Below are 55,578 nucleotides of genomic sequence, written 5' to 3'. Positions count from 1 at the left end.
CCTGGACGGCCTCGCCCGGATCGTGCACGCCCGGATCAGCCACCGTTCGACCGAGTCCGGCCCGCGGGCCCCCGCCGTGACCGTCCCTTCACCGCAGGCCGCGCCCGAGCACAAGGGGGCGGCATGACCAGGAACGGCCGACCCGGGTCATCCCGTTTCCCCCTGACGCTGCGCAGGAACCCGCAGGCGTGGGAGCATCAGGAACCGACCTGGCGCGCCGCGCGCCCCTCGGTGATCGAGAGCGCGCTGAAACGGGCGCAGGCACGCCCCTCGGGCAACTGGTACGTCGTCGGGGCCTGCGCCGACGTGCCCCGCCACGCGCCGCTCGGACGGACCGTGGCCGGCCGTGAGCTGGTCGTCTGGCGTGACGCCGAGGGCAAGCTCGCCGCCGGGCCCGGCGCCTGTCCCCACCTGGGCGCCCCGCTGAAGGACAGCCCCGTACGGTGCGGAACGCTCGTCTGCCACTGGCACGGCATGGCCCTGGACGCGCGCGGCGGGCCCGGCTGGCGCACGCTGCCGGTCCACGACGACGGCGTCCTGATGTGGGTCCGCCTCGACCACACGGGCCAGGAACAGCCGCTCGACCGCCCGGTCGTGCCGCCGCGCCCGGATCTCGCCCGGTCCGTCCACGCCGTCTACACCGGCGTCGGCCGCTGCGAGCCCGAGGACGTCGTCGCCAACCGGCTCGATCCCTGGCACGGTGCCTGGTTCCACCCGTACTCGTTCGTCGACCTGCGCGTCGTCGACAGCCCCCTGGGCGACGCCGCCGACACCGGCCCGGACCTGGATCCGGCGACGGACGCGTTCGTCGTGGAGGTCTCGTTCCGTCTCACCTCCCGGCTCGTCGTCCCGGTCCGCGCCGTCTTCACGGCACCGGAACCCCGTACCGTCGTCATGCACATCACGGACGGCGAAGGGCGCGACTCGGTGGTCGAGACGCATGCCACCCCCCTGACCCCCGCGGGGCACCACGCGCCCCGGACGGCCGTCGTGGAGGCCGTGATCGCCACCTCCGGCCGTCCCGGGTTCACCCTCGCGCGACACGCCTCCTTCGCGCTGCGCCCCTTGATGCGGGCGGCGGCCGGACGCCTGTGGCGCGACGACCTCGCCTACGCGGAACGACGGTGGACGCAGCGCACCCGGCCCAGCCCGCGCTACTGACCGCCCCGGGGAAAACCACACGACAGCCGGGCCCCGACGCCCTACCCTGCGCAGGCATGGCACCTTCACTCGAACGTCCCCCCTTGCAGGCCGACGAGCGCACCGCCCTCGTGGGCTGGCTGGACCTCCAGCGGCAGATCCTGCGCTGGAAGTGCGACGGCCTCAGCGAGACGGACGCGCACCGCTCCGTCGTCCCGACGTCCCCGGCGATGACGATGGCCGGGTTGATCCGCCACATGCGCTGGGTCGAACACCTCTGGTTCGAGGTGCTGTTCCTCGGCGGTGACAAGACGCTGAACCCCTCCTTCGACGAGACGCGGCAGGACGCCGACTGGGACACCGACGGCGCCCCGCTCGCAGAACTCCTCGCCGAGTACGAGGCCCAGTGCGCCCGGAGCAACGAGATCGTGGCCGCGGCCTCCCTGGACGACGTGGGCCGCCACCCCGACTTCCGCTCCGGCAACGCCAACCTGCGCTGGATGCTCCTCCACCTCGTCGAGGAGACCGGCCGGCACGCGGGACACGCGGACATCGTGCGGGAGTTGCTGGACGGGGCGAAGGGGTACTACTGACCTCGCCGAGGCGCAGGCGCCCCTGGCGCGTCTCGGGGTCGGACATCGGGGGCGGGTCGGGGTCGAACCCGGTGCCGGGGCGGGTGCCCGCGACCGCAGGATGACGCCATGACACCTTCGCCGCCGCGCCGCCTCAGCCGTTTCCTCGCCCCCGCCGTCTGGACGGCCGTGGTCTTCGCGGTCGGCTCGGCGCTGTGGAGCCCGACGGACACGGACCCCGGCCTCAGCCCCTTCCGACTGACCGTCAGTGACTTCGCCGCGCTGGACCGCGGCGGCCCCATCGAGATCACGATGGGGCTGCTCGGAGCGGTCTCCCTCGGTCTGCTGGCGGTGGCGCGGGCGCGCAAGGTGCCCGTACGCGGCCTGCCCTCCCTGCTGCTGGCGCTCTGGGGCGCCGGGCTCCTGCTCGCGGCCTTCGTGCCGACCGACCCGCTCACCGCGGACCTGAGCGGCTCGGCGTACCTGCACCGCTATGCCTCCGTCACGGCGTTCGCCGCGCTGCCCGCCGCGGGGCTGCTCCTGGCCCGCCGCCTCACCGGGGCCGACGGAGCGGGGGACACGGCCCGATGGCTGCGTGCGCTGTCGTGGGCCGCGCTCACCGGCGCGGCCGTCATGGCCTACTCGGCGTGCTTCGCCGACCGGGAACTCATCGGCCTGGTGGAACGGCTGCTGCTCGGCTGCGAGGTGGCCATGCTCGGGGTGCTCGGCCGCCACGTACAGCGGGTGGGCGGCGTCACCACGTCTCCGTCGGGGGCGCGTCGGTGACCGTCGCAGGGGACGAGCCGCGCTCCTTGGCGCGCAGGTGCAGTCCGAGCAGCGGGAAGAGGAGCACCGAGACCATGGCCGCGCCGACCATGGCGGCGGCCTCGCCCTGACCGAGGACCTTCTCGTCGAGCCCGATCGTCGTGATGGCGACGACCAGCGGCAGACAGGTGGCGCAGTGGAGCATGAGCGCCCTGCGGCTGAGCGGGGTGAGGTCGCGGGGCGCCAGCGCGTACGCCGGCAGCCCCCGGACGATCAGGAAGAGGACCAGGAACACCGGCAGCAACAGCAGGGGACGGCCGTCGTCGAGGAGCGCGGCAAGGTCGAACTCGATGCCGGTGACCACGAAGAACAGCGGCACGAGGAACCCGAATCCCATCGCCTCGACCTTGTGCAGGACGTCCTGCGCGGCCTGCGGTGTCGTCCCTCGCAGGACGAGCCGGGTGAGCAGTCCGGCGGCGAAGGCGCCCAGGAGCACGTCGAGGCCGAACGCCCGAGACAGGGCGAGCATCGCGACGAGCAGGAGCATCACGAACCGGACGGCGAACTGGCCGCTCGTGTGCAGCGTCGCCTCGACGACCCGGCTGAACCACGGCCGGCGCGGACGCAGCGCCCAGTACACGGCGACCGCGGTGATGGCGGCGAAGGCAACGAGGACGACCGTCGACACCCCGGGATCACGGCCGCTGAGCAGTACGGAGACGGCGATGATGGGCCCGAACTCGCCGACCGCGCCGAACGCCATCATCACCGTGCCGAACCGCCCCTTCAGATCACCGCTGTCGCGCAGGATCGGCAGCACCGTGCCCAGCGCCGTACTGGTGAGCGCGGTACCGATCAGCACACCGCGGGAGAAGTCGAAGCCGGTCAGGGCGAGGGCGACGGCGATCCCCGCGACCAGCGAGACCACCCAGGCCCGGACGGAGCGGCGCAGGGTGTCCCCGCGGACGGCGTCGAACTGGATCTCGTACCCGGCGAGGAAGATGAGCAGGGAGAGCCCGAGGTCCGACAGCGTGTCGATGACCTCGCCCGAGTGCGCCAGGCCGAGGACGTCGGGGCCGATGAGGATGCCGAGCAGGATCTCGAAGATGACCAGCGGGATCCGGGCCCAGCGGGCGAGTCCGTGGGCCAGGAGAGGGGCCAGTACCGCCGCGGCCATGATGAGGATGAGCGTGCCCGACTGATCCATGACCGTCCTTCGCCGTACGACCGGTTGGTCGATGCTGCCCGACGGTCGGGGCGGGGGACGGCTGCGGCGCGCGTGAGGGGACCATGCGGGTGAGGGCCGGTCCGTGCTCCGCGTTCGGCGGGAAGGTCCCATGGAAGGCCGAAGCGGGGGAACAGGCCGGCCCGGTGGAAGGCGAACACCGCCGAGACGCCGGCCGGGGTGAGGATCGGGACCTGCACCTGGTGGGCGTGGAAGACGCCGTCGCGCCCACGGCTGTACGCGGCGAAGGCGGGCTGCCCGTTCGCGGACGTCTCCGTCACGATCCGCATTCCTGGCCCCGGCCGCAGTTTCGCCGTGAGCAGGCGCAGTACGTCCTCCCGGCCCCGGAACCAGGTGGGGACCGGCGGCATCTCCCAGCGGGTGTCCCGCGTCAACAGGCCCTTCAGCGCGACCATGTCGGCCGTCTCTAAGGCCGTGGCGTAGCGGTCGAGCAGGGCGCGACGCACGGGTTCCTCCGGTTCGCTGAACTGGTCCTCGGCCGGGGCGAGTTCGGGTCGGAGGCGGGCATCTCCTGTTCGCGGACCGCGACCCCGGCCGCCCCACGGCGGCGACCGTCGGCAAACTGGTGACCTCGGTCCTCGCCGGGACGACCGTGCGTCCCTGACCCGCTCACACCACCGAGACGACGACCTTCCCGGCCCTGGCCCGGCCCTGCTCGACGTAGTCCATGGCATCGAGGGTCTCCTCGAAGGGGAAGACGCGGTCGACGACGGGACGGATCTTCCCGGCGTCGATGAGGGGGGTGAGCCGGCTCAGTCGGTCGCCGTCCGCCCTCATGAACAGGAACGAGTACGTCACCCCGCGGCGCTCGGCGTCGCGCCGGGTCCTCAGGCTCAGGGCGGCCATGGCCAGGCGCAGGACAGGGCCGGCACCCAGCTCGCGGGCGAAGGCGGGGTCGGGCGGGCCCGCGACGCTGACGGCCGTACCGCCGGGTTCGAGGATCCGCAGCGACTTGGCGAGGTTCTTGCCGCCCAGGCTGTCCAGGACGACATCGTAGCCGTCGAGGACGGTCTCGAAGTCCTGCGTCCGGTAGTCGATCACCTCGTCCGCGCCGAACTGCCGGACCAGCTCGACCTTGCCGGTGCTCGCGGTGGCCGCCACGTGCGCGCCCAGCGCCTTGGCGAGCTGGACGGCGACGGAGCCGAGTCCGCCGGCGCCCGCGTGGACGAGGACCTTCTGGCCGGGCCGCACACCGGCCCGTTCGACCAGTGCCTGCCACGCGGTGAGCGCGACCAGGGGGAGGGAGGCGGCCTCGGTCATGGTGAGGGAGCCGGGCTTGGCCGCCACGTCGTCCTGGTGGACGGCGACGAGTTCGGCGAAGGTGCCGATGCGGTCCTTGTCGGGCCGCGCGTACACCTCGTCGCCCACCGCGAAGCGGGTGACGGCCGTGCCCACCTCGACGACCTCACCGGCGAGGTCGTTGCCCAGGACGAGAGGGAGACGGTAGGGCATGAACGCCTTGAAGTCGCCGTTGCGGATGCGGATGTCCAGCGGGTTGACGCTCGCCGCGTGGACCTTGACCAGCACGTCGTCCGGGCCCATCCGCGGGGCGGGGATGTCGGCCGCGCGCATTCCGGTGCGGTCGCCGTACTTCTCGACCAGGAAGGCCTTCATCGTCGTCTCCGTCTCGTCTCCAGGGCGTCCGCCCGTATACACACTGCGCTCAGGCCCGCAGGCGGGGACCGCTCTCAGGCCGCGTTCGACTGCGGCGCTTCGGCCAGGCTGCGCTTCACCTGCCGGGTGAGCTCGTCGGCGACGATCTCGGGCAGGCCCGCCTCGATGCCGGCCAAGGCCTGTGCGGCGACCTCGGCGGGGTCGCTCTTCTGGTCGGCGGGGACGGCGGCGGCCATGTCGGTGTCCATGTAGCCGACGTGCAGGGCCGAGACGGTGATGCCGCGCGGGGCCAGCTCCTCCCGGGTCGCGTTGCTCAGCGCCCACGCGGCGGCCTTGGACGCGGAGTAGGAGCCGAGCCCGGCCGGGTGCAGCCAGGAGAGGACGGACAGCACGTTCAGCACGGCGCCGCCGCCGTTGGACTCGATGACCGGGGCGAAGGCACGGGCCGCGCCGAGCAGGCCGAAGAAGTTGGTCTCCATCTCGCGGCGGACCTCGTCCACATCCCCGGCGATCAGGGGAGCGCCGGTGGAGATGCCCGCGTTGTTGATCAGCAACGTGGCGTCGGACGCGGTGCGGGCCGCCGCTCGTACCGACTCCGGGTCCGTCACGTCGAGGCGCAGCGGGACGACGCCCGGCAGATCGACCGTCTCGGGGCGGCGGGCCGCCGCGTAGACCTTCGCGCCCCGCTCCACGAGCTGGGCGGCGAAGTGCCGTCCGAGCCCGCGGTTGGCGCCGGTGACGACCGCTACCGCGTTCTTCAGTTCCATGTCTGCTCCCGGTCCCGGCGGACGCGTCGGGGCGCCCGTGCTCATTAGATTATGGATGCAATCTAATCATGAAGCTACGATAGATGCCAGTCGACATCCAAACGGGAGGTGGCCCATGGGTCGCGTATCGCAGGCGCAGGCGGAGGAGAACCGCAAGCGGGTCGTGGACACCGCGTCCCGCCTCTTCCGGGAGCGCGGCACCCACGTCAGCGTCGCCGACCTGATGAAGGCGGCCGGTCTGACCCACGGCGCCTTCTACAAGCAGTTCGCCTCCAAGGAAGCACTCGTCGACGAGGCCACCGCCCACGCGATCAGCGAGCTGACCCGGCTCCATGCGGCCGGGCTCGAGCGCTACGACGGGGAGCGCGAGGCCGCCCGGCGCTCGCTGATCGACGGCTATCTCTCCGTCGAGCACCGCGACGACCCGGCCGAGGGTTGCCCGGTCGCCGCCCTCGCCACCGACATCGCGCGCGAACCCGAGGGCGGCGAGGCCCGCCGCGTCTACACCGAGGGCGTGGCCCGTTTCGCCGACTTCCTTGCCGCCGAAGGCGCCGAAGCCACCGAAGCCACCGAAGGCACCGAAGCCGCCGAAGGGGCCGGCGCCGCCGAAGCCGGTGGGCAGGACGGCCTCGTGCGGTTGTGCACGATGTTCGGCGCGCTCGTCCTCGCGCGGGCCACCAAGGGTTCCCCGCTCTCCGAGGAGATCCTCGCCGCCGCGCGCGCGGCCCTGGCGGAGGTCGACCGGTCGCGCGACTGACGCCGCCCGCCCCGCTCACGCCGAACCCCGCCTCCAACAGTTGACGGCGGGGTTTCTTCGCTGTGCCCGCCTCCTCGCGCATTCGCGCAGGTGAGCGGTGGGTGGCGGGGCGGCCGGTGGGGCGAAGGCTTCGGGTTTCGAAAATACGGTGTTCCCGAGGGGTTGCCGCGCGATTGCCTCGCGCCTTGAATCAAACCCTGAACTAAGCCGGTCAACAAGGCCGTTCGCCTCGGCGACGGCCCGTTCCCCCTTTTCCCTGGCCAGGGAAGAGGGCACCCCTTTGCTCCCCTTCCGACCGCACGGAGTGAAACGCATGAGACTCAGATCCTTGGGGATAGCGCTCGTCACGGCGGCGGCGCTCGTGACGATCCCCGCCCAACTCCCCGCGGCGGCAGCCGATCCGCCGCTCTCACAGGGCAAGACCGCCACCGCCTCCTCCACCGAGAACGCCGGCACCCCCGCCTCGGCCGCCGTCGACGGCGACGCCGGGACCCGCTGGTCCTCCGCCGCCTCCGACAACCAGTGGATCCAGGCGGACCTGGGCCGGTCGGCCGACCTCACCAAGGTCGTCCTCAACTGGGAAGCCGCGTACGGCAAGGACTACAAGATCCAGGCCTCCGAGGACGGGAACGCCTGGACCGACCTCAGGACGGTCACCGGCGGCGACGGCGGCACCGACACCCTCGACGTGTCCGGCCACGGCCGCTACGTCCGGATGTACGGCACCGCCCGCGCCACGCAGTACGGCTACTCGCTCTGGGAGTTCCAGGTCTTCGGCGACGCCGGGACCCCACCGGGCGGCTCCTGCTCCACCACGAACGCGGCCAAGGGCCACGCCGCGAGCGCGTCCTCCACGGAGAACGCCGGCACCCCCGCCTCCGCCGCGTTCGACGGCGCCACCGGCACCCGCTGGTCGAGCCAGGCGTCCGACCCGCAGTGGGTCCAGGTGGACCTCGGTGCCTCGCAGAACATCTGCAAGGTCGACCTGAACTGGGAGGCCGCGTACGCCAAGGCGTTCAAGATCCAGGCGTCCGCCGACGGACAGACCTGGTCGACGCTGAAGGACGTCACCGGGGCCACCGGCGGCACCGCCTCCTACGACGTGAGCGGCTCGGGCCGCTATCTGCGCGTCCTCGGGACCAGCCGGGCCACCGCGTACGGCTACTCCCTGTGGGAGGTCGCCGTGCACACCACCGACGGCGGCGGCACGCCCCCCGTCGAGGGCGGCGGCGACCTGGGGCCGAACGTCATCGTCGTGGACCCGAACACGGCGAACCTGCAAGGCAAGTTCGACCAGGTCTTCGCCCAGCAGGAGTCGAACCAGTTCGGCTCACAGCGCTACCAGTTCCTGCTCAAGCCGGGCACGTACAACGGCATCAACGCGCAGATCGGCTTCTACACCTCGATCTCCGGTCTCGGCCTCAACCCCGACGACACGAAGATCAACGGTGACGTCACCGTCGACGCGGGCTGGTTCAACGGCAACGCCACCCAGAACTTCTGGCGCTCCGCCGAGAACCTCGCCATCAACCCCGTCAACGGCACCGACCGCTGGGCCGTCGCGCAGGCCGCCCCGTTCCGCCGCATCCACGTCACCGGCGGCCTCAACCTCGCGCCCAACGGCTACGGCTGGGCGTCCGGCGGCTACATCGCCGACTCCAAGATCGACGGCACGGTCGGCCCGTACTCGCAACAGCAGTGGTACACCCGCGACAGCTCCGTGGGTGGCTGGACCAACGGTGTCTGGAACATGACGTTCTCCGGTGTGCAGGGCGCCCCGGCGACCAACTTCGACACCGGCCCGTACACCACGCTCGACACCACACCCGTCTCCCGGGAGAAGCCGTTCCTGTACCTGGACGGCAACGACTACAAGGTGTTCGTCCCGTCCAAGCGCACCAACGCGCGCGGCGTCTCCTGGCCCGCCAACGCGGGGACCTCGCTCCCGCTGAGCCAGTTCTACGTCGTGAAGCCCGGGGCGACGGCCGCCACCATCAACCAGGCGCTCTCCCAGGGCCTGAACCTCCTGTTCACGCCCGGCGTCTACCACCTCGACCAGACCATCGACGTCAACCGGGCAGGCACGGTCGTCCTCGGTCTCGGCCTGGCCACGATCGTCCCCGACCACGGCATCGACGCGATGCACGTCGCGGACGTCGACGGGGTGCGCCTCGCGGGCTTCCTCATCGACGCCGGGTCCACCCGATCCGACACGCTCCTGCAGATCGGCCCGGCCGGCTCCGGAGCCGACCACGCCGCGAACCCGACCACCATGCAGGACGTGTTCGTCCGCATCGGCGGAGCGGGTGCGGGCCTCGCCACCAACTCGGTCGTGATCAACAGTGACGACGTCGTCGTCGACCACACCTGGCTCTGGCGCGCCGACCACGGCACGGGCGTCGGTTGGGAGACCAACCGCGCCGACTACGGACTCGTCGTGAACGGCGACGACGTCCTCGCCACCGGCCTGTTCGTCGAGCACTTCAACAAGTACGACGTCCTGTGGAACGGCGAACGCGGTCGCACCCTGTTCTTCCAGAACGAGAAGGCCTACGACGTCCCCAACGCTGCGGCGGTCACCCACGACGGCATCGTCGGGTACGCCGCCTACAAGGTCGCCGACAGCGTCACGACCCACGAGGCGTGGGGGATGGGCAGCTACTGCAACTTCACCTCGGACCCCGGGATCGTGCAGCAACACGGTTTCCAGGTCCCCGTGAAGCCCGGCATCAAGCTGCACGACATCTTCGTCATCTCGCTCGGCGGCAAGGGCCAGTACGCCCACGTCGTCAACAACACCGGCGCCCCCACCTCAGGAACCGACACGATCCCGTCCAAGGTCACCTCCTTCCCGTGACGTTTGACGCACATCACCGCTGGAACGGCCCTCAAAGGGTCGTTCCAGCGGTTCACACGTGTCTCGCGAGCGCGTCGAGCCGCTCGCGTGCCTCCGTGACGGCCCGGGGGTCCGCGTCGGCGCCGAGGGCCAGGACGCGGGCGTAGGCGTCGTGTGCTTCCGCGGGCCGTCCGGCGTCCAGCAGTACGACGCCCAGGTCGATCAGCCTTCGGCTCTCCAGGGAGGTGTTGCCCGTCGCGTGATACGTGTCGACCGCCGTCCACATGTGCGGGATCGCCTCGTCCCACCGCTTCAACTGGGCATACGTGATCCCCATGTTGCTGTGCAGTTCGATGCGGGTGATGTCGGCGATGTGCGGATCGATGCGGTCACCGGCCTCCTCCAGGAACGCGGAAGTGGCGCGGTAGGCCTCCATGGCCTCCTCGGACCGCCCCTGTTCCATCAGGCTCGCCGCCTGGCTGTGCATGCACTGGAGCGTCCCGTGCACATCGCCCGCGACCTCGAAGAGTTCCGCGGCCCGGCCCAGTTCCTCGCCGGACAGCCCGTGGTCACTCATCTTGCGGTACGCCCAGCCACGGTACTGATGCGCCCACGCCTGTTGCAGCGGATCGCCCGCGCGCAGCGCGGCGCTGAGGGCCTGACCGGAACGGGCGAGACTGTCGTGGAGGCGGCCCTCGCACACGAGAAGCGCCCAGGCGTGGTAGTTGAGCTGGGTCGCTTCGAGCAGCGGATCGCCCAGCGCCTGCGCGCACTCGGCGGCGGTGCGGAAGATCTCCGGCCAATGCCCCCAGAAGATCCACTGGTCGGAGAACCAGTGCAGCGCCTCGGCCACCTCCACCACCCTGGCGTGCTCACCGGCCGCGGCGGCCCGGCGCAGCGCCGCGAGCCAGTTGGCGCCCTCCGCCTGGAGCCACCGGCGGGCGAGCTCGGCGGAGGAGAGGTCGACGGTGCCCCGCCAGTCGGCCGGGGGAGCCCCGTGGTCGGGCTCGAACCAGCGGCCGGCCGTGACCGTGGTCTCCAGCAGCCAGTCGTTCAGCGCCGCCTCGGCCCGGTCGGCGGCCTCGGCGCTCTCGTCCGCCATGAGGCGGGTGCGGGCGAACAGGCGCAGCAGGTCGTGCAGCCGGTACCGTTCCCCGTCCGAGCCCAGCAGGCCCGCCTCGACCAGCTCCTCCAGCGTGTCCTCGGCGTCGAACAGTCCCTGCCCGGTCAACCGGGCGGCACAGGCGGCCCCGCCGTCCGGGCCCGGGATCAGCGCGAGGCGCCGGAACATCCGCGCGGCCGACGGCGTGAGCTGACGGTAGGAGAGGTCGAACGCGGCCGACACGGTGGTCCGCCCGTCGGACAGGGCGTCCAGCCGCCGGTCCTCGATCGCCAGCCGGTCGGCGAGCGTACGCACCGACCAGCCCGTGCGGGTGGCCAGCCAGTTGCCCGCCACGCGCAGGGCCAGCGGCAGGTGCCCGCAGAGACGGGCGGCCTCCGCGAGCGCCGCGGGCTCCGCCGCCGCCCGGTCCGCCCCGATCAGACCGGCCAGGAAGTCCCCGGACTCCGCGGGCGACAGCTCGCCCAGCGGAAGCCGGTACACACTCTCCAGACCCGTGAGCATGCGCCGGCTGGTCACCACCACCATGCCCGCGCCGGCGCCCGGCAGCAGCGGGCGCACCTGTCCCTCGTCGCGGGCGTTGTCCAGCACGAGCAGGCAGCGCCGCTCCGACAGGAGTTGCCGGTACAGCCCGGGATGCCCCTGCGGCCCGGCCTTCGCCAGATCCCGGTCCGCGACCTGGAGCGCCCTCAGCACCGTGACCATCAGCTCGGCAGGGCCGGGCGGCTCGGCGTCCATGCCGCGCAGGTCGACCACCAATTGCCCGTCCGGGAAGCGGTCGGCGAGTGCCCGCGCCGCATGCAGCGCGAGCGTCGTCTTCCCCGTTCCGGGCGGCCCCGAGACCGCCACGGCCACCTGGCCCGTCTCTCCCTCGCCGCCGCGCCGGGCAGCCGCCTGCGCCAGTTCGGTCAGCGACGCCAGTTCCCGGGACCGGCCGACGAAGTCGACGATGTCGCGGGGTACGGCCCGTAGCCCCGCGGGGCTGTAGCCGGAGCCGTGCCCGGCTCTGGCCGTCGCGAGCAGCCGCTCCCGGTCGGCCTCGCCCGGACCGAGCCCGTCCAGGAGCGCCGCGACCGTCCGCCGCTGCGGCGCGGCCCGCCGCCCGCGCTCCAGGTCCCCGATGGCCCGCACGCTGACCCCGGACGCCTCGGCGAGACCTTCCAGCGTCAGCGACGCCGCGAGCCTCAGTTCGCGCAGCACGGCGCCGAACGCCTCACGATCACCGGTCACCCTCTGCTCCCCTCCGCCGTGCTCACGTCACTGCCCCCGAGCACGGACACCGGAAGTCTAGACAGGGTGAGTTACCAGGTCACAGCCGCCGAGGAGGTCTCGGCGGGCACGCGGGCGGGCGCGGGCAGGTGTGGTCAGGGCGGGGCGTGGGTGCCCCCATCACCCGGCTTGCGTGCGGTTCCTCCCACGGCCCCTCCTTTGTGCCGTATTTCTGCCTGTCTTCTGCCTGGAATGCCACCCGGCGGGCTGCTTGGCTGATCGCAGCGGGGAAGCGGGCCGCAGCGCCGCCGCCCGAGCCCGTCGCGCAGGGGGGTCTTTCGCGACGGGCCGTCGCACCAGCCCGGCACGGCCGTCGCCTCTTCGAGGCGCCGCACATCCGCCGAACCGTACGGGCATCGGTGTCCGAGGTCTCCGCCGTGTCGTACGGATGAGAGGAGAGCCGGATGAGTCCGGTGCTGACGACCGCCCTGGTGCCCGACGAACACAGACACGCCTACTGGCGCAAGGCGGTGGAGCAGGCGCTGGTGCCCGTGGCCGTCGCCCTGCGCGACGACCGCTCCTTCGAGGGGCGGCTCGTCTCACACCGGGTGGGGGCCCTGCGGGTCTCCGTCGTCGAGGCCGACGCGTACCGGGTCAGCCGCACGGCGGCCCACATCGCACGCTCCCCGGAGCCGCTGGTGGCCGTCGCTCTCCAGATGTCGGGCACGACGGTCCTCACCCAGGACGACCGTCAGGTCGTCGCGCACCCCGGTGACCTCTTCGTCTGGGACGCGATGCGCCCGTACTCGCTGGACTTCCCCGAACGGTTCTGCGCGCGCGTCGTCCACATACCGCGCCCCATGCTGGGCGTGGCGGACGAGGACCTGCGCCGCGTCACCGGCATCGTGTTCAGCACCGAACGCGGATGCGCGGCGGTCCTGATGCCGTTGCTCGCCACCGTCGTCGCGTCGGCACACCTGTTCTCGCCGGCTACCGCGAGCGGCCTCGCCAACGGGCTCACCGACGTGTTCGCCGCCCTGGTCGCCGAACGCACCGACGAGTCGGCACAGGAGGGCGGGGGCACGCGGAACCATTTGGTGCGACGCGTCCGCGACCACATCGACGAGAACCTGGCCGATCCCGCCCTCTCCCCGGAATCCGTCGCGAGGGCGAACCACATCTCGGTGCGCTACCTCCACCGTCTCTTCGAGGGCGAGGGCATCACCGTCAGCCGGCTCATCCAGCGGCGCAGGCTGGAGGAGTGCGCGCGCGAACTGAGCCGCGACGGCCGCGCGGCACCGACCGTCGCGTCCGTCGCCCAGCGCTGGGGCTTCGTCAACCCCACCCACTTCAGCCGGGTCTTCCGCAGCGCCTACGGCCTGCCGCCCCGCGAATGGCGTGCCATGCGCCTGGCGACCGCGAGCGTCGACACCCGGGGCCGAGGTGCCGTGATGATGAGCCCCCTCGCCTCCGGCAGGGCGGGCTCCCTCCTCCCGGCGCGCGCGGCAGGCTCGTGAAGCGCTCGCGTCGGCCCGCGCCGCCTCATGGCCGGCGCGGGCCGTCTTCTGTCAGCGGGCGGATCGGACGGCGTGGGCCGCCTTGAGGATCAGCTCGCTCACCGCGCGCGGGTCACTGACCGAGACGGCGTGGGGAGCGTGCACGGAGACCGTGTGGGCCTTCGCGCGCGCCGCCATCCAACGCTGCGCCGTCGGCGGGATGTTCCGGTCCTCGGTGGCTATCAGGTACCAGTTCGGCAGCTTCTTCCACGCGGCGACGGTGGCGCGTTCCTGGAGGGCGGCCAGCGCGATCGGCCGCTGCCCCACGGCCATCGCCCGCGCGGTGGTGACGGGGACACCCGCCGCGAACTGCTGACGGAACAGGTCCTGCCGGATGACCAGTTCCTCGGCGTCGCCGCCGCCGGCCAGCGGGTAGCGCTGCGAGGCCGTGGCCTGCCCCAGCGTGCTGCCCGGGTACGTGTCGGTCAGCGACAGCGCGCTCTCGCCCACGTCGGGGACGAAGGCGGCCACGTAGACCAGCGCCTTGACCTGCGGGGCGCCCACGGCGGCGTGGCTGATGACGGACCCGCCGTAGGAGTGCCCGACCAGCACGACGGGGCCTTCGACGGTGTCGAGGACACTGCGCAGGTACGCGGCGTCGGAGGCCACTCCGCGCAGGAGGACCGGCGGGGCCACGACGCGGTGGCCCGCATGCCGCAGCCTCTTGACGACACCGCTCCAACTGGAGGCGTCGGTGAAGGCGCCGTGGACCAGGACGACGGTGGGCAGCGGGCCCCGGTCCTTCTTCTCGGCCCGCGGGGCGGGTCCGGGCGCGGCCGACGCGGACTGGGCGATGCCCGCGGTGCCGAGGGCGGCGGCCCCCGCCACCATCGACATGGTGACGGCGCGGCGGGACACCGAAGATGCCGTCGAGCTGGGCGCGTCGGATGCGGGGGCTGAATTCTCTGAGCTCATGAGCGTCTTTCTGCGTGACCGGGAGAGGAATTACTTGGCGGTGGCCTCGATGGCTTCCTCGATGAAGGCCACGACCTTCTTGGGGTGGGCCAGCATGACCAGGTGCGAGGAGTCGACCTCGATGGTGGTCATGCCGGCACGCCGGTAGCCGAAGCGCTCGACGTCAGGGTTGATGGTGTGGTCGGACGACGACACGAGGCCGAAGGACGGCTTGGTCTTCCAGGCGGCGGCCGGGGCGGCGTCGGCGAAGGCCTGGGCCGCGAGGGGCCGCTGGGAGACGGCGAGCACCGCCGCGAGCTCCGGGTCGACATCGGCGGCGAAGATCGCCGGGAACTTCTCGACGTCCACCGACACATCGGTGCCGGGGGTGTCCGATCCCTCCACGGGGAACGGGGTGTAGACGAGGGCGGCGGCGAGGTCGGAGTCGGGGAACTGGCCCTGGAGTTCGCCGAGGCTCTCGCCCTCCTCAAGGGCGTAGCCGGACAGGTAGACGAGCGCCTTCACGTTGTCCTCCACGCCCGCGACGGTGATCACGGCGCCACCGTAGGAGTGGCCGACGAGGACGACCGGGCCCTCGATCTGGCGGACGACGGAGGCGATGTAGGCGGAGTCGCCGAGGAGGCTGCGGTTGGGGACCGCGGGCGCGACGACCTTGAGACCGCGCTTGAGCAGCTCGGGTATGACGCTGTTGTAGCTGGAGGCGTCGGCGAAGGCACCGTGCACCAGGACGACGGTGGGGGACTCGGAGTGCGACATGGCATCTCATCTCTGTGGTCGTGCAGCGCGAGCGATGCGCGATGCGCTGCACGGAAAAACGGGGCTTTTAGTCGGTGATACGTCGCCAACCTAGGGAGCCCCCGCAGCACCGCTTTGCTTTCCGCGCCCGGCGATGCGTCCGCGAGCGCACTGCTTCCGCGGGTTCACTCAGCGGCCGAAGGCGGTGCGCCCGGAGTCACGTCGGCCCTCGCGGCTCTCCCTACGGTGGGGCGGTCCGGAGCCGCTCACCCGCAAGGAGCACGCATGGGGAAGAAGACCGACGCCGAAGAGTAGGTGGACCTCTTGGCGCGGGCCGGTGTGCGCCGTGTCCACGGTGTCGTCGGTGACAGCCTGAACCCGGTCGTGGACGCGGTCGTGGACGCGGTCCGACGCCACGGCGCCATGGAGTGGACTCAGGTCCGCCACGAGGAGACCGCGGCCTTCGCGGCGGGCGCCGGGGCACAGCTCACCGGCGACCTGGCCGCCTGCGCGGGCTCCTGCCCCCGGGAACCCGCACCTGATCAACGGCCTGTACGACGCGCACCGCTCCATGGCGCCGGTCCTGGCGCTGGCCGCGCAGATACCCAGCGGCGAGATCGGCACGGGCTCCTTCCAGGAGACGCACCCGGGCCGGCTGTTCCAGAAATGCAGCCACTACTCGGAACTGCTCTCCTCGCCCCGGCAGATGCCCAGTTGCCTGACGCCCAACGGCCGCCGCCGCATCCTCGGTTCGTACTCCTCGCTCGGCATGGTCGACCTGGAGATGTCGACGGGCTGCCCCCGCACGGCACCGCGTACCCGCACACCGACTTCGCGGCCATCGCTACGGCGGCCGGTGCGCGCGGCATCCGGGTCGAGGAGCCCTCGCAGGTGCGGGCGGCCCTGCGCGAGTCGTTCGCGCACGACGGCCCCGGGCTCGTCGATGTCGTCACCGACCCCGACGCGCTGGCCGTGCCGCCGAAGATCAAGACCGAGCAGATCACCGGGTTCACCCTGTCTGCGAGCCGGGCCGTCCTCACGGGCGGCGTCGGCCGCATGGTCGACCTCGCCCGGGCAGGCCTCCGCACCATCCCCCGCCCCTGAGCCCCCGCCCTCGGCCTCGGACGCGGTCTCAGTGCGGACGGGCGAGATGGGCGCGTGCCTCTTCGAGGCGCTTGGGGTCGGCGGCCGGGCCGAGTTCGAGGCAGGCGCGAAACGCCTCCCGCGCCTCGGCCGCCCGGCCGGCGGCGACGAGTGTCCGTCCCAGATGGACGAGGTGGATGCTCGTCACCGACGGGTTGTCGAAGGCGTGGCAGGCCCGCACCGCGCTCCGCAGGCTCGCGACGGCCTCGTCCCAGCGCTCCAGCAGCGCGAGGCTCCGCCCGGTCCCGGAGAGGATGCCGATGCGGGCCGTCGTGGCGATATGGGGTTCGACCAGGTCACCCGCCTCGTCGAGGAAATCGCGGGTGCGCCGGTACGAGGCGAGAGCCGCCTCGCCGTCCCCGTCGACCAGCAGGTTCATGGACCGGGAGTGGTGGGCCTGAAGGCTGCCGTGGAGGTCGCCCGTCGACTGGAACAGGTCCGCCGCGCGGTTGCAGTGATGTGCGGCTTCGCCGGGCCGGTCCAGCTGCCGGTAGGCCCACGCACGGTAGAAATGCGCCCATGCCTGCTGGGTGACGTCACCCGCTTCCACCGCGACCGCCAGGGCCCGTGTGGACAGCGGCAGGCTCGCGGCCGGACGGCTCTCGCAGACGAGAACGGCCCAGGCGTAGTAGTTGAGCTGGGTCGCCTGCGCGACCGCGTCGCCCAGCGCCTTGGCGCTGCGCACACCGAGCCTGAACACCTCCGGCCAGTGCCCCCAGAAGATCCACTGGTCGGAGAACCAGTGCAGGGACTCGGCGACCTCCACCACCAGCGCGTGATCGCCTTCCTCCGCCGCAGCGCGCAGAGCGGCCAGCCAGTTCACACCCTGCGTCCGCAGCCAGTCGCGGGCCAGGTCGGCGGAGGAGAGATCCACCAGGCCGTGCCAGTCCTGGGGTGCGCCGTGGGCCGGTTCGAACCAGCGGCCGGCGACCACCGTGGTCTCCAGCAGCCAGCGGTACAGACCGGCCCTGACCTTCTCCGTCTCCTCCTGGTCCTCGTCGGCCTCAAGACGCAGTTGTGCGTACAGGCGGAGCAGGTCGTGCAGCTTGAAGCGGTTCCCGTGGGTGCCGAGCAGGCCCGTCTCGACCAGTTCCTCCAGCGTGTCCGCCGCCGAGGCGAGATCCTTGCCGAGCAACTGCGCGGCGCAGGCCGACCCCGCGTCGGGACCCGGCATCAGGGCGAGGAGTCTGAACAGGCGGGCGGCGTCGGGCGTGAGCTGACGGTAGGACAGCTCGAACGCGGCCGACACCCGCCGGTCCCCGGCGACCAGCGCGTCCAGGCGCCGCTCCGCCACGGCGAGCCGGTCGGCCAGCCTGCGTACGGTCCAGCCGGTCCGGGTCGCGAGCCAGCTTCCCGCCAGACGCAGAGCGAGCGGGAGGTACCCGCAACTCCGGGCCACCTCGTGGAGCGCGGCGGGCTCGGCGGAGGCCCGCCGCGCCCCGATCATCGCCGTGAGGAACGCGACCGCGTCGTCGGGAGGCAGTTCCCCGAGGACGATCCGGTGCGCGTCCTCCAGACCGGTGAGCATGCGCCGACTGGTCACCATCACCACGGCCCGGCCCTGTTCCGGGAGCAGGTGCCGCACTTGTGCCTCGTCCCGGGCGTTGTCCAGCACCAGCAGACAGCGTTTACGGGACAGAAGCTCCCTGTACAAGGTGGCGTGCCCGGGCGGGCCGACCGTGGCGAGTTCGTGGTCCGCCACGCGAAAGGCCTTGCAGACGCCCAGCATCAGCTCGGCCGTCGAGGCCGGGGTCTCGTCCATGCCCCGCAGGTCGAGGACCATACGGCCGTCGGGGAAGTGGTCCGCGAGGCGCTGCGCCGAGTGCAGTGCGAGCGTGGTCTTTCCCGCGCCGGGCGGGCCCGACACGGCCACCACGACGGGCCGGTGCTCCCCGCTGCCCGTCTCCCCGTCCTCGGCCTGCTCCGACGCCAGCCGCATGAGCGAGGCCAGCTCCTGTTCGCGGCCGACGAAGTCGTTGATCCCGCGCGGAAAGGTGCGCACAGCGACGGACTCCTGGGCGGCGGGCGACTGTCTGCGCGCGGCGGCGAGCAGTTGGTCGCTGCGTTCCTCGTCCAGCCCGAGACCCGCGGCGAGGGCCGCGACCGTCCGTCGCTGCGGCGCCGCGCGCCGCCCGCGTTCCAGGTCGCCGATGCCTCTGACGCTCACCCCGGACGCCTCGGAGAGCCCCTTCATCGTCATGTAGGCGTCCAGCCGGAACCGCCGCAACAATGTGCCGAACTCCAGTTCCCTTCCGGTCACCGGTGCCCACCCCTGTTCTCGTGTCGCTCATCGGCCGATCCGGCCTCGCGCCCCCCAGACGCATCCAATAACGACACATTCTCGCCTCACACCGCACAAAGTCCCAACGCGGGCTCTGGAACGCCCTGGAACGCAAAAGGCCCGCGGGGCGGGGGCGCTGTACGCGCCACCGCCCCGCGGGCCTCGGGGGGCGGGGGTCAGTCGGTGGACAGTGCCTCGACCAGGCGTCCTGCCTCGGGGTCCTTGAGGGCGCGGGCGGCATCCGCGAGGGCGACCATGCCGACGAGGCTGGTGCCGTCGATCACGGGCAGCCGCCGGACCTTGTGCTGGGTCATCGTCGCGAAGATCTCGTCCGCGTCGTCGTCCGCGCCGATGGTGACGGCCTCGCCCTGGGCGAGCGTGCCGGTCTCCACCTCGGCCGGGTCGAGCCCGGCCCCCAGGACCTTGACGACGATGTCGCGGTCGGTCACCACCCCGAGCAACCGGTTGTCGTCCCCGCAGATGGGCAACGCGCCCACCTGGAGGTCCTTGAGCTTGCGGGCCGCGTCCAGCGCGGTGTCGTGTGCCCCGATGCACTGGGCACCACCGGTCATGATGTCTCGCGCCGTAGTCATGGTGAACGCCGTCCCTTCTTCTCTGTCTTCTCCCTCTGCGGCGACTCCCGTCCGCGTCGGTGCGCGGGAGCCGGTCCGATGCGGGTGACCGGGATCGGCGTCGGCGAAACGTACCCGGCCCCGACAAGGAGGCCGACCAGGTCACGGCGTCCCCGCACCGGAGCGGAGGCGGGCTGATACCCGGTCATCAGGAAGAGCCCCCACAGATGGCGTGCCCCCGGCGTAGCCGCCGCTTGGACCGCGAGGCGCGGGGCAGCCATCGGCTGTTCCCACGCCCACGGAAGAAGCAGGAGAAGATTGTGACCCCTCTACGCTCTCGAAGACGCGGCCGTCGAAGAAGCGGGCTCTCGCCCCGCACCGCGGGCCTCCTGCTCGCCCTGTCCCTGATAGGCGTCGTCCTGGCGGCTCCATCGCAGGCGCGCGCGGACACCACCTTCGCGGCGAAGGTCGACTTCGGGACGGCGTCCACCACCCCCGTGAGCGGTTACGCACTGGACTACGGGCAGGCCTTCGGCGCCCGTACCGGCGCGAACCAGGGCAGCGGACTCAGCTACGGCTGGGTGGGGCTGTCGAACACCACCCCGCTCGACCTGACGGGCAACGGCCGGGACAGGGGCACCGCCGAACCCGACCGGCTGCTCGCCACCTTCCTGCACATGCAGCTTCCCGCCTCGTCGGCCGGGGTGAAGACCCCGGGCCGGTGGGAGATGGCCGTGCCCGACGGCACCTACACGGTGACGGTCGCCGTGGGCGACGCCACGAGCGTGGACAGCGCCCACGCGCTCCAGGTCGAGAACCAGAACGCGGTCGACGGATTCGTCCCCACGACCTCCACCACGTACCGGACCACGACCGTGCAACCGACCGTCACCGACGGGCGGTTGACGATCAGCCCGCTCGGCGGCACCAACACGAAGATCGCATACGTGAGTGTCGCGCCGCTCACCGACTCCGCCGCCCACCCGCAGGTCAGGACGGTGACCCCGGCGAACACGGCGACCGGGGCGACACCGACCGGCAGCGTCGTGGCTGACCTCCGGTTGGTGGGCCCCGGCGTCGACACCACGACCCTCAACTCCGGCACGGTCACCCTCAGGGAGTCGGCGACCGGCACCGCCGTGCCCGCCCATGTGATCACCAGTGGCGGCGGCGACGTCATCAACCTGTCACCGACCACGGGCCTCAAGGCGAACACCCGCTACCGCTTCACGGTCACCGGCGGCGTCCGGGACCTGGCCGGGCGGACCTTCACACCCTGGAGCTCGGTGTTCACCACCGGGGCGGGCAGTGGCGGCGGCACCGTCGCGTTCGACAAGGTGGCCACGTCCGCGACGGGCCGAAGCTTCGCCTCGGTGCTCAAGGGGCCCGACGGCAAGCTGTACGCGTCCACCCTCGACGGATACATCCTGCGGTACGCCATCGCCTCCGACGGCACCCTCGGCGCGGCGGAGACGATCTCCACCGTCCGCACGGACGCCACGGCGCGGGGCCTGCCCGGAGCACCCGCCCGCTCCGTCATCGGCATGGCCTTCGACCCCGCCTCCACCGCCTCCGCCCCGATCCTGTGGATCACCTCCAACACCATGTACGCCGGAGGAACCCCCGACGAGCCCGACTGGTCCAGCAGCATCGCCAGGCTGAGCGGACCAGGTCTCTCCACGTACACCGAGGTGATCAGCCACCTGCCCCGCTCGGTCAAGGACCACGAGACCAACTCCCTGGCCTTCGGCCCGGACGGCGCCCTCTACGTGACCCAGGGCGCCAACAACGCCATGGGCGCCCCCGACCCGACCTGGGGCAACCGCCCCGAGCACCTGCTCAGCGCCGCCGTCCTGCGCCTCGACCCGGCCAAGCTTCCGGCGTCCGGCGCCGTCGACGTGCGCACCGAGAGCCCGGGAACGTACGACCCCTACGCGCCCGGCGCACCGCTGACCCTCTACGCGACCGGTGTCCGCAACGCCTTCGACCTGGTGTGGCACACCAACGGCCACCTCTACACCCCCACCAACGGCTCGGCGGCCGGAGGCAACACGCCCGCCACGCCCGCCCCGCTGCCCGCCGCCTGCACCCGCCGGGTCGACGCGGCTACGTCCGGCGCGTACACCGGTCCGACCGTCCCGGCGATCACGTCCAACCCCGTGGCCGAGACCGACTACGTCTTCGACGTGAAGAAGAACCGCTACTACGGCCACCCCGACCCGGCACGCTGCGAGTGGGTGCTGGCCGGCGGCAACCCCACATCCGGTACCACCCCCTTCGAGGTCACCGCCTACCCGGTGGGAACCGCGCCCGACCGCAACCTCGACGCGGCGGGCATGTACGACGCTGGTCTGCACGCCTCCGCGGACGGCGTCGTCGAGTACCGCGGCGACGCCTTCGGCGGCGCGCTCAAGGGCAAGCTCCTCGTGGTCCGGTACAGCAGCGGCCAGGACATCGAGGTCTTCGGGGTCGACGCGCAGGGCGGACTGTCGGCGCCGACGGTCGGCATCACCGGGTTCACCGGATTCCAGCAGCCGCTGGACGTCACCGAGGACAGAGCGAAGGGCACCCTCTACGTCACCGAACAGGGCGCCTCCAGGATCACCCTGCTCAGGCCCCGGGTGACGACCTTGGACGGAGACTCCGCCGGGCGCTGACCGCGCCTTCCCCGTACGTCTCAGGCGTCGGTGTCCGGGGCGGGCGGCTCCTGGGGCTCGTCCGCCCTGAGCGTCCGCTCCGAACGCCGCACCTCGGCGTCGGTGACGTGCTGCTCGTGCTCGTCGTCCACGTCCAGCCGGCGCAGAGCGGCGTCGCTGCGGTCCAGTCCCGCGGCGGTGTTGCGCAGGCCGGCGCGGGAGCGCTCCAGTGCCTCGTAGGAGCGGCGGCGCACGGAGGCCGTCGGCGTACGGGTCGTCCGGGCGTAGTGGTCCAGCTTCTTCTCGAGGTCGTCGAGGCGCCGTTCCCGTTCGTCGGCCAGCAGCTCACGCTCGTCGGCCCGGGCGTCACGGGTCCGCGCTCGCCGGTCCCGCTGGTCGGCGAGCGTGTCCCGCCGGTCCGCGGAGCGATCGCGTTCGTCCTACGGCCGGAGTTCCGGCTCGTGTCCTGGGTCTGCACCGCCCACACGGCCAGTATGCGCCTCGACGACGCGACTCACCCGGGGTCTCGTGCACGCCGCCCTCGCGTGACCGCCAGGACGCTTCCCGCGACCGCGATCACGGCGATGGCGATGGCGATGCTGAGGCCGCCCCGGGTGTCCCAGTAGACGTCCTCCAGGCTGATCAACAGGGCCGCCTCGTCGATGACGAGGGCCAGCCCCACCCCGTAGGCGAGCCCCATCCAGGCGCGTGCGCGCACCGAGCGTTCGACCAGACCCGCCGCGCCGACCACCATGAGCAGGAGGATCCCCCACACGTAGTGGTGGATGTGGACCCCGCCGGCGCTCATGTCGCCGACCCCGGCCACGTCGATGTGGATGAGCCACGTCAGCAGGCGCATCCCGCCGAAGGTGAGCGTGAACCCCCACCAGGCCAGGACGAAACCGCGCCGCTCGGGGGAGATGCCGGGCAGCAGACGCAACAGGGGCGCGAACCGCTTCCCGTGCCCCGGACGCGACGGGCCCGTAGGCGTGGACGACATCATGCGGCTCCTCCCGGTCCGTCCGCCGTGAACTCGTGGATCAGTGCCGCCAGGGCATCCGGCGCGCTGTAGTGGGCCGCGTGGGCCGCGCCCGGGATCTCGGCGGTCCGTCCGTCGCCGACGAGGCGGGCCACGCGCCGCGTCCAGGCGCGGGACGCGAGGGGATCACCCGCTCCCCGTACGACGAGCGTCGGGGCCCGCACCCGCGCCAGGTGGGCTTCGAACGCCCCGGCGGAGTCCCGCAGGGCATGCCTGAACGAAGCCGCGCACCGCAGGGGGCCGGTCACCAGATAGTCCGAGACGGCCAGACACAGCAGGCCGAAGGGTTCGCGCGGCGCGTCGAGGACCAGTCGGCCGCACTGACGCCAGGCAGACACGCCGGGCTCCAGGGCCGGTCCCACGAGCACCAGCCGGCTCACCATCCGCGGGTGGGCGGCGGCGAAGGCGGCGGCCACCTGGCAACCGACCGAGTTGGCGACCAGCAGGCTCGGCGCCGGAGGGAGCCGCCGGCGCAGGTGCGCCAGCGCGAGGGCGAGTTGACCGACGTCGGGCGCGCGGGCGGCGACGGACCGCGAACGGGCGTTGCCCGGCAGATCGGGCACCAGCACGGCCGCCCCGCGCGCGGCGAGCCGACGCGCGAGCGGCACGAAATACCGCCCCGAGAGCCCGAGTCCGTGCACGAGCACCACGGCGTCGGTGCCCGCGCGGGGCACCGCCCCGAATCTGCGGGTGAAGAACCCCGCTTCCGTCATCTGTTCCACCGGCCCACCATCACCCCTCACACGTACGGGCCCTCCCCATCTGCCCGGGGAGCGGCGATTACCACTCCTGGGACGCGGCAAATGGGGGGTTCGGGGCGACAGGGGCCGCGGCTCTCAGCGCAGGCGGCGGACCCGCAGCACCACGTCGTCCGCGTGGTGCGCCCCCGCGCCGCTCTCGGGCGCCACGCGGGGGCGCACCTCGTCCACCTCCACCGCCCAGTCCTCGTCGAGAAGCGCGGCGACCATCGAGGGCCACACGTAGTCGGCCGGATCGAAGCCGCTCTCCTCGTGCGCCTCATGGGTGTCCATCCCCGCGTGGTGGACGAGCAGCAGCACACCGCCCGGCGCGACGGCCCCGAGCAGCGCGCGCTCGGCCGCCGCGTCGGGGGTGCGCAGCAGGGCCGGATACTGGGCGGAGACCAGATCGAAGGAGGCGGGCGGGAGCGCCGCGTCCGCCAGCGCGGCATGCACCCACCGAACGGCGACCCCGGCGTCCCGGGCGTGCCCGGCCGCACGCTCCAGCGCCACGCCCGACACCTCCAGGGCCGTCACGTCCCAGCCACCGCGCGCCAGCCAGATGGCGTCCGCGCCCTCACCGCAGCCGACGTCGAGCGCACGGCCCGGCGCGAGCCCGGCCACCTCGGCCAGGAGCGCGCCGTTGGGCCGGCCGCTCCACAACTGCTGCCGCTCCGCATAGCGGCCGTCCCACTCCGCGCGGACGGCGGGATCACCCACGTACGCGTCAGGGGAGGGGACATGGGTCGAAGGAACAACGGATTCTGCGGCTCCCGCCGTGGCGTTGTCAGTCATGGACCCAGGGTCACCCCACCGCGTCCGTCCCGGCAAAGTAGGTTGCGAGGACGGCAAAAACGTTCCCCGCTGATCACCCGGCTGACACATCCCGTTCGTAGCGGCTCACCCACGTGACAGGCCCTTCGCCCTCCCGCTGACCCGGAGCGCCCCCCACTGTCACATCCCCGCGATGGACGAAGCCTCGGGCCTCGTAGTAGGCGCGCAGCCGCGTGTTGGCGCGCACGCAGTCCAGTCGCAGGGTCGCGGCACCGCTGAGGCGTGCGGCATCGGACGCCCAGTCCAGCATCAGGGCCCCGAGCCCTGCGGCCCGGCGGCACACGGCCATCCGATGGACGTAAACCGAGGAACCCCCGACGTCCGCGCGACGTCCGCGACCTCGAAGGTGACCGTCTCCTTGACCGTCACTCCGGCCCCGGGCCCAGGTCGGCGCCGAGCCAGTGTTCCGGACGCATGCGGACCACGACATGATCGGTCAACAGGGTCTCGGCGCGTGCCATGAAGGCGTCCAGCGCGTCCCCCGAGAGATAGCGGGCGGCCATCTCGCGGTGCAACGAGAGCGAACCCGGCGCGACCTCGGCGACCGGCCCCTCCACGGAGACGTACCGGGGCGTGGGCTCGGTGCGCTGGACGAGGAGGCTGAAACGGCCCGCCGCCCTGATCAACCGCATCTTGTGGGACTCCGCGCCGGTGAGGATCCACGGCAGGGCGCCGACTTCGTAGGAGTACCAGAGGGGAACCAGCAGCGGGCCGCGGTCGGGGCCCGCCGCCACCCCCAGCGTGGCGACGTGCGGACCGGCCAGAAACGCTTCGCGTTCTTCGCGTGTGAGTGCCATGGCACGACTTTAGGGAAGTCGCATAGCGATAGGGCGTTCTGATGGGCCGTCATGGTGCCTTGAGTCCTGGTGGGGCGCGTGCTGCGGAAGGCATCAGTGCCGACGTTCGGGGGCAGGATGCAGTAAGTGGAGGTGTGAGGTGCGGTGGTACAGCGAGCGGAGACGGGCCCGGCGGACGCAGACGGTGCACGTGGCACATCAGGAGGCGCAGGTACGGACAGCGGCTGACATAGCCATCTCCCGGGCCTGGCGCCGCTCGGAGCGGGAGCCGGACTCGACGGGGGAGCGGGACACCTGCGCCCAGCGGGTGCTGGTCGCGGAGGTCGTCTCCGTGAGCCGGGAACACTTCGGCATCGAGGTGGAACCGCACGAGGCGGCGGCCGTGCTGCGCCAGCGCTTCATGCTGCGCGCGGGGGCGTTGGGCCTGACGACGGACGCGTTCGACGAGGACAGGAGCGCGCAGTGAGGGCACGACCGTGAACCCCGCGCACGGGGCGGCGACCCGTCGGGGAGGATCGCTGCCCGGTAGGCGTGTTTCGTCGCGTGTCGTCCGGGTTACGCGGAGGGCGACCTGACGCATGTGATTCGGAGGTGCCCCTGATGGCTGACGCGCGCGATGTGCCCTCTGTCCGCCCGGACGGCGAGCCGATGCCGCCGTACCGGTTCGAGCGTCAGTCACGGCCCGGCCTGGAATCGAGGATGTCGACCCCACCCCGCTATCTGGCGCCCCGCTACCGCGGCTCCGGCAAGCTGGCGGACAAGGTGGCGCTGATCACCGGTGGTGACTCGGGAATCGGCCGGGCCGTCGCCGTGCTGTACGCGCGCGAAGGCGCCGACGTGTCGATCGTCTACCTGCCCGAGGAGCAGGAGGACGCCGAGCAGACACGGAAGGCCGTCGAGGAGGAGGGCCGCCGCTGTCTGCTGGTGCCGGGCGACCTGTGCGACCCGGACTTCTGCCGCCACGCGGTCGACACGACGGTTGAGAACCTGGGCGGGCTCAACATCCTCGTGAGCAACGCGGCCCGCCTGAACAGCCAGAACTCGCTCGAAGACCTGAACTTCGAGGAGTTCGACCTGGTCTTCAAGACGAACGTCTACGCCTACTTCCATCTCGTCCAGGCGTCCCTGCCCCACCTGGAGCGCGGCGACGCGATCATCGCGACGGCGTCGGAGGAGGGCCTCAAGGGCAGCGACATGATGATGGACTACGCGGCGTCGAAGGCCGCACAGATCATCTTCACCAAGTCGATCGCCTCCCACCTGGCCAAGCGCGGGGTACGGGCCAACGTGGTGGCGCCCGGCCCGACCTGGACGGTTCTCAACCTCGCCGGACAGCGGTTCCCCGACGACTACCTGGCGGAGAACCTCGCCTCCGCCGACCCGCTGGGCCGCGCGGCGCAGCCGGAGGAGCTGGCCCCGGCCTTCGTTTACCTCGCCTCGGAGGCCGACTCCAGCTACACGATCGGGGAAACCATCGCGGTCACCGGCGGCATGACCGACAGCCGCTGAGACAGCGCCCGGGGCCGGCCCGTGGGCGTCTGCGACAATCACCGGCATGAACGCAGCGCCCACCGCCCTGGAAGCCGTCCTCTCGATCCAGGCCCGCGAGGAGTACCGCGCCCTGAACGACGAGCAGGCCAGTGTCATCGACCGCGCCATCGGGATGCTGGCGCGCAACCCCGAGGCCCGCGGCACCGTGGACGAGGGACAGGGGGCGCGCCGCGCGTTCGTCTCCCAGGACCTCCAGATCCGCTACGGCACACACGAGAACATCCTGGTGATCGCCGAGATCATCGTCACAGGTGGCGGGTTCCTGCTCGGCGGCACGTCCTGACCGACACCTCTGGCCGGGCGTGCGCAAGGGGCAGCCCCCTGAGCCGGCCCGCCAGAGGCTAGGAGGTCCGGTCTTGTTCGAGGGCTTCGAGAGCAGGCAGGTCCAGGTCGACGGAGCATCGGTCCTCGTCCGCCACGGCGGGCAGGGCCCGCCGGTGGTGCTGCTGCACGGCCACCCGCGGACCTCCGCGACCTGGCACCGGGTCGCCCCGCTCCTCGTCCGGCGCGGCTTCACCGTCGTCTGCCCCGACCTGCGGGGCTACGGCCGCTCCAGCGGCCCGGCGCCGACCGCGGACCACGCCGGGTACTCCAAGCGGGCCGTCGCGGGTGACGTCGTCGAGGTGATGCGCCGCCTCGGCCACACCCGGTTCGCGCTCGCCGGGCACGATCGCGGCGGCAGCGTCGCCCTGCGTCTCGCGCTCGACCATCCCGACGCACTCGCGCGCGTGGCGCTGATCGACTGCCTGCCGCTCAGCGAGCATCTGTCCCGTGTCACGGCCGAGTTCGCGACACAGTGGTGGCACTGGTTCTTCTTCGCCCAGCCGGACATCCCCGAGCGCGTGATCAATGCCGACCCGGACCGCTGGTACCACGGTGATCCGCAGATCATGGGGGAGGACAACTACGCCGAGTGGCGCGCGGCAACGCGCGATCCCGACGTGGTGCGGGGCATGCTGGAGGACTACCGGGCCGGGCTCACCATCGACCGGCGGCACGAGGAGGACGACCGTGCGGCCGGGGTACGCGTCCGGTGCCCGGCCCTGATCCTCTGGTCGCTCAGGGACGACCTGGAGGAGCTCCACGGAGACCCCGTGCGGATCTGGCGGCAGTGGGCGCCCGACGTCCGGGGCCACGGCATCGACTCCGGGCACCACGTGGCGGAAGAGGCGCCGGAGGCGCTCGCGTCCTCCCTCGCGGACTTCTTCGCGGAACCGTCCGAGTAGGAGGGGCCCGGGCCGCACGACGCCTGCTCGGCGCTCGCGGGTCAGCGGGCGCGGTGCTCGGCGATGGGCATTGCGGCTTCGATCAGGTCGGCGGCGCGTGTCGTGCCGCCCTCGGCGTGGGCGGCGGCGCGCAACGCCCGGGATCGGGCCGCGCGTTCGGGGTCCGCGAGCAGGTCGCGCAGTGCCGCGCGCAGGGTCTGGGGGGTGGCGTCCCCGGTGTCGATGCGGCGGGCGACGCCGAGTTCCACGAGGCGGTCGGCGTTCATGAACTGCTCGGCGCCCTGCGGTACGGCGATCATGGGCAGGCCCGCCGTCAGCCCCTCGCCGCAACCGCCCATCCCGGCGTGGGTGACGAAGGCGTCCGCCTGCGCCAGGATCGCCCGCTGAGGGACCCAGGAGTGCACCTCGACGTTGGAGGGGATGTCGCCGAGCTCGGCGGGGTCGGTGTGGGCGCCGATCTGGAGGACGACGTGCCAGCCCGGCAGATCGCCGAAGGCGGCGAGACACCGGCGGTAGAACTCCGGCTGGCGGGTGTATGCGGAGCCCAAAGAGATCAGCAGCACGTGGTCGACCCCTGCCGGGCGGGCCCACTCCGACGCCTGGGTGGGGGAGTTGTCGAAGCAGGGACCGACGAAGGTCACGGTGTCGGCGTCGACCCGGTCGGCGTGCGGCTGCATCGCTCTCGGGATCAGCGCGAGGGCCCGGGCGGGCGGCCCGGAGAAGGAATCGACGTCCGTGGTGGTCGCCCCGCAGTCGGCGAGCCACCGGGCGAACCTCTCCCGGTACGCGTCGGCGCCGGGCAACTTCCGCAGATGCGCGGCGACCTCCTCCTCGTAGCCGTCCCAGCCGACGAAGGTCGGGGACAACTGGAGAAGGGGACGGCCCTGCGCCTCGGCGAGGGCCCGCGCGGCGTAGGCGCCGATGTCGTAGAGGTACAGGTCGGCCGGGTCGTCGTCGTAGGCGGCGCGCAGTCGGGGGAGCGCCCGCACGGCGTCGTCCAGGAAGAGGCTCGCCGCGGCGATGGGGTCGTCGGGCCAGTCGTTGTCGGCCACCGGCAGCAGGGAGGAGCAGGGCACCCACGCGGCACCGGCGGCGGTGATCCGGTCGGCCATGACCGCGTCATTGGCGTACGTGACCCGGTGACCGCGGGCCACCAGCTCGCGGATGACCGCGAGGCCGGGCAGCACATGGCTGACGATGGGCACGCCGACCATCGCGATGTGGGCGCGGCGACGGGACATGGTCGATCACTCGTTTCCGGGGTTCGTTCGAGGACAGGCGCTGAGGTAGCTGGGCGGGGACGAGCTCACGCGAGCTGCGCGGCGGCCTCCTCCAGTTCCGCGATCGACCCGGACATGATCGTCCGTACGTGCTCGGTGACGTGCCGCACGGGCCAGTCCCACCACGCGACCGCGAGGAGGCGGGCGACGTCCTCGGCGTCGTAGCGGGTGCGGATGAGCCGGGCCGGATTGCCGCCGACGATGCCGTAGTCGGGCACGTCGCCGGTGACCACGGAACCGGCGGCGATGATCGCGCCGTGGCCGATGCGAACGCCCGGCATGACGGTCGTGCCGTGGCCGAACCAGACGTCGTTGCCGACGACGGTGTCACCCCGGCCCGGCAGGCCGGTGATCAGGTCGAAGTGGTCGGCCCAGGAGCCGCCCATGGTGGGGAACGGGAAGGTCGACGGGCCGTCCATGCGGTGGTTGGCGCCGTTCATGAGGAAGCGGGTCCCGGCCCCCAGCGCGCAGTACTTGCCGATGACGAGCCGTTCGGGTCCGTAGTGGTAGAGGACGTTGCGGCTCTCGAAGGCGGTCGGGTCGTCCGGGTCGTCGTAGTACGAGAACGCGCCCACGTCGATCAGCGGTGAGCGTACCAACGGCTTGAGCAGGACGACGCGCGGATGTTCGGGCATCGGATGGAGCACGGTGGGATCGGCGGGAACGGGCGGCATCGATTCCTCTCGGACGGACCACTAGTGCAACAAGTGTCGCGTTAGGATGCTGGCACAGCTCACGCCCGTCGATCAACCGGATAGCAGGAATCCCGATGACAGATCCGTCGGCCACACCGCCGGACCACCGTCCGGACCGTCGTCCGGGCGGTCGCACCGCCCGCGTCCGCGCCCAGGTCCTCGACGCGGTGCGCGCCGAACTCGCCGAAGGCGGTCACGAAGGACTGACGATGGAAGGGGTCGCGACGCGCGCGGGTGTGCACCGCGCCACCGTCTACCGGCGCTGGCGCGACGTGGGCGGCCTGCTCGTCGACCTGATCGCCGCCGCAGGTGAGATCGAGTGGCAGCCGCCGGACACCGGTTCGCTGCGCGGTGATCTGACGGCCCTCAACCAGGAGATCCAGCAGTCCTTGGTCGTCCGTCCCTCGTTCGCCGTCGCTCTCATGGCCGTCTCGTTCCACTCCGAGCAGGCCGCGCAGGCGCAGAGGAAGCTGTGGGCGGACCGGTACGCCCAATGCGCGGTTCTCGTCGAACGCGCCGCCGAGCGGGGCGAGTTGCCGTCACCCGTCCCGCTCCACACGGACGCGCGGAGTCTGTTGATCGCCGCCACGGCGCCGATCTACCACCAACTGGTCCTGCTGCACGACGATCCCGACCCGGGCCTCCCCGAACGGGCCGCGGAGGCAGCCGTGTCGGCGGCTGTCGCGGGGGCGTTCTCGGTGGCTCGGGAGAGTGGTGGGTGAGTGCGAGGGCGGAGCGTGGGCGGTGCTCGTTCAGTCGCGGTGCGCGGCCTGCCTCTTCGCGGCCTGCTTCCTGGACCATGCGGTGGCGTCGGCTCCGTAGCGAGCCAGCAGGCGCGCGAAACCGATCCGGTCCTCCGGCGACCAGGCGGCGGTGATCTCCTCGAACGCCTTTCGCTGCTCGGCGGCGAAGCGATCGCGCTCGGCCTCGCCGTGCTCGGTGAGTTCGAGCACGGTGCGGCGGCCGTCGGACTGGGACGCCGTCCGGCGCAGCAGCCCGTCCTCGATGCAGGCGGTGACGGTCCGGCTGGCCACCGGCTGGGCGACACCCATCTCGGCGGCGAGACCGCCGACGGTCATCTCGTCCGGCGCGTCGGCGATCACGTTGAGCACGAGGTTGCGGGAGAGGTCCTTGCTCGATGCCGGTGCGCGTCGTCGCAGACGTGACAGTGCCGGACCGATCTGGTCCAGCGCCTGGTCGTCGGCGGACTGCTCGGGGGAGGACGCGCTGCTCATGCCGGTAATCCTAGGCCCGCTCCGCACATTTGCATACCGCTAGGTAAGTGCATAGCATCAGGTATGTAATTTTGGACGAGTGAGGAAACGAGGCGGACCGCTATGGCGCTCACCGCGATCACCGGCGCGCAGATCTTCGACGGAGAGAAGTCGGTGGGCGTGCACACCGTGGTCATCGACGGCGGGAGGATCGCGCGTATCGGCGGCGACGCTCCCGAGGGCAGCGAGATCGTCGACGGCAGCGGCGCCACACTGCTGCCGGGACTCATCGACGCCCACGTGCACTCCGCGCCGGGGTCCCTGGCGCTCGCCCTGCGGTTCGGGGTGACCACCGAACTGGAGATGCAGGGCATGAACACCCGGGAGAACCGGGGAGCCGTCACCGACGACGACACCCTGGCCGACGTGCGCTCCTCCGGCTTCGCCATCACGCCGCCCGGCGGACACCCGAGCGAGCTGATGCCCGAAGGCTTCCGGCCGAAGTGGGATCTGCCGCCGGTGATGCCCCTGATGCCGTTCTCCACCACCCCCGAGGAAGCGGCCTCCTTCGTGCCCCAACTCCTCGCGCGGGGCTCCGACTTCATCAAGTTCATGATCGACGACGGCACCGTGGAAGGACACCCGGGACTGCCCTCGCTCGACCAGGCCACCCTGAACGCCGGTGTGGCCGAGGCCAAGAAGTACGGAGCCCTCACCGTGGCCCACGCGCTGACCGTGGAGGCCACCAGGATGGCCGTCGAGGCAGGGGTCGACGGCCTCACCCACGTCTTCATGGACCAGCCGCACACCGCCGAGATCATCGACCTCATCAAGGGCGCGGGCATGTTCGTCATCCCCTGCGTCACTCTCAACGCCTCGATGATGGGGATCACCGCCGCCGACCTCGCCGACGACCCGCGGGTCGCCTCACGCATCGACGCCCAGTGGGACCGGACCCTGCGCTCCAGCTACAACCGGTACCCGCAGGGCAAGCTCGACGACGTGTACGCCACCGTGCGCGCTCTGGACGCCGCAGGCGTCGACGTGCTGGCCGGCACCGACGCCTCCATGGCCGAGACGTTCTTCGGCGGCCTGGCACACGGCGCGAGCCTCCACCACGAACTGCGACACCTCGTGGCAGCCGGCCTCACACCCGAACGGGCGCTGCGCGCGGCCACGGCCACCACAGCCCGCCGCTTCCGGCTCAGTGACCGGGGACGCGTCGCCGAGGGGCTCCGCGCCGACCTGCTGCTGGTCGACGGCGACCCCACCAGCGACATCGGGGACACCCTCGACACCCGCGCCGTCTGGCGCCGCGGCACCCGCCTGGCGGCCGGGGGCAACGGCGAGCGGGAGAGCGGCCGGTCCGGAGCGTGAGCCGAGTGACGGGTGCGCCCGTACGGCCGACGGGGAAGCGCGGACGGCCGTCTCACGCCATGTCCGGGACATCGGTGGCGCGCTTCTACGACGAACTCGCCGACGACTACCACGTGATCTACGCGGACTGGGACGCGAGCATCCACCGGCAGGGAGACGCCCTGCACACCCTGATCGGCCAGAGCACGCGACGGTCCTCGACTGTTCCTGCGGCATCGGCACCCAGGCCCTCGGTCTGGCCATGCGCGGACATCTGATCACCGGGGCGGACCTCAGCCCCCGCGCCGCCCGGGAGGCCCTGCGCCGGAACCTGCGTCTGCGCACGGCCGCCGCCGATATGCGGCAACTCCCCTTTCGTGGAGGCCAGTTCGATGTGGTGGTCTACGCGGACAACTCCCTGCCCCACCTGCTGACGGAACGGGCGGCCCCTCACGAGGTCGCGTACACGCTGAGGCCGGACAACTGCCCGGCGGGCCAACCCGTGTTGGCGGTGAACTGGACGCGGACGTAGCGCGCGGTCACCGCCGACGGCAGGGTGAGGGTGACGCTGTTGCCCGTCGCCGGGTCGAAGACGCGACCGGCGGAGGGGGCGAGGGCGGAGAAATTCGTACCGTCCGTGCTGCCGCTGATCGCGAAGGTCTGGGTGCGGGCGCCCCACGCGGGGTTCGGTGGGAGGCTCAGGACGAGGCGCCTGACAGGCCGGCCGGAACCGAGGTCGACCTGGATCCATTGGGGAAAGGCGTTGTTCGTGCTCTCCCAGTACGTGGCGGAGTCGCCGTCCACCGCGTTGCCGGGGCCGTACGTCTGCGTGAAGCCGCTGGAGGTCGCCGGGCGACGCAGGGCGAGGTCACCTGTCGGTGGCGGTGTGGGGGAGAGCCGGGGCTGCGTGGGCCGCACGGGTGTGAGGGCGAGCTGCCCCTTCAGCATGCGTCCGCCGTCCGCGGTGAGCCGCAGGTAGTAGTCGGAGGAGCAGGCGGTGCCGTCCTCGTCGAGGGCGCGGATGCCGGACCCGGCGGGCACGTCCGCTCCCGTCTCCGCGGTCTTCGCGATCTGGTTGCCCTCGTTGAACTCGTCGAACATCGAGATGTAGAAGCCCTGCACGCCGATGCCCGTGAGGTTGTAGAACTGCCGCCACATCAGGTCGCCGTGGGCCCGGTGCCCGGACTGGAGGTCGCCGGGTATGACACAGGGCTGGTAGTCGATGCCATGGGCGGCGCAGTCGGCGAGGTCGGGCCGGTTGAGGTCCTGGAGGAACCGGTCGGCCCCCGCGACGTCACCGATCCGGCCGACCATCCACGGCGAGATCATGTCGAAGGAGTGATACACGTCCAGGAAGCCCGGTCGTGAGTCGTCGGTCCCGGTGCGCCAGTGCGTGGGCACGCCGCCGATGACGTAGCAGCCCTGCGCCTTGAACCAGTCCACGACGTCCTTGCAGGGTCCCGGCTCGAAGGGGCGGCCCGGATCACTGAACCCGAACCCCCAGACGCAGACGACGGGTCTGCCGTTCTGCCGGGCGTAGGCGCCGGAGGCGGTGTGCGCCTTCATCTTGGACGTCCAGTCGTCCTTGATCTGCGACTGCATGGACGTCCAGCCGGTGACGTCGTACATGATGTAGAACTTGCGGCCGTACTCCTCCGCGGCCTGCCGGACCTTCTGCGCCATGCCGTCACGCGTCGGCCCCTCGGCTCCGAAGGGGTTGAAGCGCTGGAGCGCGGCGGTGTCGCAGCCGTGCTCCCGCATCCACCGGAAGTGCGTGTCGACGGTCTGCTGGTCCCAGGAGGAGAAGAGGGTCGCAGGGCGGCCGTCGCCCAGCGAGGGGTAGGCCGAGGCGTAGCCGCGCGAGAACTCCCGCATGTCGGGCCAGGAGACGAGCGTGGTGTTGTCGGGGGACGGGGGCCGGGAGGCGTCGCGGCTGTAGTGCCACCAACTGTTGATGGGGGCGCCGTCACCGATGCAGGCGAACCAGCCCTGGTAGCCGACGGTGACCTTGCCGACCACGTCACCGGCCGGTGATGCCGCCGCCGTGCCCGCGACGGCCGGGGCGGTCGCCGTGCTCGTCGTGCCGAGGGCCGCGCCGGAAGCGAGCGCGGAACGGAGGACCGTACGTCGAGAGATGCTCAAAGTTCCTCCCTGGGAGCCCTGGGTGGTCCGGCAGTCCTTCAAGCCGTGCGTCAATCTAGGGAGAGAAGACCGCACATACAAGAAGACGGGACGTAAATTTTGAGCAGTACTCGTCAATAATCCGACGCTCTTGGATTCGGCGTGGGCACGCGCGACGCTCCTCAGGGATGTTCGACGGAGCAAGGAGCCGCATCCTGAACGCCTTCAGCCCGGACGAGTCCGCGCTGACCGTCTCCGGGATCGCGCGCCGGACCGGCCCGTCCTTCCGGCCGCGCCCGGGCGGCGGCATCACCTGGGCCCGCACCCGCCACGAGACCCCGTACGGCACCGCCGCCCTGGACTGGGAACTGACCGCCGACGGCATGGCCGCACGCGCCACCGTGCCCGAGGGCCGCACCGTCACCGCCGAACTCCCCGTCTGCACCCCGCTCGCACTGGAACCGGGGGAGCACCTGCTCGACACGGCCGATATCACATCCCGAGCCGCCTGACCGGCACCGCATGCCTCAGCGACGAGGGGTGGCCACGCCGAGCAGGCGGGACACGACCGACTGCCCGGCCCCCTGTAGAAGGAGTCCGGGCAGTCGTGGGGCGCGGGGTCAGCGGACGGAGGTGACCCGTCGCTCCTTGAGCGCTGCGCAGTTCGAGCCGTAGACGGAGACGTACACGTTCTTGATGTTGCCGCCCCAGTCGACACAGTGCGCCTTGCCGTAGACGGAGGCGGGGCCGGCGTAGGACGTGAAGCTGCCGCTGTCCGAGTCGCCCTGGTCGGTGTCCTCGACGTACACCCAGGCCGACATGTCCACGGCGGTGCCGGGGGAGCTGCGGATGGTCGCGACGCAGTTGCGCCCGGTGGCGGCGTTGTAGGTCAGGTAGACGGTCCCGAGGGAGCCGACCGCGGCGGAGTTGACGGTCTTGTAGGCGCTTCCGCAGACCTTCTGCGGAGTGGTGTTGGGAGCGGCGGAGGCGGGAGACGCCAGAACGGCGACGGAGCCCGCCGTCAGAGCCGTCACGGCCGCCAAGGACAACGTGGAACGGGTGAATCGCATATTTCCCCCATGGTCTTCTTGGAGTGGTTGCTCCTGGTTGGTGTGACCCGCAGGGCGCCAGAATGGTTGTTGTGCGGGATGTGAACTGGCTGAGATGTGAGGGTGTGGCGGGAAATCGACACCGTGCGGCGGTCGCTGGCCGCGCACCTGGGAGCCACACGCCAGCGCGGCACCTTGGGCGGTGCGGGCGGGCGTCGTAACGTGTTCATATGCTGACAAAACGACAGATTCTGGTGTGCGCTGTGGCCGCGTCGGCGGCCTTGACGACGACCGGCTGCGGCAACGACGACAAGGGAGCCGACCGGACCGCCGCGGCCTCCAGCAAGGCCATGGCGTCGCACTCTCCCTCGGCGTCGGCGAGCGAACTCACTGAGGACCAGGCAGAGCGGAAGGCCCTCGTGCCCAAGGCCAAGGTCGGCTACGACAAGGCGCTGGACGCCGCGGTGAAGGCCGTCGCCACGGCGAAGGCGGTCTCGATCGAACTGAAGGGACCGGCCGACAAACCCGGTTGGGACGCCAAGGTGGCGACGGACGACGGCACGGAGCACACCGTCCGCGTCGACGCCGTCACCGGCAAGGCGGGCCAGGCGCGCACCGACGCCGACCAGGACGCCGACGACAAGCGGGAACTCGCCGACCTTCTGGCCAAGGCCAAGGTGAGCGCGCAGCAAGCCGCGTCGACCGCCACGGACACGACCAAGGGCACCGTCACCTCCGTCGAACTCGACGACACGGACAAGGGCGGACCCATGTGGTCCGTCGACGTGGTCACCACGAACGACTGGAACAAGACGACCTACGACATCGACGCGACCAACCGCAAGATCCTCCGCCGACACACCGACCACGACTGACATGCGTACGCCTGTGTGACAGGCGGGGCGCTGTGCCGGGGCACAACACGTTTCCGGCCCGGTTGTGCGGGCGCCTCCGGAACACCTGAGCCCCTGTACGCGCCGCCGGGCACCTGATGCCATGCCCGGCATGTCTCCCGCATCTCGTTCGCCCCACCCGACACGCCACCGCGGACCGGCCGGGCAGGAGCCCCGCTCATGACCGGCGGCCACGGGCAGTCCCTCGCCATTGTGGTCTTCCTCGGCTTCGTCGCCGTCTCCCTGCTGCTGTGCGGGCTCGCCGCCGCCGACCTGGACGACCCCGAGCACTTCTACGCGGGAGGCAGCGCGGCCTTCGGCCCGGTCGGCGGGGGACTCGCCATCGCCGGGGACTACATCTCCGCGGCCACCCTCCTCAGCACCACGGGCGCGGTCGCACTCGACGGCGCCGACGGCATGCTCTTCGCCGGGGCCACCGTCCTCTCGCTCTACCTGGTCCTGCGCATCCTGGGCGAACCCCTGCGCCGCGGCGGCGTGTTCACCCTCGGAGACTTCCTCGCCGACCGGCTCGGCGACCCCTCCGTACGCAGGGCACTGGGCGTCGCGAGCATCGTCGTCCTCACCCCGCTGCTCCTGGTGCAACTCGCCACCGCCGGACGCATCATGGCCGCCATGTTCGGCCTTCCCGACGGCGCGCTCACCGGCTGCACCGTCGGCGGCGGCGCCCTCATGATCGGCTACGCCGCGGTCGGCGGGATGCGGGGCGTCGGCTACGTACAGATCCTCAAGGTCGGTGTGACCCTCACCGCCCTGTCGCTGCTCGTCGGCATCGTCCTCGCCCGGTTCGGATGGTCGCCCCTGGCCCTGTTCGACGCCGCCCGCGACCGCTCAGGAGCAGGCGCCGCCTACACACACCCGGGCCTCCACTTCGGCCCGTCGGTCGCCGGCCGCCTCGATCTGGTCAGCTTCCAGGCCACCCTCCTGCTCGGCGCGGCCTGCCTGCCGCACATCACCATGCGGCTGCACCCGCTCCGGGACGCCCGTACCGCGCGGCGCGCCGTCGGCTGGGCCGTCGGGCCCGTCGCGGTGGTGTGCGCCGGGGTGGTCGTGGCGGGGCTCGGGGCGTGCGCCCTGATCGGCCGGGACGCGGTGCGGGCCGCCGACCCGGGCGGAGCGACCGCCCTGCTCATGGTGACGGGGGCGCTCGATCCCGTCACCGGGGGAGCGCGGCACAGCATGCTCTTCGCGATCGTCGCCTGCGCCGTCTTCGCGACCACCCTCGCGGCCGTCGCGGGCATCACACTGGCCGCCGCCTCCAGCATCGCCCGCGACCTGCGCGTCCGGTCCGCCCGAGGCGCAGGCGACTGGTCGGCCGCCAGGGAGATCCGGCGGGCCCGCACGGGCATCGTCGTCGTGGGCGCCGTCGCCGTCGTGCTGTCGGCCCTCCTCGCGGACCGGGGCCGGATGACGCTGATCTCGTTCTCGTTCACCGTCGCGGCCTCGGTGCTCGCCCCGGTCCTGCTGTACGCGCTGTTCCTGCCCGGGCACTCCGCCACGGGGGTGCGCTGGACGATCTACGGGACCATTCCGCTCATCGTGCTGCTGCTGACCGGCTCGCCCGCTTTCACCGGCTCGCCCATCGCGGTCTTCCCCGACCACGACCTGCACTGGTTCCCGCTCCAGACCCCGGGGCTGATCACCATTCCCGTCGGCTTCCTGCTCGGGCTCATGGGGCGCCGTACCCGCTCCGACCCGGCCCGGCACCGTTCCTGGCAACCTCGCGAGGCAGCTCCACGGCGACGCGCAACCCTCCGGCAGCGCGCGGCGCGAGGGTGAGGGTCCCGTGATGTGCCTGGGCGATGGTCCTGACGATGGCCAGGCCCAGGCCGATGCCCGCCTGGTCGCTGTGGACGCGCTCGGTGCCGCGCCGGAAGGGCTCGGTGAGGGTCGGCACCACCTCGGCACTGAGCTGTTCCCCGGTGTTCTCGACCGTGAGCAGCACGGTGCGGGGGCGTACGGCGGTGCGGACCCAGACGTGGCCGCGTCCGGGCAGGTTGTGGACGATCGCGTTCTGTACGAGGTTCAGGGCGAGGGGGAGCAGGAGCGCCGGTGATCCGAGAGTCGGGGCGACGTCCCCGCTCGTTTCGAGGGTGACGCCGTGTTTCTCCGCGAGGGGCAGAAGCGTCTCGGTGGCTTCCTCCGCCATGAGGGACAGGTCGACGCGCTCCCGGTCGAAGGACCTCCGCTCGGCGCGGCTCAGCAGGAGCAACGCCTCCGTGAGGTTGATGGCCCGGGTGTTGACGGCGTGGAGGCGGTCCATCAGCTCGCCGGTGTCGGCGTCGGGATCGCTGCGGGCCACGTCGAGAAGCGACTTGGAGACCGCGAGCGGCGTACGCAGTTCGTGCGAGGCGTTCGCGGCGAAGCGCTGCTGCGCGGCCACGTCCGCTTCGAGCCGCGCCAGCATCGTGTCGAAGGCGTCGGCGAGTTCACGGAACTCGTCCTCGCGGCCCGGCAGCCGGACGCGGTGGGAGAGCGATCCGCTCGCGGCCATCCGGGTGGCGTACGTGATGCGGTTCAGCGGGGCGAGCATGCGGCCGGCGAGCAACCAGCCTCCCGCGAGCCCGAACATCAGCAGGAACATCATCGTGACGGCGGCCAGCGGCGCGAAGTCCCGCACGACGGAGAGCTGGTAGTCGGGCTCGAAGACGAGCCCGACATGGTTCACCCGGGTCAGGAACAACCACCCGGCGACCAGCATCATGGCACCGGCCAGCATGAGGAAGCCGGTGTAGCTGAGGGTGAGCTTGAGACGAACGCTCAACCCGGGCCGCCTATCCACGCTCGCGTCCTTCCCCCGCGGCACCGGACGCCGGGTCGATGCGGTAGCCGACACCCGGCACGGTGGCGATGAGCCAGGGTTCACCGAGTCGCTTGCGCAGGGCCGAGACGGTGATGCGTACGGCGTTGGTGAACGGGTCGGCGTTCTCGTCCCACGCGCGTTCCAGGAGTTCCTCCGCGCTGACCACGCCGCCCTCGGCGGCGACCAGGACCTCCAGCACCGCGAACTGCTTCCTGGTCAGCGCGACATAGCGGCCCTCCCGGTAGACCTCCCTGCGGAACGGGTCCAGGCGCAGACCCGCGATCTCCCGCACCGGCGGCCGGTGGTGGGCGCGGCGGCGGTTCAGCGCCCTGAGCCTGAGCGTGAGCTCCCGCAGCGCGAACGGCTTCGTCAGGTAGTCGTCGGCGCCGAGCTCGAACCCGGAGGCCTTGTCGTCGAGGCGGTCGGCGGCGGTGAGCATGAGGATCGGCAGGCCGCTGCCGGAGGCGACGATGCGCGCGGCGATCTCGTCACCGGACGGCCCGGGGATGTCACGGTCAAGGACCGCGATGTCGTACGTGTGGACGTTCAGCAGCTCCAGGGCCGTGTCACCGTCCCCCGCGATGTCGGCCGCGATCGCTTCGAGACGGAGGCCGTCGCGGATGGCCTCCGCCAGGTAGGGCTCGTCCTCGACGACCAACACACGCATGCGCTCAAGGCTACGAGGCGGCACATACCGTCGACGTATCGAAAAACGCATACGGGCCGACGACAGCACGGCGCCTTCACTGGCCGCATGAGCCGAAACCTCACCTCACCGGGGCGCACGCCGACCCGAGTGGTCCGCGCCCTCCGCGGGGCCGGGCCGTGGAAACGCGGCCGGTTGCTCGCGGCGTCGGCCGTCGTGCTGGGCCTGCTCCTGCTGCTGCACGCCGAGATCCCGGACGGCGCGGGGAGCATCGGCAGCCTGGTGGAGACCTTCCTGCCCTGGCTCGGCCTGTTCGTCCCGGTGCTGCTCGCCGCCGCGCTGTGGCGCCGCTCCGCCTCCGCGGCGCTCGCGCTGCTGCTGCCGGTCTCGGTGTGGCTGCACCTCTTCGGCGGCCTGCTCCCCGACAAAGCACAGCCGGGCAGCGACCTCACCCTGGTCAGCCACAACGTCGGCGCCCAGAACCCCGACCCGGCCGGTACCGCTCGCCTCCTGGCCGCCTCCGGGGCCGACGTGCTGGCCCTGGAGGAGCTGACCGAGGAGGCCGCGGGCACCTACGAGGCACAGCTCGCGGACGCGTACCCCTACCACGCGGTGCTGGGCACGGTCGGGCTGTGGAGCAGGCTGCCGCTGTCCGGCACCCGGCCGGTCGACATCAAGACGGATGTCGGTCCGCTGGGGGAGGCCAAGTCGGCGGCGGCCGAGTTGCCCGACAACCGGGCACTGCGCACCACGGTGGCCACCCGCCAGGGGCCGCTGGCGGTGTACGTCGCCCATCTGGGGTCGGTCCGGGTGGACCCCCGGGCGGGCTTCGGGACGGGCACCCGGGACCGGAACGCGAAGGCGCTCGGCGAGGCCGTCGCCGCCGAGCGGAACGAACGGGTGGTGCTGCTCGGCGATCTGAACGGCACCACGGACGACCGGGCGTTCGCCGCCGTCACCGCAGACCTGACCTCGGTGCAGGACACGGCCGGTGACGGCTTCGGCTTCAGTTGGCCGGCGTCCTTCCCGGTGGCGCGGATCGACCAGATCCTGGTCCGCGGTGTGCGGCCGAAGCGCGCGTGGGTGCTGCCGCGGACCGGCAGCGACCATCTGCCGGTGGCGGCCGGGATCAGTTGGTGACCGGCGGGGCGGGAGGCCGCCGACCGGGGGTCCGAAGACAGGCTCTCGGGGCGGTGATCACCCGTAGAGCGAGCGGGCTCCCGGGCTGTCGCCCTTGAAGCGCTGGCCCGCCGCGATCTCCTCGCCGACCACCGACCAGACGGTCTCGTCGTCCTCGAAGGGGAGCGGGTCGATGCCGCTCGTCTCCTCGCTGATCCGCTCGACCTCGCCCTCCAGGCGCTCGAAGTCGGCCTCCTCGTCGTCCTCGTCGCCGCTGAATGCGAACTCGTAGAGAAGGCGCTGCAACCGCAAGGTGACCTGGACGAGGGAGGAGACGTCCGTGTGGAGTGCGTGGACGGTCTCCTCGTCGGCGTCGAAGGCGTACACCTTGCCGGAACCGGGGTCGAGGGCGAGGTGGGCGTTGAGCAGCCAGCCGATGACGGGCCAGTCGCCCGCGTCCTGCGGGGCGTCCTCGAAGTCCTCGGTGTCGACGACGTCCCCGACGAGGGGCAGCAGGCCCGACTCCTCGTCGGGCTCGCGCAGGAGCAGCGTCCCGGTGGGGACGCCGACGGTCGCCAGGAGGCGGGCGCCCTCGGTACCGGCCGCGGCGGACGGGAAGGCGGTGGCGGGCAGGGTCGCGAGCCGGTCCTCGCCGAAGACGTCGACGAGTTCGCTGCGGGTGACGTCGAAAAGCACTGCCGGAACTCCGAACTCGGCGGCGGCACAAGCGCCGGGGGAATTTCTGGGGCCGCCCTGCTACGGAACGAACTTGTTGTCCGAGGGCGAGAGGTTCATGACTGTATCAGTGCGCCCACCGGAGACACCGTGCTGGTCCCACTGGTCGTGCAGCCACTTGACGTAGGCCCGGTGTTCGCGGTCCTTCTTGTATTTGCTGAGGTTCTCGCCGTTCTCCCCCTTCTCGTGCTGGTCGTATTTCTGGCTGTGGGTGACGTCGAGATGGTCGGGGAATTCCCTGGCGAGGTACTTGTCGCACTTGGGATTCTTCTGGCAGGGCTCACGTTCCGTGTAGAGCTGGCCGACGTTGCCCTCGTGGCCCTTCTTTATCAGCGGGTGTCCGATGGACCGCTCGGAGTGCGCCTCACCGCTGGCCCCGACCAGGATGAAACGATTCCCCTTGCCGTCGTCGTGGAGCGCCGAGGCGTAGTTGCCGCCGGGGACGTAGGAATCGGGGCGTTCGGTGCGGTTGGCGTAGCGGCCGAGCTGGCTGGCGCGGGCCAGGTCGGTGGAGCCGGGCGCGACCTTCGTGGAGGTGACCTTGTTGCCCTTGTCGGGCTTGTTCTTGCGCTGCTTCTCGATGCCCTTGTTGTTCCACGGGTACCAGGCCTTGTCACCGAGGACGTTGTTGACCCCGGAGGAGTCGTCGGGGCGGACGGGGCTGGTGGTCCCGTTGTGGTGCAACTGGCGGATCGAACCGTCGTCGCTGAGAAGGTACATGGGCGTGCCCTCGTCACGCTTCGCCTTCTTGACGTCGACCCTGTCGACCTCGTCGCGGACGTCGTGGTCCTTGCGCTTCTGGTGCCGGGAGGCGGCCTTCACGCGCTCCGGGATGGTGTCGGTGACATGTTCGGCCACCTTGAGGGTGGCCTTCTCCATGCCGTCGATGGCACCTTCGAGGATGCTGTCGAAGGGCTGGGTGAACGAGTCCCTGCCCTTGGTCTTGCCGAAGGACGTCTTGGACCTGGAGAGATGGGTGCCGGACTGGCTGCGCATGTCGCCGCCGTGGCGGGAGACCTTGCCGGCGCCGTCCTCGAACTCGAAGTGGTCGATGACCGTCTTCTTGCCCCCGCTGCCGGAACCGCCGCCGTCACTGTCGTCCGCGGAGGCCAGCTTCATGCCGCCGCCCGGCTTGTCCCCGGGGTTGAAGGCTCCTTCGGCGAGGTCGAGGACCATGTCCGAGACCAGTTCCTCGAGCTTGGCGGTGACAGGCTCGGTGACCTTCGCGATGAGCGCGTCCACGATCTGCTCGACCGCTTCGTCGATGAGCCGCTTCACGACGGTGCGCATCAGCGCGATCTCACCGGCGGCGGCAGCGGCGGAGAGCCCCAACGTGAAGGGGGCGGCGGCGAGTTCGGCGACGATGGTGCCGGCGAGCACGCCCAGTTCGACGCCCGCCTTGACCTTCATGCCGCGGATGATCTCGCCGACCCCGTCGCAGGCGTCCGCGAACAGCCGGGCCACCTCGGGAATCTTCTCCAGGTGGCCGGTCTTCACATGCGACCAGTGCTTCTGCATGGACTCGACGGCCCAGCCCTCGGAGGAGGAGAGGATGCGCTTCACGGCCTTGTCCGCGTCACCGCCGTGGCCCTCGAACTCCTTGGCGAAGTCCCGCATGGACGTCGCCATCTCGAAGTAGTCGTCCTCGTCCACGTTGGGCCAGTTGACCCCGATGAGGTCGAGTGCCTCGTCGATGATGCTCGGCAGTACCAGACCCATGCCCCGTGCGCTCCGTCCACGTCACCTGCTGCAACCCCTGTTCCCCGTGCGACGGGACAGGTTGTCAGGTGCACAAGGGTAACCGGGGACGTGTCACGGTTGTGTGACAGGAGCCCCCATATGGCGCGGACGTGACAGGAGTTGACCGGCCGTCACCGCCACCGTCACCGTGCCCGCATCCGAACGAGGGCCTCGTCGGTCCCCACCACCAGGTCCCCGTCCGCGGTGAAGGCGAGGGCGTGGGCCCGGCTGCCGGGGCGGAAGGTGCGCAGCCGGTCGTCGTCCAGGACGCGGTGCTCCACCAGACCGTCCGCCCAGGCGATCGCGAGGACCAGCCCGGCGTCCACCGTCGCCACCGCCACCGCGCTGACGGGGCACGCGCGCGTGGCCACCGGCTCGGGCATGGGGTCGGTGTGGGGCGCCCACGCCCGTACGGTGCCGTCGGCGCCCCCCGTGTACAGCAGGAGGACGGTGTCGCCCTCCGCGGAGACGGGCAGGGCGGTCCCGGCGACCGCGGTGACGCGCCCCCGGTGCAGAGGGGCGGTACGCGGCTCGGCGCCGACGGTCACCACATGCACCGTCCCGGCGTCGTCACCGAGGACGACATGCGCGGCGGAACCGGTCAGTGCGGTGACCGTCTCCTGCTGACGCCCCGTGTACTCCCGTACCGCGTTCAGGAGTTGTTCCTGCGGGGAGGGGCCGTCGTCGATGAGGGCGGCGAGGCCCGTGGACCTCGCGGACTCGGCGGCGCGCTGGGTGTGCAGCAGGCCGTGCTCGTCCAGGACGCTGAGGGTGCCGTCGCCGTGTTCGGCGGTGGCGTGGGCGCCGGGCGCGGCGTGCGGAAGGCGGCCGACGGAGCGGGCGCTCTCCGCGTCGAGGACGCGGACCGTGCCCTGGTGGTCGGCGACGACGAGCTGCCCCGCCAGGGGGCCGGTGCCGGTCACCAGGGAGCGGACCGGGCCGGGCCAGGGCGGGGTCACGTCACCGCGCACCCGGTGCCAGACGAGGGACCAGGAACTGTCCCGGGCCAGGGATTCGAGCGCGGCGGGCAGTCGGGGATCGGCGGCGTCGCCGAGGGCGGCGAGGAGGACCAGGGCGCGCTCGGCGGCCGGTTGCTCGCGGGTGAGGGAGGCGCCGGCCCGCAGCCAGGCGGCGCGCAACCCGCCGTGGCTCTCCTCGGAGCGCTCGTACGCGGTGCTCACGCTCCAGGGGTCGGCGGCGCAGACCAAGGCGGGATCGTCCAGGTCGATCGGTTCCTCCGGCTCCGATTCCCGGCCCGCGGGGGCGGTGGGGTCGATCGGGTGGGCCGCTTCCCAGGACGCGCGGCGGTCCTCGTCGGTCCATTGCGGCTCGTCCAGGTCCATGAGTGCGCAGGGCCCGGCGGCGAGCGCCCGCGCCCATTCCGTGCCGGAACGGACTTCGACGAGTACCCGGACGTGCTCCAACGAGGCGAGGCGCAGGGCGAGTTCGACGAGCGAGTCGGGGTGCTCGGCCGCGTGCAGTTCGGGCAGCGCGATGACAGTACGGCGCCGGTCGGCGGCGAGCGCGGCCAGCAGGTCGCCGGGGGAGCGGGCGGCGATCGACAACTGTTCGCCGAGCATCCAGGCGGCCGTGGTCGCCGTCTGGCCGGGCAGCGGTACGAAGCCGTGGACGCGGCGCTCGCCGACGGTGCCGGGCCGGGTGCCGTGGGCGATCAGCCAGGCGAGGAGCCGTGACTTGCCGCTGCCCTCGGCGCCGGTGACCACGGCGAGGCCGGGGGCGGCGGGGTCGCCGAGCCAGGAGAGCAGACCGGCCGCGGCGGGCTCCCGACCGGAGGCGGGCCGGGACCAGTGGGTGGCGGGATCGGCGGTCACCGCTGGCCCTGCTGCGCGGCCTGGGTGATGAGCTCCTTGAGGCCTTCCTCGCGGGAGTCGGCGGTGTCGCCGTAGTCGAAGCTGTGCGTGAACTCGGCGTCCGGGAAGACGGCTTGGAGCCAGGCGGCGCAGTAGTGGCCCGGCATCATGCACGGTTCGAGTTCGCAGTAGACGCGGCGGACCTGCTCGGGCTCCACCCCCGCCGAGGAGAGCTGCTGCCAGATCTGCTCCTCGGGGTGCAGCCGCCCGGGACCCGTCTGGGCAGTGACGATCTGCTTGGCGCCGTCCTTGCCGACGTACTCGAAGGCCGACGAGAACGGGAAGTTGAGGGTGTGGCGGACGTCGTCGAGCACCCGCGACCACCAGTTCTCCCGGTCGGCGACGGCCTCGGGGTCGATCTGCCGGATCTCCTGGAGCAGCGCGGCGAACGCCTCGGCGGCGGACCGGAATCCGTCCGACGCGGCGATCACCGGCAGGGCGCGGTCCAGGGCGGCGGCGCAGTGGGTGAAGGCGGCGATGTCCGAGCTGACGAACAGGGGGGCTTCGCCGCGGCCGAGGAAGAGGGCCTGCACGCAGCCGTCGGTGCGGACGCACAGGTGCGCGAGCCGGTCGGTGCCGATGCGGACCCACTCCGCCCAGTCGCCCTGGAGGGCGACACCGCGGTGGCCGGTGAACATCCCGAGGGTGGGCCCGTCGGAGTCGTCCGCCGCGACGAAGTACGGGCCGACGTGCAGCGGCACACCGATGTGCGAAAGGTGGGTACGGGCCGAGGCCGGCACGGTTCCGTAGGAAGCGGGCACGCTGATGCGGCGCAACCCCTGGGGGCCGAACTGGGCGACGGCGGGGTCCGAGGGCAGCTCGGGCATCACAGACCTTTCACGGGGGCGGACGTACCGGCTCCCACCCTATGTGCAGGCGTGGCGGGGGTCGGCTGACGGGGTGGAACCGGCCGCGCTCCCGCGCCGCGGTGGTGCCGGGCACGGGAGCGCGGACGGTCGACGGGTCAGCCGCCGATGTCCGAGTTCTGTGCGGCGGTGACGATGGCCGTCGCGTCCTCGGGCAGCAGGTACCCGGCGTCGACGGACGCCTGCGCGGCCGTGCGCACCTTGCCGACGTAGTCGGCGTGGGTCGGGTAGAGACGGCTCAGCACCGGCTCCGGGGTGGTCGGGAACGACGGGTCGGACGGGTCGCCGTCGTCGTGCCGGTCCCAGCCGTCGGCGTCGGCGTTCCACGGGTCGCGGGCGCCGTACAGACCGCAGAAGACACCGCTGCCGGTGGTGTCACGGGCCCCGGTGAGCGTGCGGGTGGGCACCGTGACGTCCGGCAGGCGGACACCGCCGGTGGCCAGGCCGGTGGCCGGGTCACGCAGCACGGTGCTCAGGAGTTGACCGCTCGGCGGTCGCGCACCGCCCCGCGCCCACGTGGCCAGGTGGCGCAGTGCCCTGTTCATCGCCCAGTGGCCGGGCCCGTCGTTGAAGGGGGCCGACCCGGCGGCGCAGTCGGCCGACGGCGCGGCGTCGCCCGCCGACTTCTGCACCGTGGGATCGCCGAGGTCGTACGCCCACTGGTCGCCGTGCGCGGTACCGGCCAGCTCCCAGTGCACGACGCTGTTGGTGTCCGGCTGGCGTGCGGTCGCGGCGCCCGGCACGTCGGTCTCGGTGAGCACGACGAACGTCGGCACCGACTGGTCGGTCCTGATCCGGGACGGGTTCGGCATCAGCAGGGTGTCCGCGAGCGCGCCGCTGATCGGTGCGGCGACGGCACTGTTGCTGTGCACCATGAAGCCGTCGTAGACCTTGGCCACCGGCTGGACGGCGTTGACGTACGTCGTCATGAAGCCGGCCGACTGCGACTCGCCGTCGGCGAGCAGGGTACGCGCCTGGAGACCACCGAGCGGGTCGGGCCCGTTCGGGGTGCGCAGCGCCTGGCCCGCCTGGGAGAAGATGTCGTAGGCGAAGGCGTCACCGGGGTGGACGAGGCTGCCGTACCGGGCCGGGTCCCAGCCCTTGAGGCCCTTGATCTCGCCCCGCCCGCCGTTGACCCCGACGGCCTGCGCCGAGACACCGACCCACGCGTAGCCCTTGCGCAGCAACTCGTCGCGCTGGAACCAGTAGTCGGGGGAGAGGTCGATCTGGCCGCTGACGTTGAGCCACTCGACGACGACCGTGCCGTTGAACTTCGCGGGGTCGGAGGGGCGGCGCACCAGCAGGCGGCTCTTGTAGGCGGCGGTGCCGGAGGCGCGGACGTTCCACCGGCCGTCCGAGGTCCACAGACCCGACTTGGCGTACGAGGTGGCCGTGCCCGAGATGAAGTACTCGTTCTCGGTGTAGCCGAACGAGCCGAGGTCCTCCGCCGCGGCGAGGAACGGGAAGCCGTGGCTGCCCGCGGGCGGAACGGTGACCGTGGGGTTCGCGGCCACGGTCGGTGACGCCGCGGCCGAAGTGGCCGGCGGGGCGCCGAGGAGGGTGCCGAGGAGGGTGCCGAGGAACAGCGCCCCCAGTGCGGTGACGGTGATGGACCGCCGGGATAACCGAGCGAGTATGCGCACGAGTCGCCTCCGTGAAATGCGTGTCCCTATGAGCTGAGATCGCAGTCTCGAGGCAGCGGGGCGGGGCGCCATCGGCGAATCCACCGGTGTCCCAGGAGCGGTGCGCGGTGACCGGTCATCGCCGATTTCCGACGCGGCGCGCCGGTCGCTGCCGGCACGCCGCGCCATGGAGGGCCCTGTGGCTCTACGGCGACACGCAGCCGATGGAGCCCGCGGGCAGGTTGTTGCCGGTGGAGGTGGCGGTGAAGCCGAAGGTGGTACTGGAGTCGGGGGCGATGACACGGTTGTGGTCGACGTTCTTGACGGTGACCGCGCCGTCCGTGCCGGTGGACAGCGAACCGTTCCACAGACTGCTGATCCTCGTGCCGCTGCCGGGTTTCCATGTCACGGACCAGCCGTTGCGCGGTTCCGTGCCGTGGTTCATCACCTCGACGGACGCCTGGAAGCCGCCGCTCCAGGAGTTCACGACGTTGTAGACGGCCATGCACGAGCCCGTGTGCGGGTCCGTCGGGGTCGGTGTCGGGGTGGGGGTCGGGGTGGGCGTCGGCGTGCCGCCCGGCTCACGGATACCGGTCACCTCGCCGTTGCCGCCGTCGAAGACGATGTCGGAGCAGGAGAAGAAGTTCTCCTGGCTGTCGGAGCGCACCCACTGGATGAACAGCAGGGCGTCGCCCGAGCGACCGGAGGGCAGCGCCAGGTCCCAGGAGTAGTGGCCGCCGTCGGTGCCGGGCGACCCCTGCTGGGGCGGATTGGTGACGGTCTTGATCAGTTCCAGGTCGTTCCAGCCCAGCGCGGACGTCGGTGACCAGCCGGGCTTGGACAGGTAGACCCGGAAGTCACCCGGGTGCGCGGCCCAGTTGCTGTACTGCACCTGCATGGTCTTGCCCGAGGTCAGGTGCGTTCTGGGCCAGTCGGCGCGGGCCGCGTCGTAGGCCGAGAAGTCGTACGGGGACCGGTTGCCTGCGCTGCACAGGGTGCCGTCCGGTACGTAACCGGCGCCCCGGCCGCCCGCCTGGGAGTCGAGCACGGCGAACCAGTTGTACAGGGGGGTCGTGCCGCTCTTGTTCACGGCGTCCCGGCACGCGGGGTTCGTCGGGTCCAGGGCTCCGTTGCCGGTACGGGCGTCCAGGTAGCAGAGGTAGGTGCGGGAGCCGGGCATCATCGCCACTCCGTGCGCCTCGGCCGAACCCTGCCCCAGCAGGGTCATGCCGAGCGCAGCGAGCAGAGTGGCGAAGGCGGCCGTTATCGACAGGAGGGTGCTGCGTCGAGCCATCGTGTCTCCTTCCGGGTCGTACTCGGTCGTGCTCGGTCGTACTCGGGAAGCAGAGGGGAGCGGAACGCGGTGGTGGACGAGGAGGGAGGCCCGCCCGGGGCCCGCCCTGCCTGTCGGCGCAGGGGGGAAGGACGGGCCCCGGGGCGGGCGGGTGCGACAGGTGGTCTGGCTGCGGGTGGGCCGACGGGGATCCGAGCCGCGTCGGCCCACCCGCGATCAATGGCGCGGTCGTCACGCGATCGCGCAGGCGGTTCCGTTCAGGCTGAAGGCCGACGGCTCGGCGAACGTGCCGCTGTACGTTCCCTGGAAACCGAAGGTCTGGCTGCCACCGGCGGCGATGCGCGTGTTGTGCGCCAGGCCGCTCGCCGTGACCGCGCCCGACGACGAGGACAGCGTGGCGTTCCAGGCGTTGGCGACGCGCTGTCCGGAGGGCAGGGTGAACGCGAGTTTCCACCCCTCGACGGGCGCCGTGCCGGAGTTGGCGACAGTGACGTCGGCGGTGAAACCGCCCTGCCAGACGTTCGTGCCGTACGTGACCTTGCAGGCGGTGGAGCCGCCGGGGTCGGTCGGGTCGCCGCCACCACCGGTGTTGACGGTGGAGGAGAAGGAGGTGACCGCGAGCCCGGCCCCGTTCTGCCAGGGCTCGAACCCGGCCTGAACGCTCGTCAGGTACCAACTGCTCTGGGCCAGCCCGCGCGAGACGGCCTGCCGGACGAAGTCCATGACGTCGAAACTCCAACTGGTGATCGTGGAGGGAGCGACGAAGGACAGCACATCGTTGGAGCCGTTGTTGCCGGACCAGACCTGCCAGGTGCGGCCGGCCACGGTGGCCGTCCCGACCTGCGAGCCCACCGGCTGGACCGATCCGACCTTGTTGAACCACACCATGATCTCGGTGCGGTTCACGCCGTCGGTCCTGGGCGTCGGGTCGAGCCAGATGTCGTAGGCGGCGTCGTACACGGCATTGCCGACATAGTTGTAGGAGATGCTCGTGGGCGCGCCGGAGATGCTGCTGAGCCGCGCCGGGAGGTTGGTCCCCGGCGAGCAGTTCGTGTAGTGGCAGCCGTTGAAGACGGACGGGTACGACTTCGGGGCGCCGTTGGTGGGTACGGAGCCGTCGGCCTGGTCGATGCGGAAACCCGTGTCGGTGGCGGTGATGCACTGGGTGGCATCGGTGCCCCAGCGGTTGTTCTGGACGACGTAGCGCCCCTGGATCGTGGTGGATCCGAATGCTTCGCAGAGGGACGTGTCGGCGTACGCCGGGGGAGTGGCGGTGAGGAGCGCGGCCACGAGGGCGACAAGGGTGAGAAGTGCGCCGAACAGGCCACGCGTCGCGCGGGCCGGGTGCGATGACGGTCGCATGCGGGGGGCCTCTCTGGGGGACGGCCGGAGACTTCGCGGGAGCACGCTCTTCGGGGGGTTGGAATGGGAGCGCTCCCAGTCGCAATGTCGTGGGGGACTGTAGAAGCCGTGCATGTCCCTGACAAGGCCGTGGACGGAATGTCGGCGCACCATTTTCGAAGCCCCAGGTCCGGGGCTCGCACGGTGGAGCACACGATGCGGCTACGTCCTGGGAGCGCTCCCGGTACCGTCGCGCGAACGGGAGGTGTGCGCAAGCGGCTCTCAGGCCGAGTCGCGCAGCACCAACTCCGTACGGAGGATGACGTGCCGCCAGGCCACGGCGGGCTCCTCCATCTCCTCCTCCAGGAGCCGCACCAGGGTCCGGCCGATCTCGTCCACCGGCTGCCGGACCGTGGACAGCTTCGGATCCGTCTGCTCGGCCAGCAGGAAGTCGTCGAAGCCGACCACCGCGACATCGTCCGGCACCCGGCGGCCCGCCGCGCGCAGGGTTTCGAGCGCCCCGGCGGCCGTGGTGTCGGACGCGGCGAAGACGGCGTCGATCCCGGGGTGCCGTTCGAGGAGGTCGGCCATCGCCCGGCGCCCGCTCTCCTGGGTGAAGTCGCCCTCCACGACCAGCGACGGCACGTCCTCGACACCCGCGCGCAGCAGGGCCTCGCGGTAGCCGCGCAGCCGGCACTGGGCGACGTACATGTCGAGCGGTCCCGTGATGGTGGCGATGGTCCCGCGTCCGCTGTCCAGCAGATGGGAGACGGCGCTGCGGGCCCCGCCGACGTTGTCCGCGTCGACGTAGGTCACGCACTCCTCGCCCGTACGGCGTCCCAGCAGCACGGTGGGCAGACCGGCGTCCGCGAGCATGTCCGGCAGCGGGTCCTGGGCGCGGACGGACATCAGCAGCACACCGTCGACCCGCCCGCCCCGCGCGTACTCCACGAAGCGCCGCCGCTCCGTGTCCGAGCGGATCAGGGTGAGCAGCAACTGCATCCCGCTGTCCGTCAGGGCGTCGCCGACCGCACGGACGATCTCGCTGAAGAAGGGCTCGCCGAACAGCCGCCAGTCCGTCTCCGTCATCACGAGCGCCACGGCGTCGGCGCGCCGCCCCGCCAGTGAACGTGCCGCCAGATTGGGCACGTACCCCAGCTCGGCGATGGCACGGCGTACCGCGTCCCGCGTCGAAGCACGCACCCCGGCCGCGTCGTTGACGACGCGGGAGACCGTGCCGCGGCCCACGCCCGCGCGGGCGGCCACTTCCTCCAGCGTCGGGACGCCGGGACGCCGCCTGCCCATACCCCACCCCATCCGTCTCCCGCCCGCGATCACCCGATACTACGACCCGGCCGCCCCGGGGTCCGGGCCAGGCGGGGGCGCTTCTTCCGTCGGAGGCGCGGGCCGGGACGGAAGTCCAGGTGACGCCGTCGGGGCCGTGGTGACGGAGCGTGGGAAGACGGGTTACGGTCTGGTGGTGCCTGGGACGGCGGGACGCTGTGCCCTTGCCACGGTCCGCGGGCTTCGTCATGAGCACACGGTCATGGAGATGCAGGCGTGAACCATCCAGACCCCCAGGCGCGAGCCCTCGTTCCGGCCGCCCGCACCGGCCTCACGGAGACGGGGCTCCCGGCAGCGCCCGCCGACAGCGCGCAGGCGGAGATCCGTGCCCTGCGCGACCGCGTGGCCAGCCTGAACAAGCAGCTCCGGGCCCGGCCCGCCGTCTCCTACGCGCAAGGCCTGCTGGTGGGGCGGTACCAAGTCGCCAGTCGGGAAGCGGCGTTCACGCTGCTGCGCGAGGTGTCCCAGCGCCACAACATCAAGCTGCACCAGATCGCGGCTGCCCTCGCCACGATCACCGCCCCCGCGCCGGACGCGCCGCACTGGTTCCCGGGCCGCGCCCACACCCCGGTCCCGAGCCTGCGCGGCCTGGCCCCGTCTCCCCTGGACGCCCGCAACCAGAGCGCGGTGCTGAAAGCCGCCCTGCATCGCGTCCTGGAGGTGACGCACGGACAGGCGGGCAACGTCCAGCTCGTCGAGGCCGGGCTGCTGCGCCTGGCCCGGCACCACGGCCACAGCCCGCTGTTCACGGACTACTTCGCCTTCGTTGAGGGCGGCACGCTGTGCGCGCGGGCAGCCGCGGACGGAGCGCAGGAAACGGTGGGCGACATCGCCGCCGCCCACGACATCTTCCCCGACGAGACCCGTCAGTTCCTGCTGGACACCGGGAGCCGTGCCGTCCACAGCATCCCCCTCATCGGACCGGACGGCACCGCGCGCGGTGTCATCTCCAGCCACTACCACCAGCGCCTGGACGCCGGCCTCACCCGCGACCAACTGGACGCGTTGGACGAACTGCGGCACCAGATCGGCCTCTACCTGCACTGGCACCACCACAACGTCATCCTCGACGCCCTGGAGGAACTGCACCGCAGAGCCGGTGAGCAGCGGCACGGCGGGGCGGAGTAGGAACTCCGGCGTCGCCTGCCACCTCCAGCCCGGAAAGCGTCAGAGAGTTCTCGAAACTTTCGAAGCTTCTGTGCGGATCTCCGATGCTGGAGCGGAAGGCTCCGCTCGGACTCCTCGCTCAGATCGCCGCTAGACAGTGCTTGAGCTGTGCATATGACTCACCCGGCCGGAACGCATGGGTGGCGAATGTTTCGAGAACGCTGTCGAAACTCTTGACAGTTGGCAGGGGCAGATCAAAGCTATCGCCGTCAACCCGGGCTCAACCGCTCCCATCCACCGCACAGGACGAGGAGGAAGCACCCGCATGTTCGACGCACCCGCATCCGCCCCCACCCTCCCCACGCACCGCAGAGGCGAGCACTCCGGGCCGCTCAGCCGTTTCCGGCTGCTCATCAGCAGCGTCTGCGCCACGCTGCTGGTCGCTGTCGCCGCGATGGCGCTGCCCGGCACCGCCCAAGCCGACACGGTCGTCACCACGAACCAGACCGGTACCGACAACGGCCACTACTACTCGTTCTGGACCGACGCACCCGGCACGGTCTCGATGAACCTCGCCGCGGGCGGCAACTACAGCACCTCCTGGCGCAACACCGGAAACTTCGTCGCCGGCAAGGGCTGGGCCAACGGCGGACGCAAGAACGTGACCTACTCGGGCACCTTCAACCCGTCCGGCAACGCCTACCTCGCCCTCTACGGCTGGACGTCCAACCCCCTCGTCGAGTACTACATCGTCGACAACTGGGGCACCTACCGGCCCACGGGAACGTTCAAGGGCACCGTCACCACCGACGGCGGCACCTACGACATCTACAAGACGACCCGCTACAACGCCCCGTCCGTCGAGGGCACCAAGACCTTCGACCAGTACTGGAGCGTCCGCCAGTCGAAGAGGACGGGCGGCACCATCACCACCGGCAACCACTTCGACGCCTGGGCCCGTGCCGGAATGCCCCTCGGTAGCTTCAACTACTACATGATCATGGCGACCGAGGGCTACCAGAGCAGCGGCAACTCCAACATCACGGTCGGCGAGGCCGGTTCGGGCGGCGGCGGCGGCGGTGGTGGCGGTGGTGGCGGTTGCTCCGCGACGTTGTCCGCGGGGCAGTCGTGGAGTGATCGCTACAACCTCAACGTCGCGGTCAGCGGTTCCAACAACTGGACCGTCACGATGAACGTGCCCTCCCCGGCGAAGGTCCTCTCCACCTGGAACGTCAGCGCCAGTTACCCCAGCGCCCAGGTGATGACGGCGAAACCCAACGGCAGTGGCAACACCTTCGGTGTCACCATCCAGCACAACGGCAACACCACCTGGCCCACCGTCTCCTGCACCACGAGCTGACCCCGTCCCTCGATGTGAAGGAGCACGCAGCATGAGAAGCCGCGGAACCGGTCTCTCGGCACGATCCCTGATCAGCAGATCGGCCGTCCTCGCCATGGCTGCCGCCAGCACCCTGACCGTCCAGGCCACCGCTCCCGCGCAGGCCGCCACCTGCAACGGATACGTCGGGCTCACCTTCGACGACGGCCCGTCCGGCAACACCCCGGCCCTGCTCAACGCGCTCACGCAGAACGGTCTGCGGGCCACGATGTTCAACGAGGGCCAGTACGCCGCCTCCAACCCGTCCCAGGTACGGGCTCAGGTCAGCGCCGGGATGTGGGTCGGCAACCACAGTTACACCCACCCGCACCTGACCTCGCTCGGTCAGTCGCAGATCGACTCCGAGATCTCCCGGACCCAGCAGGCCATCGCGGGCGCGGGCGGTGGCACGCCGAAACTGTTCAGGCCGCCGTACGGCGAGACCAACGCGACCGTGAAGGCGGTCGAGGCCAAGTACGGACTGACCGAGATCATCTGGGACGTGGACTCCCAGGACTGGAACGGCGCGAGCACCGACGCCATCGTGGCGGCGGCCGGACGGCTCACCAACGGCCAGGTCATCCTGATGCACGACTGGCCCGCCAACACGCTCGCCGCGATCCCGCGGATCGCCCAAGGGCTGGCCGCGCGCGGTCTGTGCGCCGGCATGATCTCACCGACGACCGGCCGCGCCGTCGCCCCCGACGGAGGATCGGGCGGCGGTGGCGGTGGCGGTGGTAGTTGCTCCGCGACGTTGTCCGCGGGGCAGTCGTGGAGTGATCGCTACAACCTCAATGTCGCGGTCAGCGGTTCCAGTGCCTGGACCGTCACGATGAACGTGCCCTCCCCGGCGAAGGTCCTCTCCACCTGGAACGTCAGCGCCAGTTACCCCAGCGCCCAGGTGCTGACGGCGAAACCCAACGGCAGTGGCAACACCTTCGGCGTCACCATCCAGCACAACGGCAACACCACCTGGCCCACCGTCTCCTGCACCACTAGCTGACACCGTCCCTCGATGTGAAGGAGCACGCAGCATGA

51 protein-coding genes and 3 pseudogenes (1 of these 54 only partly in view) are annotated in these 55,578 nt (G+C 71.5%); 25 read left to right on the top strand and 29 right to left on the bottom strand.

From position 1 onward, the window contains the following. From ACIRF8_RS18280 to ACIRF8_RS18265, 4 genes are all read left to right on the top strand, one after another. Positions 1–127, top strand: partial view of a phytoene/squalene synthase family protein gene (locus ACIRF8_RS18280; protein ID WP_404216039.1) — the 3' portion only. The gene continues 887 nt to the left of window position 1, outside the view; the window shows 127 of its 1,014 coding nt (coding positions 888–1,014); its start codon lies beyond the left edge, outside the window; the stop codon is at positions 125–127. Next, positions 124–1,161, top strand: a complete 1,038-nt coding sequence (locus ACIRF8_RS18275) for a DUF5914 domain-containing protein (RefSeq protein ID WP_404216037.1) — start codon at positions 124–126, stop codon at positions 1,159–1,161. Before ACIRF8_RS18280 ends, ACIRF8_RS18275 begins: the two co-directional genes overlap by 4 nt. A gap of 56 nt (positions 1,162–1,217) precedes the next feature. Beyond that, entirely contained in the window at positions 1,218–1,733 is a 516-nt protein-coding gene (locus tag ACIRF8_RS18270) for a DinB family protein (protein WP_404216035.1), read from the top strand. 108 nt (positions 1,734–1,841) lie between these two features. Continuing rightward, the gene (locus ACIRF8_RS18265) at positions 1,842–2,498 is read left to right on the top strand and encodes a DUF998 domain-containing protein (protein ID WP_404216033.1); all 657 of its coding nucleotides are present in this window, start codon (positions 1,842–1,844) and stop codon (positions 2,496–2,498) included. On the opposite strand, the gene ACIRF8_RS18260 is transcribed toward ACIRF8_RS18265, so the two are convergent. Further along, the gene (locus ACIRF8_RS18260) at positions 2,467–3,684 is read right to left on the bottom strand and encodes a cation:proton antiporter (protein WP_404216031.1); all 1,218 of its coding nucleotides are present in this window, start codon (positions 3,682–3,684) and stop codon (positions 2,467–2,469) included. The two genes, ACIRF8_RS18265 and ACIRF8_RS18260, sit on opposite strands and share 32 nt — an antisense overlap. Positions 3,685–3,882: 198 nt before the next feature. Between ACIRF8_RS18260 and ACIRF8_RS18255 the strand changes: the two genes are divergently transcribed. Further along, complete coding sequence (locus ACIRF8_RS18255) at positions 3,883–4,146, top strand: hypothetical protein (protein WP_404216029.1); 264 nt, start codon at positions 3,883–3,885, stop codon at positions 4,144–4,146. Between the two features lie 70 nt (positions 4,147–4,216). Then, positions 4,217–4,327: pseudogene (locus ACIRF8_RS18250) on the top strand (TetR/AcrR family transcriptional regulator); the annotation flags it as partial. 5 nt (positions 4,328–4,332) lie between these two features. On the opposite strand, the gene ACIRF8_RS18245 reads toward ACIRF8_RS18250, so the two are convergent. Together ACIRF8_RS18245 and ACIRF8_RS18240 are read right to left on the bottom strand one after the other, a co-directional pair. Next, a complete protein-coding gene (locus ACIRF8_RS18245) occupies positions 4,333–5,337 on the bottom strand; it encodes an NADP-dependent oxidoreductase (RefSeq protein ID WP_404216027.1) in 1,005 nt (334 codons plus the stop codon). Between the two features lie 74 nt (positions 5,338–5,411). Then, on the bottom strand, positions 5,412–6,104 hold the full coding sequence (locus ACIRF8_RS18240) for an SDR family oxidoreductase (RefSeq protein ID WP_404216025.1): 693 nt from the start codon (positions 6,102–6,104) through the stop codon (positions 5,412–5,414). A gap of 115 nt (positions 6,105–6,219) precedes the next feature. Here ACIRF8_RS18240 and ACIRF8_RS18235 point away from each other — a divergent pair, with 115 nt between their 5' ends. Then, a complete protein-coding gene (locus ACIRF8_RS18235; RefSeq protein ID WP_404216023.1) occupies positions 6,220–6,861 on the top strand; it encodes a TetR/AcrR family transcriptional regulator in 642 nt (213 codons plus the stop codon). 313 nt (positions 6,862–7,174) lie between these two features. Beyond that, a complete protein-coding gene (locus tag ACIRF8_RS18230; protein WP_404216021.1) occupies positions 7,175–9,718 on the top strand; it encodes a discoidin domain-containing protein in 2,544 nt (847 codons plus the stop codon). Positions 9,719–9,770: 52 nt separating this feature from the next. Here ACIRF8_RS18230 and ACIRF8_RS18225 read toward each other — a convergent pair whose 3' ends face one another. After that, the gene (locus ACIRF8_RS18225; RefSeq protein WP_404216019.1) at positions 9,771–12,047 is read right to left on the bottom strand and encodes a tetratricopeptide repeat protein; all 2,277 of its coding nucleotides are present in this window, start codon (positions 12,045–12,047) and stop codon (positions 9,771–9,773) included. Positions 12,048–12,490: 443 nt separating this feature from the next. Here ACIRF8_RS18225 and ACIRF8_RS18220 point away from each other — a divergent pair, with 443 nt between their 5' ends. Continuing rightward, positions 12,491–13,543, top strand: coding sequence for a helix-turn-helix domain-containing protein (locus tag ACIRF8_RS18220; protein WP_404216017.1), 1,053 nt, complete (start codon positions 12,491–12,493; stop codon positions 13,541–13,543). 51 nt (positions 13,544–13,594) lie between these two features. Here ACIRF8_RS18220 and ACIRF8_RS18215 read toward each other — a convergent pair whose 3' ends face one another. Then, positions 13,595–14,419: an alpha/beta fold hydrolase gene (locus ACIRF8_RS18215; RefSeq protein ID WP_404216929.1), complete on the bottom strand. Its 825-nt coding sequence runs from the start codon at positions 14,417–14,419 to the stop codon at positions 13,595–13,597. A gap of 108 nt (positions 14,420–14,527) precedes the next feature. Next, entirely contained in the window at positions 14,528–15,253 is a 726-nt protein-coding gene (locus ACIRF8_RS18210; protein ID WP_404216015.1) for an alpha/beta fold hydrolase, read from the bottom strand. Between the two features lie 294 nt (positions 15,254–15,547). Between ACIRF8_RS18210 and ACIRF8_RS18205 the strand changes: the two are divergent. Next, positions 15,548–16,336: pseudogene (locus ACIRF8_RS18205) on the top strand (thiamine pyrophosphate-binding protein). Positions 16,337–16,364: 28 nt separating this feature from the next. Here ACIRF8_RS18205 and ACIRF8_RS18200 read toward each other — a convergent pair. Both ACIRF8_RS18200 and ACIRF8_RS18195 read right to left on the bottom strand, forming a co-directional pair. Beyond that, the gene (locus ACIRF8_RS18200; protein ID WP_404216013.1) at positions 16,365–18,635 is read right to left on the bottom strand and encodes an ATP-binding protein; all 2,271 of its coding nucleotides are present in this window, start codon (positions 18,633–18,635) and stop codon (positions 16,365–16,367) included. 197 nt (positions 18,636–18,832) lie between these two features. Further along, the gene (locus tag ACIRF8_RS18195; RefSeq protein ID WP_404216011.1) at positions 18,833–19,249 is read right to left on the bottom strand and encodes a CBS domain-containing protein; all 417 of its coding nucleotides are present in this window, start codon (positions 19,247–19,249) and stop codon (positions 18,833–18,835) included. A 299-nt stretch (positions 19,250–19,548) separates the two neighbouring features. Here ACIRF8_RS18195 and ACIRF8_RS18190 point away from each other — a divergent pair, with 299 nt between their 5' ends. Continuing rightward, a complete protein-coding gene (locus ACIRF8_RS18190; protein WP_404216009.1) occupies positions 19,549–21,885 on the top strand; it encodes an Ig-like domain-containing protein in 2,337 nt (778 codons plus the stop codon). 20 nt (positions 21,886–21,905) lie between these two features. Here ACIRF8_RS18190 and ACIRF8_RS18185 read toward each other — a convergent pair whose 3' ends face one another. The 6 genes from ACIRF8_RS18185 to ACIRF8_RS18160 all read right to left on the bottom strand — a co-directional run bounded on the left by ACIRF8_RS18185 (position 21,906) and on the right by ACIRF8_RS18160 (position 25,271). Beyond that, on the bottom strand, positions 21,906–22,118 hold the full coding sequence (locus tag ACIRF8_RS18185; RefSeq protein WP_404216007.1) for a hypothetical protein: 213 nt from the start codon (positions 22,116–22,118) through the stop codon (positions 21,906–21,908). Positions 22,119–22,378: 260 nt separating this feature from the next. Further along, positions 22,379–22,864 (bottom strand): hypothetical protein, encoded by a 486-nt coding sequence (locus ACIRF8_RS18180; protein ID WP_404216005.1) that lies wholly within the window; start codon positions 22,862–22,864, stop codon positions 22,379–22,381. Next, positions 22,864–23,616, bottom strand: coding sequence for an alpha/beta fold hydrolase (locus ACIRF8_RS18175; RefSeq protein WP_404216928.1), 753 nt, complete (start codon positions 23,614–23,616; stop codon positions 22,864–22,866). Before ACIRF8_RS18175 ends, ACIRF8_RS18180 begins: the two co-directional genes overlap by 1 nt. Before the next feature lie 123 nt (positions 23,617–23,739). Next, on the bottom strand, positions 23,740–24,435 hold the full coding sequence (locus tag ACIRF8_RS18170; protein WP_404216003.1) for a class I SAM-dependent methyltransferase: 696 nt from the start codon (positions 24,433–24,435) through the stop codon (positions 23,740–23,742). 73 nt (positions 24,436–24,508) lie between these two features. After that, complete coding sequence (locus ACIRF8_RS18165) at positions 24,509–24,904, bottom strand: GNAT family N-acetyltransferase (protein ID WP_404216001.1); 396 nt, start codon at positions 24,902–24,904, stop codon at positions 24,509–24,511. After that, on the bottom strand, positions 24,840–25,271 hold the full coding sequence (locus ACIRF8_RS18160; RefSeq protein WP_404215999.1) for a pyridoxamine 5'-phosphate oxidase family protein: 432 nt from the start codon (positions 25,269–25,271) through the stop codon (positions 24,840–24,842). Before ACIRF8_RS18160 ends, ACIRF8_RS18165 begins: the two co-directional genes overlap by 65 nt. 190 nt (positions 25,272–25,461) lie before the next feature. Between ACIRF8_RS18160 and ACIRF8_RS18155 the strand changes: the two genes are divergently transcribed. The 4 genes from ACIRF8_RS18155 to ACIRF8_RS18140 all read left to right on the top strand — a co-directional run bounded on the left by ACIRF8_RS18155 (position 25,462) and on the right by ACIRF8_RS18140 (position 28,048). Then, entirely contained in the window at positions 25,462–25,737 is a 276-nt protein-coding gene (locus tag ACIRF8_RS18155) for a hypothetical protein (protein ID WP_404215997.1), read from the top strand. 134 nt (positions 25,738–25,871) lie between these two features. Beyond that, the gene (locus tag ACIRF8_RS18150) at positions 25,872–26,780 is read left to right on the top strand and encodes an SDR family oxidoreductase (RefSeq protein ID WP_404215995.1); all 909 of its coding nucleotides are present in this window, start codon (positions 25,872–25,874) and stop codon (positions 26,778–26,780) included. Between the two features lie 46 nt (positions 26,781–26,826). After that, positions 26,827–27,105 carry a hypothetical protein gene (locus tag ACIRF8_RS18145; RefSeq protein WP_404215993.1) on the top strand — a complete coding sequence of 93 codons (279 nt, stop codon included), beginning with the start codon at positions 26,827–26,829 and terminating at the stop codon, positions 27,103–27,105. A gap of 73 nt (positions 27,106–27,178) precedes the next feature. Continuing rightward, positions 27,179–28,048: an alpha/beta fold hydrolase gene (locus tag ACIRF8_RS18140; protein WP_404215991.1), complete on the top strand. Its 870-nt coding sequence runs from the start codon at positions 27,179–27,181 to the stop codon at positions 28,046–28,048. Between the two features lie 41 nt (positions 28,049–28,089). Here the strand turns inward: ACIRF8_RS18140 and ACIRF8_RS18135 are convergent, their stop codons facing one another. Next, positions 28,090–29,289, bottom strand: a complete 1,200-nt coding sequence (locus ACIRF8_RS18135; RefSeq protein WP_404215989.1) for a macrolide family glycosyltransferase — start codon at positions 29,287–29,289, stop codon at positions 28,090–28,092. 65 nt (positions 29,290–29,354) lie between these two features. After that, complete coding sequence (locus ACIRF8_RS18130) at positions 29,355–30,002, bottom strand: CatB-related O-acetyltransferase (RefSeq protein ID WP_404215987.1); 648 nt, start codon at positions 30,000–30,002, stop codon at positions 29,355–29,357. 95 nt (positions 30,003–30,097) lie between these two features. On the opposite strand from ACIRF8_RS18130, the gene ACIRF8_RS18125 reads away from it, so the two are divergent. Further along, positions 30,098–30,745, top strand: coding sequence for a TetR/AcrR family transcriptional regulator (locus ACIRF8_RS18125; protein WP_404215985.1), 648 nt, complete (start codon positions 30,098–30,100; stop codon positions 30,743–30,745). Positions 30,746–30,775: 30 nt separating this feature from the next. On the opposite strand, the gene ACIRF8_RS18120 is transcribed toward ACIRF8_RS18125, so the two are convergent. Then, on the bottom strand, positions 30,776–31,258 hold the full coding sequence (locus ACIRF8_RS18120) for a MarR family winged helix-turn-helix transcriptional regulator (RefSeq protein WP_404215983.1): 483 nt from the start codon (positions 31,256–31,258) through the stop codon (positions 30,776–30,778). 102 nt (positions 31,259–31,360) lie between these two features. Between ACIRF8_RS18120 and ACIRF8_RS18115 the strand changes: the two genes are divergently transcribed. Both ACIRF8_RS18115 and ACIRF8_RS18110 read left to right on the top strand, forming a co-directional pair. Next, complete coding sequence (locus tag ACIRF8_RS18115) at positions 31,361–32,614, top strand: amidohydrolase family protein (RefSeq protein ID WP_404215981.1); 1,254 nt, start codon at positions 31,361–31,363, stop codon at positions 32,612–32,614. Positions 32,615–32,673: 59 nt separating this feature from the next. Next, positions 32,674–33,071 (top strand): annotated as a pseudogene (locus tag ACIRF8_RS18110) (class I SAM-dependent methyltransferase); the annotation flags it as partial. Here the strand turns inward: ACIRF8_RS18110 and ACIRF8_RS18105 are convergent. Further along, on the bottom strand, positions 33,044–34,735 hold the full coding sequence (locus tag ACIRF8_RS18105) for a discoidin domain-containing protein (protein ID WP_404215979.1): 1,692 nt from the start codon (positions 34,733–34,735) through the stop codon (positions 33,044–33,046). The pseudogene ACIRF8_RS18110 and the gene ACIRF8_RS18105 overlap by 28 nt on opposite strands. 167 nt (positions 34,736–34,902) lie before the next feature. Here ACIRF8_RS18105 and ACIRF8_RS18100 point away from each other — a divergent pair, with 167 nt between their 5' ends. Further along, a complete protein-coding gene (locus ACIRF8_RS18100) occupies positions 34,903–35,226 on the top strand; it encodes an alpha-L-rhamnosidase C-terminal domain-containing protein (protein WP_404215977.1) in 324 nt (107 codons plus the stop codon). A gap of 108 nt (positions 35,227–35,334) precedes the next feature. Here ACIRF8_RS18100 and ACIRF8_RS18095 read toward each other — a convergent pair whose 3' ends face one another. Beyond that, on the bottom strand, positions 35,335–35,784 hold the full coding sequence (locus ACIRF8_RS18095; RefSeq protein ID WP_404215975.1) for a spore-associated protein: 450 nt from the start codon (positions 35,782–35,784) through the stop codon (positions 35,335–35,337). Between the two features lie 209 nt (positions 35,785–35,993). Here ACIRF8_RS18095 and ACIRF8_RS18090 point away from each other — a divergent pair, with 209 nt between their 5' ends. Then, positions 35,994–36,638: a PepSY domain-containing protein gene (locus tag ACIRF8_RS18090; RefSeq protein ID WP_404215973.1), complete on the top strand. Its 645-nt coding sequence runs from the start codon at positions 35,994–35,996 to the stop codon at positions 36,636–36,638. 198 nt (positions 36,639–36,836) lie between these two features. Then, on the top strand, positions 36,837–38,453 hold the full coding sequence (locus tag ACIRF8_RS18085) for a cation acetate symporter (protein ID WP_404215971.1): 1,617 nt from the start codon (positions 36,837–36,839) through the stop codon (positions 38,451–38,453). Here ACIRF8_RS18085 and ACIRF8_RS18080 read toward each other — a convergent pair. Both ACIRF8_RS18080 and ACIRF8_RS18075 read right to left on the bottom strand, forming a co-directional pair. Continuing rightward, positions 38,344–39,456, bottom strand: a complete 1,113-nt coding sequence (locus ACIRF8_RS18080; RefSeq protein WP_404215969.1) for a sensor histidine kinase — start codon at positions 39,454–39,456, stop codon at positions 38,344–38,346. The two genes, ACIRF8_RS18085 and ACIRF8_RS18080, sit on opposite strands and share 110 nt — an antisense overlap. Beyond that, positions 39,449–40,144, bottom strand: a complete 696-nt coding sequence (locus tag ACIRF8_RS18075) for a response regulator transcription factor (protein WP_404215967.1) — start codon at positions 40,142–40,144, stop codon at positions 39,449–39,451. Before ACIRF8_RS18075 ends, ACIRF8_RS18080 begins: the two co-directional genes overlap by 8 nt. Before the next feature lie 87 nt (positions 40,145–40,231). Here ACIRF8_RS18075 and ACIRF8_RS18070 point away from each other — a divergent pair, with 87 nt between their 5' ends. Then, positions 40,232–41,263: an endonuclease/exonuclease/phosphatase family protein gene (locus tag ACIRF8_RS18070; RefSeq protein WP_404215965.1), complete on the top strand. Its 1,032-nt coding sequence runs from the start codon at positions 40,232–40,234 to the stop codon at positions 41,261–41,263. 57 nt (positions 41,264–41,320) lie between these two features. Here the strand turns inward: ACIRF8_RS18070 and ACIRF8_RS18065 are convergent, their stop codons facing one another. The 8 genes from ACIRF8_RS18065 to ACIRF8_RS18030 all read right to left on the bottom strand — a co-directional run bounded on the left by ACIRF8_RS18065 (position 41,321) and on the right by ACIRF8_RS18030 (position 52,016). Beyond that, a complete protein-coding gene (locus ACIRF8_RS18065; protein ID WP_404215964.1) occupies positions 41,321–41,938 on the bottom strand; it encodes an SUKH-4 family immunity protein in 618 nt (205 codons plus the stop codon). Positions 41,939–41,998: 60 nt separating this feature from the next. After that, on the bottom strand, positions 41,999–43,696 hold the full coding sequence (locus ACIRF8_RS18060) for a nucleic acid/nucleotide deaminase domain-containing protein (protein WP_404215962.1): 1,698 nt from the start codon (positions 43,694–43,696) through the stop codon (positions 41,999–42,001). Between the two features lie 164 nt (positions 43,697–43,860). Continuing rightward, a complete protein-coding gene (locus tag ACIRF8_RS18055) occupies positions 43,861–45,549 on the bottom strand; it encodes a hypothetical protein (RefSeq protein WP_404215960.1) in 1,689 nt (562 codons plus the stop codon). Beyond that, the gene (locus tag ACIRF8_RS18050; RefSeq protein ID WP_404215958.1) at positions 45,546–46,415 is read right to left on the bottom strand and encodes a nucleic acid/nucleotide deaminase domain-containing protein; all 870 of its coding nucleotides are present in this window, start codon (positions 46,413–46,415) and stop codon (positions 45,546–45,548) included. The genes ACIRF8_RS18055 and ACIRF8_RS18050 overlap by 4 nt, the downstream gene beginning before the upstream one ends. A gap of 137 nt (positions 46,416–46,552) precedes the next feature. After that, complete coding sequence (locus ACIRF8_RS18045; protein ID WP_404215956.1) at positions 46,553–48,097, bottom strand: alpha/beta hydrolase domain-containing protein; 1,545 nt, start codon at positions 48,095–48,097, stop codon at positions 46,553–46,555. Positions 48,098–48,281: 184 nt separating this feature from the next. Further along, on the bottom strand, positions 48,282–49,370 hold the full coding sequence (locus ACIRF8_RS18040; protein ID WP_404215954.1) for a lytic polysaccharide monooxygenase: 1,089 nt from the start codon (positions 49,368–49,370) through the stop codon (positions 48,282–48,284). A 231-nt stretch (positions 49,371–49,601) separates the two neighbouring features. Next, complete coding sequence (locus ACIRF8_RS18035) at positions 49,602–50,732, bottom strand: cellulose binding domain-containing protein (RefSeq protein ID WP_404215952.1); 1,131 nt, start codon at positions 50,730–50,732, stop codon at positions 49,602–49,604. A gap of 261 nt (positions 50,733–50,993) precedes the next feature. Then, complete coding sequence (locus ACIRF8_RS18030) at positions 50,994–52,016, bottom strand: LacI family DNA-binding transcriptional regulator (RefSeq protein ID WP_404215950.1); 1,023 nt, start codon at positions 52,014–52,016, stop codon at positions 50,994–50,996. Positions 52,017–52,271: 255 nt separating this feature from the next. Here ACIRF8_RS18030 and ACIRF8_RS18025 point away from each other — a divergent pair, with 255 nt between their 5' ends. From ACIRF8_RS18025 to ACIRF8_RS18015, 3 genes are all read left to right on the top strand, one after another. Beyond that, positions 52,272–53,183 carry an ANTAR domain-containing protein gene (locus tag ACIRF8_RS18025; protein WP_404215948.1) on the top strand — a complete coding sequence of 304 codons (912 nt, stop codon included), beginning with the start codon at positions 52,272–52,274 and terminating at the stop codon, positions 53,181–53,183. Between the two features lie 304 nt (positions 53,184–53,487). After that, positions 53,488–54,522 carry a glycoside hydrolase family 11 protein gene (locus tag ACIRF8_RS18020; protein ID WP_404215946.1) on the top strand — a complete coding sequence of 345 codons (1,035 nt, stop codon included), beginning with the start codon at positions 53,488–53,490 and terminating at the stop codon, positions 54,520–54,522. A 31-nt stretch (positions 54,523–54,553) separates the two neighbouring features. Continuing rightward, positions 54,554–55,543 (top strand): polysaccharide deacetylase family protein, encoded by a 990-nt coding sequence (locus tag ACIRF8_RS18015; protein ID WP_404215944.1) that lies wholly within the window; start codon positions 54,554–54,556, stop codon positions 55,541–55,543. The last annotated feature ends 35 nt before the right edge of the window (positions 55,544–55,578 follow it).

This window comes from Streptomyces sp. NPDC102406 (genome assembly GCF_044765725.1).
Taxonomy (GTDB): domain Bacteria; phylum Actinomycetota; class Actinomycetes; order Streptomycetales; family Streptomycetaceae; genus Streptomyces.
This window is presented reverse-complemented; position numbering and strand designations above follow the sequence as displayed.

Coding starts and splice junctions, on each gene's coding strand:
- ACIRF8_RS18275 (WP_404216037.1), top strand. CDS start 124: ATGACCAGGAACGGCCGACCCGGGTCATCCCGTTTCCCCCTGACGCTG.
- ACIRF8_RS18270 (WP_404216035.1), top strand. CDS start 1,218: ATGGCACCTTCACTCGAACGTCCCCCCTTGCAGGCCGACGAGCGCACC.
- ACIRF8_RS18265 (WP_404216033.1), top strand. CDS start 1,842: ATGACACCTTCGCCGCCGCGCCGCCTCAGCCGTTTCCTCGCCCCCGCC.
- ACIRF8_RS18260 (WP_404216031.1), bottom strand. CDS start 3,684: ATGGATCAGTCGGGCACGCTCATCCTCATCATGGCCGCGGCGGTACTG.
- ACIRF8_RS18245 (WP_404216027.1), bottom strand. CDS start 5,337: ATGAAGGCCTTCCTGGTCGAGAAGTACGGCGACCGCACCGGAATGCGC.
- ACIRF8_RS18240 (WP_404216025.1), bottom strand. CDS start 6,104: ATGGAACTGAAGAACGCGGTAGCGGTCGTCACCGGCGCCAACCGCGGG.
- ACIRF8_RS18235 (WP_404216023.1), top strand. CDS start 6,220: ATGGGTCGCGTATCGCAGGCGCAGGCGGAGGAGAACCGCAAGCGGGTC.
- ACIRF8_RS18230 (WP_404216021.1), top strand. CDS start 7,175: ATGAGACTCAGATCCTTGGGGATAGCGCTCGTCACGGCGGCGGCGCTC.
- ACIRF8_RS18220 (WP_404216017.1), top strand. CDS start 12,491: ATGAGTCCGGTGCTGACGACCGCCCTGGTGCCCGACGAACACAGACAC.
- ACIRF8_RS18215 (WP_404216929.1), bottom strand. CDS start 14,419: ATGTCGATGGTGGCGGGGGCCGCCGCCCTCGGCACCGCGGGCATCGCC.
- ACIRF8_RS18210 (WP_404216015.1), bottom strand. CDS start 15,253: ATGTCGCACTCCGAGTCCCCCACCGTCGTCCTGGTGCACGGTGCCTTC.
- ACIRF8_RS18195 (WP_404216011.1), bottom strand. CDS start 19,249: ATGACTACGGCGCGAGACATCATGACCGGTGGTGCCCAGTGCATCGGG.
- ACIRF8_RS18180 (WP_404216005.1), bottom strand. CDS start 22,864: ATGTCGTCCACGCCTACGGGCCCGTCGCGTCCGGGGCACGGGAAGCGG.
- ACIRF8_RS18175 (WP_404216928.1), bottom strand. CDS start 23,616: ATGACGGAAGCGGGGTTCTTCACCCGCAGATTCGGGGCGGTGCCCCGC.
- ACIRF8_RS18170 (WP_404216003.1), bottom strand. CDS start 24,435: ATGACTGACAACGCCACGGCGGGAGCCGCAGAATCCGTTGTTCCTTCG.
- ACIRF8_RS18165 (WP_404216001.1), bottom strand. CDS start 24,904: ATGTCGTGGTCCGCATGCGTCCGGAACACTGGCTCGGCGCCGACCTGG.
- ACIRF8_RS18160 (WP_404215999.1), bottom strand. CDS start 25,271: ATGGCACTCACACGCGAAGAACGCGAAGCGTTTCTGGCCGGTCCGCAC.
- ACIRF8_RS18150 (WP_404215995.1), top strand. CDS start 25,872: ATGGCTGACGCGCGCGATGTGCCCTCTGTCCGCCCGGACGGCGAGCCG.
- ACIRF8_RS18145 (WP_404215993.1), top strand. CDS start 26,827: ATGAACGCAGCGCCCACCGCCCTGGAAGCCGTCCTCTCGATCCAGGCC.
- ACIRF8_RS18135 (WP_404215989.1), bottom strand. CDS start 29,289: ATGTCCCGTCGCCGCGCCCACATCGCGATGGTCGGCGTGCCCATCGTC.
- ACIRF8_RS18130 (WP_404215987.1), bottom strand. CDS start 30,002: ATGCCGCCCGTTCCCGCCGATCCCACCGTGCTCCATCCGATGCCCGAA.
- ACIRF8_RS18125 (WP_404215985.1), top strand. CDS start 30,098: ATGACAGATCCGTCGGCCACACCGCCGGACCACCGTCCGGACCGTCGT.
- ACIRF8_RS18120 (WP_404215983.1), bottom strand. CDS start 31,258: ATGAGCAGCGCGTCCTCCCCCGAGCAGTCCGCCGACGACCAGGCGCTG.
- ACIRF8_RS18115 (WP_404215981.1), top strand. CDS start 31,361: ATGGCGCTCACCGCGATCACCGGCGCGCAGATCTTCGACGGAGAGAAG.
- ACIRF8_RS18100 (WP_404215977.1), top strand. CDS start 34,903: ATGTTCGACGGAGCAAGGAGCCGCATCCTGAACGCCTTCAGCCCGGAC.
- ACIRF8_RS18095 (WP_404215975.1), bottom strand. CDS start 35,784: ATGCGATTCACCCGTTCCACGTTGTCCTTGGCGGCCGTGACGGCTCTG.
- ACIRF8_RS18090 (WP_404215973.1), top strand. CDS start 35,994: ATGCTGACAAAACGACAGATTCTGGTGTGCGCTGTGGCCGCGTCGGCG.
- ACIRF8_RS18085 (WP_404215971.1), top strand. CDS start 36,837: ATGACCGGCGGCCACGGGCAGTCCCTCGCCATTGTGGTCTTCCTCGGC.
- ACIRF8_RS18075 (WP_404215967.1), bottom strand. CDS start 40,144: ATGCGTGTGTTGGTCGTCGAGGACGAGCCCTACCTGGCGGAGGCCATC.
- ACIRF8_RS18070 (WP_404215965.1), top strand. CDS start 40,232: ATGAGCCGAAACCTCACCTCACCGGGGCGCACGCCGACCCGAGTGGTC.
- ACIRF8_RS18060 (WP_404215962.1), bottom strand. CDS start 43,696: ATGGGTCTGGTACTGCCGAGCATCATCGACGAGGCACTCGACCTCATC.
- ACIRF8_RS18050 (WP_404215958.1), bottom strand. CDS start 46,415: ATGCCCGAGCTGCCCTCGGACCCCGCCGTCGCCCAGTTCGGCCCCCAG.
- ACIRF8_RS18040 (WP_404215954.1), bottom strand. CDS start 49,370: ATGGCTCGACGCAGCACCCTCCTGTCGATAACGGCCGCCTTCGCCACT.
- ACIRF8_RS18035 (WP_404215952.1), bottom strand. CDS start 50,732: ATGCGACCGTCATCGCACCCGGCCCGCGCGACGCGTGGCCTGTTCGGC.
- ACIRF8_RS18030 (WP_404215950.1), bottom strand. CDS start 52,016: ATGGGCAGGCGGCGTCCCGGCGTCCCGACGCTGGAGGAAGTGGCCGCC.
- ACIRF8_RS18020 (WP_404215946.1), top strand. CDS start 53,488: ATGTTCGACGCACCCGCATCCGCCCCCACCCTCCCCACGCACCGCAGA.
- ACIRF8_RS18015 (WP_404215944.1), top strand. CDS start 54,554: ATGAGAAGCCGCGGAACCGGTCTCTCGGCACGATCCCTGATCAGCAGA.